This window comes from Kitasatospora sp. NPDC005748, from assembly GCF_040630735.1.
In the GTDB taxonomy this organism is placed as follows: Bacteria; Actinomycetota; Actinomycetes; order Streptomycetales; family Streptomycetaceae; genus Kitasatospora.
This window is the reverse complement of the sequence record NZ_JBEXYD010000054.1, coordinates 1-54,801: the sequence shown is the minus strand read 5'-3', so window position 1 is coordinate 54,801 and position 54,801 is coordinate 1. Positions and strand designations below refer to the sequence as shown.

The window sequence follows — 54,801 nt, the reverse complement described above, 5'->3', positions numbered from 1 at the left end:
TACCGCACCGCACTGCGCAACGTGCTGGCCCACAAGGGCCGACTCCTGATGACGGCCCTCGCCGTCATGCTCGGCACCGCCTTCGTCGCCGGCACCATGGTCTTCTCCGACACCTTCGGCAAGGCCATGCAGGACAGCAACTCCAAGAGCTACTCCGACGTGTCGGTCCAGATCGTCGACCGGTCGGCCGGCTCCTCCGCCTCCGCCCGGGAGAAGAGCGAGACGAGCGCGGCCACCCTGACCGACGCCACCGTCCAGCAACTCGGCGCGCTCCCCGGGGCCGCCTCGGCCCGCGGCGTGGTCAGCGGCTTCACCGGCGTCGCCGACCGGAGCGGCGACCTGATCGGCCAGGCCTGGACCGCCAAGGGCGCCAACTTCGCGCCCGGCGCGGACGGCAAGGACGTCCGCTACCCGATGGCGGAGGGTCAGGGACCGAAGAAGGCCCAGGAGATCGCCCTCGACCGCAGGACCGCCGAGAAGGGCGGCTACAAGGTCGGCGACACCGTCCGGATCGCCTCCAACGGCCCGGTCGCCGAGGCGAAGCTCACCGGCGTCTTCACCACCGACGACCCGGTGGTGAACACCGGCGGCACGCTCACCCTGTTCGACCGCGCCACCGCCCAGCAGCTGCTGCTGGAGCCGGGCCGCTACAGCAGCGTCGTACTCGCCGCCAAGCCCGGCACCACGGAGGCCGCGCTGCTCGCCGAGGCCCAGCAGAAGCTCCCGGCCGGCCGGCAGTTCGACGCCGAGACCGGTCAGCAGCTCAAGGACGACGAGCAGAAGATGATCACGAGCAGCACCGACGGCATGCGGACCATGCTGCTCGCCTTCGCCGGGATCTCACTCTTCGTCGGCATCTTCATCATCGCCAACACCTTCACCATGCTGGTCGCCCAGCGCACCAAGGAGCTCGCCCTGCTGCGGGCGATCGGCGCCAGCCGCAAGCAGGTCACCCTGTCCGTGCTGATCGAGGCCCTGGTGATCGGCGCCCTCTCGGCCGCGGCCGGCCTGGTGGTCGGCATCGCGATCGGCGCCGGGCTGCAGTCCGCCGTCCACTCGCTGAACGACGGCCTGCCCACCGGCGCGCTGGTGGTCAAGCCGCTGACCGTGATGGTCACCCTGGTGGTCGGCGTCCTGGTCACCGTCCTCTCCGCGCTGCTGCCCGGGCTCCGCGCCTCGCGGATCGCCCCGGTGGCCGCGATGAGCAGCGGCGACCAGCCGACCAGTCAGAAGAGCCTGCTGGTCCGCAACATCATCGGATCGATCCTCACCGCGGGCGGTGGCGCGCTGGTCGCCTACGGCGCCTCCACCGGCAACGGCGACGGCCGCGCACCGGTCGCCCTCGGCGCCGGGCTCGCCCTGATCGGCGTCTTCATCCTGCTGCCGCTGCTCTCCCGGCCGGTGATCGCCCTGGTCGGCCCGGTGCTCGGCAAGCTGGCCGGTACGCCCGGCAAGCTCGCCCGGCAGAACGCGGTGCGCAACCCGCGCCGCACCGCCGCCACCGCCGCCGCCCTCACCATCGGTCTGACCCTGGTCACCGGCCTGACGGTGATCGGCGCCTCGGTCGGCGGAGCCCTCGACAAGGCCGTCACCAGCTCGATGAAGGCCGACTACCTGATCTCGACCGCGAACGACATGAGCCTGTCGCCGAAGGTCCCCGCCGAGGTCGCCAAGACCGCCGGAGTGACGGCCTCCTCGCCGCTCACCACCGTCTACTGGGACCTGAACGGCACGAACAAGTCGATCAGCGGCCTGGACGCGGACAGCTTCGACCAGCTCGTCTCCGTCAAGCTGACCAGCGGATCCACCGCGGGCTTCGCCCAGGGCCAGGCCCTGATCGACACGGACGTCGCCAAGAAGAACAACGTCACCACCGGCTCGACCCTGACCGTCACCTACCCGGACCAGTCCACGGGCCGGCTGACCGTCGGCGGTGTCTACGAGTCGGGCGGCATGCTCGGCCCGGTGGTGCTGGCCAACAGCGAGATCGTCAAGCACGAGCCCACGCCGTACATCAGCGACGTCCTGGTCAAGGGCGCCGACGGTGCCACCGACTCGCTCAAGAAGGCGCTCAAGGACGCCACCGGCGCCAACCCGGTGATCGAGGTCAAGTCCAAGCAGGACGTCCGCGACGACTTCAGCCAGATCATCACCATCGCGCTGAACATGATGTACGGCCTGCTGGCGATGTCCGTGCTGGTCGCGGTCCTCGGTGTGGTCAACACGCTGGCCATGTCGGTCTTCGAGCGCAAGCGCGAGATCGGGATGCTGCGGGCGATCGGCCTGGACCGCAGCGGCATCAAGCGGATGGTCCGCCTGGAGTCGGTGGTGATCTCGGTCTTCGGTGCCGGCATCGGCGTGCTGCTCGGCTGCTACACGGCCTGGGGGATCCTCGGCACCCTGAAGTCCAGCATGGCGGGCCTGACCACGGCGCTCCCCTACGGCCAGCTGCTGCTCTTCCTCGTGCTCGCCGGCCTGGTCGGCCTGGTGGCCGCGATCTGGCCGGCCCGCCGGGCGTCCAAGCTGGACATCCTGGAGAGCATCAAGACCGACTGACCCACCGGCGCCGGGCACCGCACCGGCGCCGGACACGGAAAGACCCCCACCGGAGGGTTCGGTGGGGGTCTTTCGCTACTTCTGTACTCCGCCCGGTCGCACGGCCGGCTGAGCACCACGGAGGTCGTGGTCCGGCGACGCTGCCGGGCGGAGGGCCTCCGACTCATTTCCCGGTGCTCCCACACCGGGATCTCAGTCGCTTACTTGCTGCTGGCGAGTTCCTTGTCGGCGGCCGGCTTGGCGGCCTCGACCGGCTTCGGCGCGGGCGCCGCGGCCTCCTGGAACGCCTCGAACGGCTTCTCCATCTGGGCCAGGCCGACGGCCTCGCGCTTCAGGAAGACCGCCAGCGTCCAGTCGGTGAAGACGCGGACCTTGCGGTTCATGGTCGGGACCATGGCGCCGTGGTACAGGCGGTGGAACCACCAGGCCGGACGGCCCTTCAGCTTGTACTTGCCGAAGAGGATCGCCACACCCTTGTGCAGGCCGAGACCGGCCACCGCACCGAGGTTCTTGTGCTTGTACTCGGCCTGCGGGAAGCCGCGCATGCCCGAGATCACGTTGTCGCCGAGGACGGCGGCCTGCCGGACGGCGTGCTGCGCGTTCGGCGGGCACCAGGCGCCCTCGCCCGCGGCGAGGTCCGGCACCTGGGCGTTGTCGCCGGCGGACCAGACGTAGTCGAAGCCCTTGACCTGCAGGGTCGGGGCGGTGTCCACGTGGCCGCGCGGGCCCAGCGGGAGGCCGAAGTTGGCCAGCACCGGGTTGGGCTTGACGCCCGCCGTCCACACGATGGTGGAGGCGTCCGCCTCGACGCCGTTCTTCAGCACGACGTGCTGGTCGACGCAGGAGTCCATCGAGGTCTCGATGTAGATCTCGATGTTGCGCTCTTCGAGCTTCTCCTTGGTCCACAGACCGAGGTCCGGGCCCATCTCCGGGAGGATGCGGTTGGCCGCCTCCACCAGGATGAAGCGCATGTCGTCACGGCTGACGGTCTTGTAGATCTTGGCGGCGTCGCGCGCCATGTCCTCGATCTCGGCGATCGTCTCGACACCGGCGAAGCCACCGCCGACGACGACGAAGGTCAGCGCCTTGCGGCGGATCGCCTCGTCCGTGGTGGACTCGGCCTTGTCCAGCTGCGCCATGACGTGGTTCCGGAGGCTGATGGCCTCCTCGACCGTCTTCATGCCGATGCCGTGCTCCGCCAGACCCGGGATCGGGAAGGTCCGGGAGACCGAGCCGGTCGCGACGACCAGGTACTCGAAGGGCAGCTCGTACGAGTCGCCGGCCGCCGGCTGGATGGTGGCGACCTTGCGGGCGTGGTCCACACCGGTGACAGCACCGGTGAGCACCTCCGCCTTCTTGAGGGCGCTGCGCAGCGGCGCGACGAGGTTGCGGGGCGCGACGTTGCCGCCGGCCGCCTCGGGGAGGAAGGGCAGGTACGTCATGTACGACCGCGGGTCGACGACCGTGACGGTCGCTTCGCCATAGCGCATCTTCTTGAGGATGCGCATCGCGGCATACAGGCCGACGTAACCACCGCCGACAATGAGGATGCGAGGACGCTCCGTGGTGCTCATATCCGAAAGTATCCAGCACCGTCCGGAGCAGCCTTCGTGAGGCCGGTCACAAGCTCCTGGACACCCTGTGCTACACTTCGCGGCCACTTTCTCGGCCCTGGGGAGCTGTCTCACAGCCCTCCCCGCCTCCCCGTGAGGCTATGGACCCGAACGGCCCTGCTGAGCAGCAACGATCCATGGCACGCCTGGGTTCCCGCGCGTGATTTCGATTTTCAAACCCGCACGGGGGCGTTACCTGCGATCCAGCGGGCGACACGACGGACAGGCCTTCGGTCCCACATTTCGGACGTAGCGGACCGGTCAGCGCGACGAATGGCTGGATCGCCATGTGAAGAAATTCACGAACTTTCTCGCAGGGCCTCGGGCGCGCCCCGGCCCCGGACCCCCCGAAGGGGTTCCGGGGCCGGGTCGGTAAGCCACGCACCGGGCTAGGAGGCGATACTCCAGGCGATGCCGTCCAGGATGTCGTGCTCGCTCACGACCAGCTCGGCGGCGCCGGTCCGCTCCATGATCTCCAGCAGCTCCAGCGCGCCGGCCGCGATGACGTCCACCCGGCCCGGGTGCATCGACGGGATGGCCGCACGCTCGGCGTGGGTGGCGGCGAGCAGCTCGGAAGCGATCCGGGCCACGTCCTCGCGGGTGATCCGCGAGTGGTGGATCCGCTCGGAGTCGTACCCGGGCAGGTCCTGGACGATCGCCGACACCGTGGTGACCGTCCCGGCCAGACCGACCAGCGTCGCCGCACCGGTCAGCGGGACGACCTCCTCGGCCTTGTCCAGCTCGGCCCGGACGTGCGCCCGCGCCTCGGCGACCTGCTCCGCCGAGGGCAGCTCGGCGCCGCCGAAGTGCCGCTCGGTCAGCCGGACACAGCCGATGTCGACCGAGCGGGCGGCCCGGACGTCCTCGGCGCCGAGCACGAACTCGGTGGAGCCGCCGCCGAGGTCGAAGACCAGGTACGGCGCCGGGAACTGTCCGCCGGTGAGCTCCTTGGTGGCGCCGACGAAGGAGAGGTGCGCCTCCTCCTCGCCGCTCACCACCTCGGGCCCGACGCCCAGGATGTCGCGCACGCCCTTGGCGTACTCGTCACTGTTCTCGGCGTCCCGCGAGGCGCTGGTGGCCACGAAGCGGATCCGCTCCGGGGCCACCCCGAAGCCGGCGATCACCTCGGCGTACTCGCGGCAGGCCGCGAAGGTGCGGGCCAGCGCGTCCGGGTGCAGCCGGCCGGTCCGGTCCACGCCCTGACCCAGCCGGTTGATCACCATCCGGCGGTCGAGGTCGGTGATCGCCCCGGTCTCCGGATCGAGGTCGGCGACCAGCAGGCGGATCGAGTTGGTACCGCAGTCGATCGCGGCGACCCGGGTGACACTCATGCGTCGGGCTCCTCGGCATTCTCCTGCGCGGCCCGCTTGGCGGCGCGTTCGGCGGCCTTCTGCTGCTTGGCGGCGATCACGGCCTCGTGGTCCTGCTGCTTGGCGCGGTTCCTCGCGACCCGCTCGCCGGCGGCCTCGACCTCGTCGGGGGAGACGCAGGGGCCCTTGGCCCACCAGTCCTCCAGCATGCCGATCGCCTCGTCGCCGAGCGGGTTGACGCCCTCGCCGGCCGCCAGCGAGTGGCCGACCAGCACGTGCAGGCACTTCACCCGGTCCGGCATGCCGCCGGCGCTGGGGAAGCCCTCCAGCACCTCGATGGCGTCGCGACGCGCGATGTAGTCCTCGTGCGCCTTCTGGTAGGCGGCGGCCAGCTCCGGGTCCTCGGCGAGCCGGGCGGTCTGCTCCTTCATCACGCCGTCCGCCTCCAGCGTGCCGATCAGCGAGGCGGCCTTGGGGCAGGTCAGGTAGTAGAGCGTCGGGAACGGCGTGCCGTCCGCGAGCCGGGGGGCCGTCTCCACGACGTCCGGGTTGCCGCAGGGGCAGCGGTGCGCCACCGAGCGCAGGCCGCGCGGGACCCGGCCGAGCTGTGCGGCGATGGCCGCGACGTCGGTGTCGGAGACGGAGGGGTGGTTCTCAGTGGTCATGGGGGGAGCTGGCTCCAGCAGGGGCAGGGGCGGGTGAAGAGGGCGGGGCGAGAGCGGCGGTGTCGGCGGCGTCCACCGAGTCCCAGACGCTCGCGTACCAGGGCTTGGCGGCCTTGGCCGCGCCGTCGGAGGGGGCGGGCGGGACGGCGGAGGACTGGGTGGCGCCCCGGCCCACCGGATCCACCGCGATGTACGGGGTCTCCCCCGGCATCGCGTAGTGCAGCCGGCTGCGGGCCTGCGCCTTGACGTACTCCGGGTCCTGCCAGCGGGTCTTCTCCCGGCGCAGCTGCTCGACCTGTTGCCGGGCGTGCTCGGCCTTCGCCCGCTGGGCGGAGATCTCGGAACGCTGGGAGATGAACTGCCTGGTCGGGTAGGCCAGGATCGCGACCAGGGAGCAGAGCACCAGGACGAGGACGGTCGCCCGGCTCGTGAAGCGAGGCCGGGCGGCAAAGCCCGGGATCCTCCAGCCTGCCATCTCCCGTGTCCCCTCCTGATCGCGACGGTGCCCCGCCGTCCACCCTACGGGGTGAACGGCGGGGCACCGGTCAGGCTTGCGCTACTGGGCGCGATCGGCCCTCGTGACGGGCCCGGGCCGACGACTGCTCGGCCGCGCGGTCACTACTCGGCGGAGCGGAAGCGCGGGAACGCGCCGCGGCCGGCGTACTCGGCCGCGTCGTCGAGGATCTCCTCGATGCGCAGCAGCTGGTTGTACTTGGCGACGCGCTCGGAGCGGGCCGGGGCGCCGGTCTTGATCTGGCCGCAGTTGGTGGCGACGGCGAGGTCGGCGATGGTGACGTCCTCGGTCTCACCGGAGCGGTGCGACATCATGCAGCGGTAGCCGTTGCGCTGGGCCAGCTCGACGGCGTCCAGGGTCTCGGTCAGCGAGCCGATCTGGTTCACCTTGACCAGCAGCGCGTTGGCGGTGCCGGTCTCGATGCCCTTGGCCAGGCGGGCCGGGTTGGTGACGAACAGGTCGTCGCCGACCAGCTGGACCTTGTCGCCCAGCTTGACGGTCATGGCCTTCCAGCCGTCCCAGTCCGACTCGTCCAGCGGGTCCTCGATGGAGACCAGCGGGTACGCGGCGACGAGCTCGGCGTAGTACTCGATGAGCTCGGCGGCGGAGAGCGCCTTGCCCTCGAACTGGTAGGCACCGTCCTGGTAGAACTCGGAGGCGGCGACGTCCAGGGCGAGCGCGATGTCCCGGCCGGGCACGTAACCGGCCTTCTGGATGGCCTCGGTGATGAGGTCCAGGGCCTCGCGGTTGCTGTCCAGGTTCGGCGCGAAGCCGCCCTCGTCGCCGAGGCCGGTGGACAGGCCGCGCTCCTTCAGCACGCCCTTGAGGGTGTGGTAGACCTCGACGCCCCAGCGGACGGCCTCGGAGAAGGACTCCGCGCCGATCGGAGCGATCATGAACTCCTGGATGTCGACGTTGGAGTCCGCGTGCGAGCCACCGTTGAGGATGTTCATCATCGGGACGGGCAGGACGTGGGCGTTCGGGCCGCCCAGGTAGCGGAACAGCGGCAGGTCGCTGGCCTCGGAGGCGGCGTGCGCCACGGCGAGCGAGACGCCCAGGATCGCGTTGGCGCCGAGCGAGGACTTGTCCGGCGTGGCGTCCAGGTCGAGCATGGCCTGGTCGATCAGGCGCTGCTCGGTGGCGTCGTAGCCGACCAGCTCGGGGCCGATCTGCTCGATGACGGCCAGGACGGCCTTCTCCACGCCCTTGCCGAAGTAGCGGTTCTTGTCACCGTCGCGAAGCTCCAGCGCCTCGAAGGCACCGGTGGAGGCACCCGACGGGACAGCGGCACGGCCGGTGCTGCCGTCGTCGAGGCCGACCTCGACCTCGACCGTGGGGTTGCCACGCGAGTCGAGAATCTCACGGGCTACGACGACATCGATGGACGGCACGAGGCATCTCCTAGCGGAAGCAGGTTCGGCTGACGATGGGTGCTGTCGGCCGGATGGTTGCGGAGTCGTTACGACCAGAGCCTAACCGCACGGGCTCCCGGGACCACGTCGACCTCGGTCCCGTCTCAGCGTGTGGCCGGGCTACCCACCGGTAGTTCACCTGGTTGTCCCACGAAATGCGGCCGGATGCGGACGAAGGGGGCCGAACCGGCCCCCTTCGTGGCGTCACCGCACGGGGAGTCACCACACGGGCGGTCAGCCGAGGTCGAGCTGCTGGCCCGGGAGGATCAGGTTGGGGTCGGTGCCGACGGTGCCGCGGTTGCCGTCGTACAGCGTCTGCCAGCCGCCCTCGACGCCCTGGGCGGCGGCGATCGTCGACAGGGTGTCACCGGACTGGACGGTGTAGCCGTGCCCGGTGCGCTGCTGGGCGGCGGGAGCGGCCGCGGCCGGGGCGCCGTGGGCGGCGGCGGGGCGGCTGTCCTGGCCCGCGTACCCGCTCGTCTGCTGGGCGGCCTGCTGACCGGCGTACTGCTGGTAGACGCTCTGGTGGCTGGTCCAGTACCAGGCGCCGTCACTCTGGTACCAGAAGACCTTCGCGTCGGCGTCCCAGCCGGGCTGGCCGGCGAAGCCCGGAGCCCGGTCGTCCTGCTGGGCGGGCTGCTGGGCGGCGGGCTTCGGGGCCTGCTGCTGGGCCGGCTTCTGGGCGGGCTTCTGCGCCGGCTTCGACTGGGCCGGCTTGGCGGCGGCCGTCGGCTCGGCGTCCGAGGAGGTGTCGACCGAGGCCGCGGCCCCACCCTTGGCCAGGCCCGCCTTCTGGGAGCAGACCGGCCAGGCGCCCGGCCCCTGCGAGGCGAGGACCTTCTCGGCGACCGAGATCTGCTGCGCCCGGCTGGCCTGGTGGGCCTGCGGCGCGTACGAGGTGCCGCCGAACGCCTTCCAGGTGCTGGAGGTGAACTGGAGGCCGCCGTAGAAGCCGTTGCCGGTGTTGATGCCCCAGTTGCCGCCGCTCTCGCACTGGGCGACCGCGTCCCAGGTCGAGGCCGGGGCGGCCGAAGCGCCGGTGGCGGTGAGGAGCGGCAGGGCGAGTCCGACACCGGCCACGCCGGCAACGGCGATGGCCTTCTCGGTCTGGGTGCGACGACGGTGACGGCCGGTTCCGACGAAGAGCATGGGGAAGTCCTCTCCGCACGCCTGCGAGGTGAGCTGTCGGGTTCGGACCGGGAGGTGGCCCGGCCGCACGACGCGGACGCCTTCTGCCCGCGCGGGCGGCTTCACCCCAAGCCGTGGGGGACGGCAACAAACCTGGTTCCCCCGCCCCTGCCCAAGGGTTCTGGTCGGTTTCCCGTAACGCGGCGGGCAGGATTCGGCGTTCCGCGCACGAGGTCCGCAGCTGCGAACTCCAGGGAGGGTAGACAGATCCTCACATCAATAACAAGCTCATATCGCAGGTATCACACATAAATTACGGCGCGTGGCCGATCGCCTACCAACGACAGGGCTATGTCCGGTTTGATGCAGATTCATACCCGCTGCCAGAGCGTGTCGGCGACATCCCGTCAGCGTGTCGGGGTCTCGGCGCGACGAGATCGAGGCACCGCCGGGGGGCGCCGGACGGATTTGCTCAGAGCCCGTCCACCGGTGCCGCGGAGGGCTTCTCTGGGGTGAATTCCACCGGGAGATCGCGCAGCCCACGCATGATCAGGCCACCACGCCAGCGGAGCTCCTCCGGGCTAGCGGCGAGTCGCAGATCGGGCAACCGGGTGAGCAGGGTGGTGAGCGCCGCGCGCCCCTCCAACCGGGCCAGCGGAGCACCGATGCAGTAGTGGATGCCGTGCCCGAAGCCGAGGTGCGGGTTGTCCGTCCGGGCCAGGTCGAGGGTGTTCTCGTCGGCGAACCGTGCCGGGTCCCGGTCCGCCGCCGCGAGCACCACCAGCACCGGATCGCCGACCGGGATGTCCACGCCGCCGATGGTCAGCGGGCTGGTCGCGAACCGCCAGGTGGCGAGCTCCACCGGCCCGTCGTAGCGCAGGAGTTCCTCGATACCGGTCTCCAGCAGCGCGGTCTCGCCGCGGGCGATCGAGTCCTGGAGCAGCGCCCGCTGCCCGGGGTTGCGCAGCAGGGCGTAGGTGCCATTGCCGATCAGGTTCACGGTCGTCTCGAACCCGGCGAAGAGGAGGATGAAGGCCATCGCCGCGGCCTCGTTCTCGGTCAGGTGCTCACCGTGGTCGCTTGCCCGGATCAGCCCCGAGATGAGGTCGTCGCCGGGATCGGCCCGCTTGCGGTGGATCAGCTCCGCCAGGTAGGCGCGCATCCGCTTGACGGCGCGTCCCACCCCGCCGCGCTGCCCGCTGCCATGGCGGATCATCATGCCCGCCCAGTCCCGGAAGTCGTCCTGGTCCTCGGCCGGCACGCCGAGCAGGTCGCAGATCGCGTAGATCGGCAGCGGGAAGGCGAACTCGTGGATCAGGTCCGCCGAGCCGCGCTCCGCGAAGCCGTCGATCAGCCGGTCGGTGAGCTGCTGCACCCGGGGCTCGAACTCCGCCACCCGGCGCGGCGTGAACGCCTTCGAGACCAGCCGGCGCAGCCGGGTGTGGTCCGGCGGGTCGATGTTCAGCAGGTGGGTCATCAGATTGGCCTGGCGCTCGCCGGGGATGCCGACCCGGCCGCTGCGGTGGGCGTGCCCGCTGTGGTGGGCCGGGTCCTTCGAGAGCCGGCTGTCGGCGAGCGCCTGCCGGGCGTCCGCGTACCTGGTCACCAGCCAGGCCTCGACCCCGCTCGGCAGGGTGGTGCGGTGCACCGGTTCGTGCTCCCGCAGCCACGCGTACGCCGGGTACGGGTCGGCGGCGAACTCCCAGGTGAAGAGCGGCGGGCGGGCTGAATCGGGCTGAACTGGCATGTGTCGACCGTATCCGGTGGGGAACCCCGGCGTGGCAGGCGTGAGCCTGGTCACCTGAGGGGTAATCCCTGTTGCGGAGGGTCAGGACCTGCCTACGATCCTCCGCAAGCAAAATGCGTGGGCGCCGGTGCGGAGCCGCCCACAGGGAGGAGCGCACCATGCGGGTCACCGGGGCAGTCGTGGTCATCGCCGTACTCGCCGGCGGGTCGGGAGCCGGCCTCGCCCGCCGGTTCACCGCCGCGGGCGCCTCCGGCGTCCTCATCGCCGACCAGCAGGTCGGCATCGCCGAGGACCTCGCCACCGAACTCGACCGGCCGGGCTGCCCGGTCGTCGGCGTCTGCGGCGACATCCGCCGCCCGAGCGACATCGCCGCCCTGGTCGACACCACCGAGAAGCACCTCGGCCCGATCGACCTGTTCTGCGTCGCCGGGCCGGGCGGCGAGCGCGTCCTCTCCCTCGCCGAGCTGCCGGACCACCTCGACCTGGAGCGGCTGGCCGAACTGCTCGCCCTGGTCGGCGAGGCGATCGCCGAGGTCGTCGACGAGGTGGTCCCGGTGCAGCGCCGGGCGGTGGAGGACGTGGCGGCGGTCTGACGGGGGGCGCGGCGGGTCGCGGCGCGGGCGGCGTGCCCGGGCGGCGGTCGCAGTGCGGGCGGCGTGCCCGGGCGCGGGTCTCGGCCCGGGCGTGCCCGGGCGCGGGTCTCGGGCGTGCTCCGGAGGCCGCTCGGGGCTACTCGGGCTTGAGCCCCTCGGCGGCGCGCACGGCGTCCCGGTAGCCGCGCGCGGCCGCCCGGAGCGCGGCGTCCACGTCCACCCCCGCGTCGAACGCCCGCTGCGCCACCGCGAGCAGCAGCCGGCCCGCCGACTCCGCCGTGAGCTCCGCGGGCAGCTCGTAGGCCGCGTCCGGCACACCGGTGAAGCCCGCCCGGCGCACCCGGGACACCAGCTTCGCCGCGTACGCCAGCGCGGGAAGACCGGCCGGCACGCCGTCCAGCACCGACTCGCGCTCCGACTTCTCGGCGGCCTTCAGCGCCTCCCAGTTCGCCTCCACCTCGGCGGCGCCCTCGGCCTCGACATCCCCGAACACGTGCGGGTGGCGGTACATCAGCTTCTCGACGATGTCACCCGCCACGTCGTCGATGGAGAACGCGTCGGTGGGGTGCTCCTCGGCGATCCGGGAGTGGAAGAAGACCTGGAGCAGGACGTCGCCCAGCTCCTCGCGGAGCGTGTCGCGGTCCCCCTCCTCGATCGCCTCGACCAGCTCGAAGGACTCCTCCACCAGGTACTTCACCAGGCTGGCGTGGGTCTGCTCGGCGTCCCAGGGGCAGCCGCCGGGCGAGCGAAGGCGGTCCATCACCGAGACCAGGTCCAGCAGCCGCGCGCCCGGCAGGTCGTACGAACCGGGCAGCACCTCGATCTCGGGCACCTCGCCCGCGTGCTCGACCGCGAGGCGCGCCAGCGCGTCGGTGAGCCCGGGGTCGCCGTCCGGGCTGCCCAGCCAGACCGTCGGCCCCGAGGCGGCCGGCTGTCCGGTCAGCAGCCGGGCGAGCGCGGGCGCCGAACCGGGCGCCACCACCTCCACCTCGACCCCGGCCTGCCGCACCGCCGGCAGCTGCGGGTGCGCGGCGTCCCCGGCGAGCACCCGCCCGGCCGACCGCAGCGCCTCCCAGGCGGGCCAGGCCAGCAGGCCGGGAGCCACCCGGTGGGTGGTGGTGAGCAGGATCAGCTTCGCGCCCGGAAGATTCGTCACACCCCGAACCTACCCGGCCCCGGTGAGCCCCCGCCTCCACGTTTCGCCCGGCCAGGGGGACGGCGGGGCCGGGTGCCGGTCAGGCCGCGTACCGGGTATCGCCCGGCCAGGGGGCGGGTGCCGGTCAGGGTCCGGCACCGCACTCCGCCCGACCCGACGGGCGACAGGCACCAGCGCCCGAGGCGGCGGGACCACGGCACCGGACCGGCCCCACCGCCGCACTCCGCCCGCCCCCGAGGGCGAGGCTGGCCCGGGTGTCGGCCGCGCCCCACCGCCCTCCGCCCGACCCGGAAGACGACCTCGGGGTACGTGCCGGCCCGCCGCCCCGCACCGCCTGATGCACCCGACACAGAGGGGCAGCGGCAGGCCCCGGTGCCGGTCCGGCTCCGCCCCCTCGGTCGAAGGACGGCGGCAGGCCCATGGGTCCCCACCCCTCCCGTTCGGCCGCAGCGGCGCGGGCCGGTCGCGCGGCACGGAGTGAGAAGTCGACCGGTCCGACTTCCCGTGCCGTCGAACCTGAGGGCCAGCCGGCATGGGCCCCCGCCCGCCCCGTGCGGCCGCAGGGGCGCGTACCGGTCGCGGCGCGCGGAGTGGGAAGTCGGCCGGTCCGACTTCCTGTGCTCGTCGGGCCTGAGGGTCAGCCGGCCAGCCAGGGCGGGGTGTCGGGGAGGAGGGCGACCCGGTCGGCGTTCCAGGTGCCGTAGCGGGGGTTGACGCGCAGGTGGAGGGCGGCTTCGGCCAGGGCGAGGCGGACGGTGTGGTCGCCCGCCGGGGTGGCGGCGTCCTGGCCCGTGGCGGCGGCGAGGCGGCGGATGCTCAGCTCGCGACGGAAGTAGTCGTCGACCCCGGGACCGGCGACACCCCGGGCGGCCAGGACGCGGGCGAGCGGGCCGGCACCGCCGTACCGGTCCTGCGCCGCCGTCCGCGCCGCCGCCACCTCCGCACCGCCCACCGCGAGCCCGCGGTCGGCCAATGCGCGGGCGACGACCGCGTCGAGCACCAGGTCCGCGACGGCCCGTCGTACCAGTCCGTCCGGCGGCCGGCGGGCGTCCGCGGAGGCGCCGCCGGCCACCTCGCGCAGCTCCGCGACCCGGGCCTCGACGGCCGCCACCGGGATCCGCCGGCCGTCCAGCACGGCCGCCGTGCCCGGCGTCAGCCCGTCGGCCCCGCAGGCGGCCAGCGTCGGGACGGCGAGCAGGGCGCCGACGACGACGGCGGTCCGACGGTGCATGGCTGGTCTCCGGGGTGGGGGCGGCAGGCGTTCGGAGGCGCCTTCCCGCGAGCGGCCGGACGGTGTCCCGAGGGTAGGGCGGCCCGGCCCCCTCGGCGCGGACCGTGCCCCGAACGGCTCACCCCGCGTGCGGCGTCAACCCCGACGATCGTCCAGGTCTCCCTCTGCCTTTCGACCCGGGCCCCGGTCCCCCGGCCACCCCTACCGTCCTGACCATGACGAACAGGGCCAGGAAGAGAGCGGTCAGGACGAGGACGGTCGAGGCGGACGCGGTCGGGGCCGGAAGGGTCGGGGCGAGCAGGGCGACCGGCACCCGGGTGGCGGTAGCGGTGGCGGTGCTCGGCGCGGGCACCGCCGTGGTCGGGTGGCTGGCACCGACAGGCGGTGGGCGGGCCGGGCACGGCGGGCCGGTACGGGTGACCGGCGGCGCGTCCGCCGACGGCTACCGGCGGGTGGCCGATGTCGTCGTCGACGCGCCGCACCGGCTCGCCTCGCTGCTGGAGCCCGCCAGCGAGGCGGGGTTGCTGGTGCTCGGGCTGCTGCTGGTGCTCTGCTGGTGGACGGCCCGGGGCCGACGCGCCGCCGACGCGGTCGCGGGGGTCGCGCTCACCGGCCTCGGTACCGTCCTCGCCTACGGGGCGAGCGAGGTGCTGAAGGTCGGTGTCGACGAGGAGCGGCCCTGCCGCGCCCTGCCCGACGCGCTGCCCGACGCCCTGTCGGCACACCCCGTCGTCGCGCACTGCCCGCCGCCGGGCGACTGGTCCTTCCCCAGCAACCACGCGACCCTGGCCGCCGCCCTGGCGACCGGTCTGGTCCTGCTGCGGCCGCGCTGGGCCCTGTTGGTCGTCCCGGTCGGGGTCGCGACGGCCGCGCTGCGGGTGGCCGCCGGGGTGCACTATCCGCACGACGTGGTCGCCGGGGCCGTTCTCGGCGGGGCGATCACGGCGGCGGTGGTCGTCGCGCTCCTGCCGCTCGCCACGGCGGCGGTGGCATCGCCGGTCGGGATACGGGTGCTGGGCCCGCTGGCGGCGGCGCGGCCGTCAGGCGCGCGGACCGCCCGCGCACGTTCCGCCGGTGGTCAGGCCGGCCTCGTGGGCGAGGACGGCGGCGGCCGCCCGGTTGGCCACTCCGAGCCGCGCCAGGACGGAGCTCACATGGGCTTTCACGGTGCCCTCCACCACCCCGATCCGGCGGGCGATCTGCCCGTTGGACAGTCCGGCGGCGATCAGCGTCAGCACCTCCCGCTCCCGGGTGGTCAGCGCGGCCACCTGTTCAAGCGCGGCGGAACGGCGGTCGGCCGGCCCGCCGGCTCCGGTGGCGGCGAGGTGGGCGACCACGCGCGCGGCCACCTTGGGTGAGAGGTAGGCGGCGCCGTCCGCCACCGCCCGCACCCCGGCGATCAGTTCCTCCGGCTCACCCGACTTGATCAGGAACCCGTTGGCGCCACCGCCGAGGGCCCGCAGGATGAAGTCGTCCTCGCCGAAGGTCGTCAGCATGACGATCCCGGTGGTCGAGCCGGAGCGGCGGATCTCGGCGGCGGCGGTGATGCCGTCCGTGCCGGGCATCCGGATGTCCAGCACCACGACATCGGGGCGGTGGCGGCGGACCAGCTCGACGGCCTCCCGGCCGTCCCCGGTCTCGGCGACGATCTCGATCCCCGGATCGGTGGTGAGCACGGCGCGGACGCCGGCCCGGACCATCGGCTCGTCGTCGGCGATCACCACCCGGATCGGTGTACCGGCGGCGGCCCGCTCGCCGCCGCTCATCCGGCGCTCACGCGATCAACGCTTCCAAGGAGATCAGTACGTCCCGTTGGAAGCAGAGCCGGTACGCATCGCCGGAACGGTCGTCGTCGAACGGCTCGGCGGTGATCGCGTAGTACTCGCACGTCACTCCTTCTCCCCGGGGTGGCGGGTTCCCCACGGACGGATGGTACGGAAACTGATGGGCAGGCAGAAACCGCTGGACCGTCGCCCGGTCCTGACCGATCCGCAGCGACGCGTAGTCCGCCGGCTCCAGCACGGCGCGGCCGGCGGTGTAGATCGTCCACCCCCGCAGGACGGCGGTCAGCGACAGCACGGTGACCAGTGGCACCAGTACGGTCGCCGCCATCATCCGGCCCACCCGGCGGCGGGCGCGGCTGAGTTCACGGATGGGGGAGACCGGGGCGGGCCCGGGCGGCGGAGTGACGGCGGCGCCGGCGCGCGGCAGCTGGGCGAGCACCTCGAACCCGCCGCCCTCGGCGCGCGGCCCGTACCGGAAGGTGCCGCCGGCCAGTCTGACCCGCTCGGCCAGACCGATCAGCCCACGGCCGCCCGCGTTCGGTGCTGCCGGTGCTGCCGGTGCTGCTGCAGGACCCACCGGTGGCGGCCCGTTCACCACCTGGACGCGGACGCCCTCCGGCGTGTGGGCGACCCGCACGCCGACCCTCGCCTGAGGGGCGTGCTTGGCCGCGTTGGTCAGCGCCTCCTGGGTCACCCGGTACACGGCGTGCTCCACCGCGCGCGGCAGAGCGTCCGCCGGGCCCGTCATCGTCAGGCGGACGTGCAGACCGGCGGCGGCCGCCTCCTCCACCAGGTGGGCGACCCCCGCGTCGGCGGGGCCCCGGGCGGCCTCGCCCGCCGCGTCCGTCTCCTCCCGGAGGATGCCGATCACCTCGGCAAGGCGTTCCACGGCCGCTCCGGCGCCCTTGCGGATCTCCTGGGCCGCCTCCCGGTGCGCCGGGGCGAGGTCGGGTGCCAGCTTCAGGGCACCGGCCCGCAGGGCGATCAGGCTCAGGTCATGACCGAGGGCGTCGTGCATGTCCTGGGCGATCCGGGCCCGCTCCCGCAGCCGGGCCTGCTCCGCCACCAGTTGCTGCTCGCGCTCCAGCCGCTCCGCCCGCTCCCAGCCGGCCCGGACCAGTTCCTGGGACTGCCGCCAGAACCGGCCCGCCATCCAGGGCGCCATGCCCGCGCAGACCACCAGCGAGAGGAAGGACGTCCCCGGGACCATCCAGGCCGGTACCGCCAGTGCCACCGTCACCCCGCCCGCCACGACCGCGGCCAGCACCGTCACGGCCCACCGCACGCGATCCGTCCGCCACCCGGCCAGGAACGCCGTGGCGATCGCGGGCAGCGCCCACCAGATGCTCACCGCGCACGCCCCCGCGGCCACCGCCGTACCCACCAGCAGCGCCCCGTCGAGCCACCCGCTCCACCTGCTCCACCACTCACCGTTCACCCTCACGGCCACGACACTAGGAGGCGGGCAGCAGCACCGAATCTGCCGAAAGTCATACCCGGCCCAGGCGAGCCGACCCGGCGGGCCACGCTGCTCGCCCGACTCACGCTGCACGCGCGCAGGAAGTCGGACCCGCCGACTCTCTGCTCCAGCTCAACGGGCCGGCGGCCAGGGAGCGGTGTGCGGGTCGCGGGGTGTGGGGGTGTTGGCCGATCTTCTCGGTGAAGCGGTAACGACCGCCGATCACCCTGGCCGCGGTCACCCCGGCGGCACGCACGGCCGGCCGTCCTCACGGGCCTGACGGCGCAGCAGTTCACCCAGCTCGCGTGGCTCCTCCCCGGTCGCGGGCGCGGTCCCGGGCCGGACCGGGGTCGACTACGGGGCCGGGTACCCGTAGCCGGGCGCGGGCGGCGGGGTCGGGGTCCCGAAAGGCGGGCCGTACCCGGAGACCGGTGCCTGCGGGTAGGCCGGCCCGGACACGGGCGGTCCGTACGGTGCGGCGGGCGACGGGTAGTACGCCGCCACGGCGGGCGCCTTCGGCCGGCCCGCCTCCCAGACCGCGCGCAGGTCCATCGCCAGGAAGTGCAGCGGTGCGCCGAGCCACATCAGCACCATGGCCACCATGCCGACGGTGTCCGCAGTGGGCGCGTCGCCGGTGCCGCCGGCCACGCCCGCGCAGACCAGGTAGGTGAGGAAGAGTGCGGCGAACACCGCCGCACCGAGGATGTCGTACGCCCGGCGGCGGCGGACCGCCAGCAGCAGCGAGGGGATCATGCCGAGCAGGCCGACCGTCACCAGCGGCGTGAGGACGCACAGCACCCGGCCGAGCACCCCGTAGGGGCCGGCCGCCTCCCCGGGCCGCCGGGCCGGACCGGGCGGCGGCGGAGCGGGGTACGGCACCGTGCCCGGCGCCCCGCCGTGGGGCAGGCCACCGGGGAACGCGCCGCCGGGCGGTGGTCCGAACTGCCCGGGGTACTGCCCTGACATGTGCGCTCCTGAGCGGGTGAGGACGGCGGTCGGCCGCGGCACGGACGAACCCCGCACACCGTACCGTCCGGCACCGACCCGCCGGCGGGCTTCGCGGGCCCCGGTCCCAGGGCGAGGAGTCAGGAACGAGGATCCGCGGCACGGCAGAGAGCGGCGGCCCCCGGCGCATCGCCCGGGACCGCCGCCGCACATCCGCCGGAGCGGGCCGCTACTTCTTCGACCCCGCCAGGTCGTCGAACATCGCGGACAGGAACTCACGGCACCAGCCGAGCAGTTCCCGCCCGACCAGCGGCTTGCCACCGATCCGCCCGGTGGACGGCCGCGGCACCAGCAACTGCTGGGCGGCCGCCTTCACCTGGCTGCGCGGGTAGAGCCGGTTCAGCCGCAGCTGCTGCGACTCGCGCAGCTCCACCGGCCCGAACCGGACGTTGGCGCCGGCCAGCGTGATGTCCGCGATGCCGCACCGGCGGGCGTACAGCCGCAGCGCGGCCACCAGCAGCAGGTTCTCCACCGGCTCGGGCAACTTGCCGTACCGGTCGACCAGTTCGTCCCGGACCTGCTGGATGTCCTGCTCCGAGTTGACCGCCGCGATCGAGCGGTACGCCTGCAGCCGCAGCCGCTCGCCCGGCGCGTAGTCGTGCGGCACGTGGGCGTCCACCGGCAGCTCGATCTTGACCTCCAGCGGCTCCTCCTCCGGCTCGCCGCCGCCGGACAGCGACTCCCGGAACTCGGCCACCGCCTCGCCGACCATCCGCATGTAGAGGTCGAAGCCGACGCCCGCGATGTGCCCGGACTGCTCGCCGCCGAGCAGGTTGCCGGCGCCGCGGATCTCCAGGTCCTTCATTGCCACGTACATACCGGCGCCCATCTCGGTGTGCTGGGCGATGGTGGCCAGCCGCTCGTGCGCCGTCTCGGTCAGCGGCTTCTCCGGCGGGTACAGCATGTACGCGTAGCCGCGCTCGCGCCCCCGGCCGACCCGGCCGCGCAGCTGGTGCAGCTGGGAGAGCCCGAAGGTGTCACCGCGCTCGACGATCAGGGTGTTGGCGTTGGAGATGTCGATGCCCGACTCGACGATCGTGGTCGACACCAGGACGTCGAACTCCTTCTCCCAGAAGTCGACGACCACCTTCTCCAGCGCGGTCTCCCCCATCTGCCCGTGCGCGGTGGCGATCCGCGCCTCGGGGACGAGGTCCCTCAGCCGGGCCGCCGCCTTGTCGATCGACTCGACCCGGTTGTGGATGTAGAAGACCTGGCCCTCGCGCAGGAGTTCACGCCGGATGGCGGCCGAGATCTGCTTCTCGTCGTAGGGGCCGACGAAGGTCAGCACCGGGTGCCGCTCCTCCGGCGGGGTGGTGATGGTGGACATCTCCCGGATGCCGGTGACCGCCATCTCCAGGGTGCGCGGGATCGGCGTGGCGGACATCGTCAGCACGTCCACGTTGGCCCGCAGCTTCTTCAGCTGCTCCTTGTGCTCGACGCCGAAGCGCTGCTCCTCGTCGACGATGACCAGGCCGAGGTCCTTGAAGCGGGTCTCCGAGGAGAACAGCCGGTGGGTACCGATGACGACGTCCACCGAGCCCTCGAACAGGCCCTCCAGCACGGCCTTCGCCTCGCTGTCGGTCTGGAAGCGGGAGAGCGCCTTCACCGTCACGGGGAAGTTGGCGTACCGCTCGGCGAAGGTCGAGAAGTGCTGCTGCACCAGCAGCGTGGTCGGCACCAGCACCGCCACCTGCTTGCCGTCCTGGACGGCCTTGAAAGCCGCCCGCACCGCGATCTCGGTCTTGCCGTAGCCGACGTCGCCGCAGATCAGCCGGTCCATCGGGACGGACTTCTCCATGTCCGACTTGACCTCGGCGATGGTGGTCAGCTGGTCGGGCGTCTCCGCGTAGGGGAAGGCGTCCTCCAGCTCGCGCTGCCACGGGGTGTCCGGGCCGAAGGTGTGGCCGGGCGCGGCCATCCGGGCGGAGTACAGCTTGATCAGGTCGGCGGCGATCTCCTTGACCGCCTTCTTGGCCCGCTGCTTGGTCTTCGCCCAGTCCGCGCCGCCGAGGCGGTGCAGCGTGGGGGCCTCGCCGCCGACGTACTTGGTGACCTGGTCCAGCTGGTCGGTCGGCACGAACAGCCGGTCGCCGGGGTGGCCGCGCTTGGCCGGCGCGTACTCCAGCACCAGGTACTCGCGGGTGGCCCCCTGCACCGTGCGCTGCACCATCTCGACGTAGCGGCCGACGCCGTGCGCCTCGTGGACGACGTAGTCGCCGGCCGCCAGTGCCAGTGGGTCGATCGCGTTGCGGCGCCGGGAGGGCATCCGGCGCATGTCCTTGGTGGAGGACTTCTGCCCGGAGAGGTCCGTCTCGGTGATGACGGTGAGCTTGAGCGCCTCGTCGACGAAGCCGTGCTCGATCGAGCCGCAGGAGACGTAGACGACGTCCCTGGTCGGCGCCTCGCCGAGGTCGGCGACCAGCCGGGCTGGGATGCCCTCGTTGCCGAGCACCTCCGCGAGCCGGGAGGCCGGGCCGTGGCCCTCCGTCACCATGACCACCCGCCAGTCGGCGGCCAGCCGCTCCTTGGCGTCGGCGATGGCCCGGGCGGTGTCGCCCCGGTACGCCTCCACCGCGTGCATGCCCAGGGTCAGGGTGTTGACGTCGAACTCCAGCACCTCGCTGATGCTGGACTCGCTGGTCGCGAAGGGGCTGACCGACCACCAGGGGAGCCCGATCTCGGCGGCGTGCTCGCGCACCTCCGCGAGCGAGCGCAGCGAGGCGGCCGAGACGTCGATCGCCTCCAGGTCGATCGGCCGGTCCCCGCCGGCGGCGGCCGCCACCCAGGAGGCGTGCAGGAACTCCTGGCTGGTCGCCACCAGGTCGGCCGCCCGGGTGCGGACCCGCTCCGGGTCGCAGACCACGGCCACCGATCCGAGCGGGAGCACGTCCATCAGCAGTTCCATGTCGTCCACCAGGACGGGCGCCAGCGACTCCATGCCCTCGACCGCGATGCCCTCGGCGATCTTGTCCAGGATCTCGGCCAGCCCCGGCTGCTGGGCGGACAGCTCGGCGGCCCGCGCCCGCACCTCGTCGGTCAGCAGCAGCTCACGGCAGGGCGGCGCCCAGAGGCCGTGCTCGGCGATCTCCAGCGAGCGCTGGTCGGCGACCTTGAAGTACCGGATCTCCTCGACGTCGTCGCCCCAGAACTCCACCCGCAGCGGGTGCTCCTCGGTCGGCGGGAAGACGTCCAGGATGCCGCCGCGGACGGCGAACTCGCCGCGCTTCTCGACCAGTTCGACCCGGGCGTAGGCGGCTGCCGACAACCGCCGGGCCACCGCCTCCAGATCGTGCGACTCACCGCGCAGGACGGCCACCGGCTCCAGCTCGGCCAGCCCCTTGACCTGCGGCTGGAGCACCGAGCGGACGGGGGCCACGATCACCTGCACCGGTCCGGCCGCCGGGTCGTCCGCCCGCGGGTGCACGATCCGGCGCAGCACCGCCAGTCGGCGGCCGACCGTGTCCGAGCGCGGCGAGAGCCGCTCGTGCGGGAGCGTCTCCCAGGCCGGGTACTCGGCGACCGTGTCGGGCGGCAGCAGCGAGCGGAGCGAGGCGGCGAGGTCCTCGGCCTCCCGGCCGGTCGCCGTGACGGCCAGCAACGGGCGGCCGCGCTCCCCGGCCGACTGCGCGGCCATCGCGCGGGCCAGCGCGGCGATGGCGAACGGCCTGGCGGCGGGCGGGCCGACCAGGTCCAGGTGGTGGCGAGCGCCGGCCGCGGTACCGATCGCGGTCGCGGCCTCGATCGCCTCGGCGAGCGCCGCGTCCCGCGCGACGACATCGAGCAGTCCGGTCAGGCTCATCAGGAGTCTCTTCTTCGTGCCGTGGCTGGTGCCGCCCGGGCGGCACCAGCCTGCCGGGGCAACGCGAACGGCCCGGCGCGCCGAGCGGCCGGGGGTCTCCAGCCTACGCCGCAGGGCCGACACGCACGCGGCGCACGGGCCCGGCGGGGCCGCGGGACGGAATGCGGCGGGCGCGGGGCCGGACCGGGCCGGCGCCCGGACGGGGACGAAGCACCGGCCGCACGCTGCGGCTCCGCCTCCGCGATCCGCCACGAACTGGACATACTCCTGTCACTGCCCGTCCATGGAGATCGCGCACCATGGTGACTGTGCCCGCCGCACCCAACCGTGGGGGATGGCTGCGGAGGGCACAGTCGCACACCCGATGGGGGTCGGGGGTGCGAGGCCGGGCGACCCTGGGTGGGGGCGCCCGCCCAAGCGCCGGGAACCGTGGCGCCCTTTCCTGGAGGGCGCCACGGGTCTCGGCCTCTTTCGTGGTGCGCGGGCACCCGCTCCGCGCGCCCGTCCCCCGCCGCGCACCCCCCCTTCCGCGCCCTCGCCGCACCGCGCCCCCGGCCACGCTCCCCGCCGCACCGCGCCCCCGGCCACCACCCACCGGACCTCCGCGCCCGCGCGACCACCACCCCGGCCACCACCACCTGAACGGCCGCCGCCCGCCCGCGCGGCACGGCTCCGCCCACTTCGCCGAAAGGCCACGCGGCCCGGCGCCGCTCCCTACCCTGTGGTGAAGGCCGTGTGGGGATGCCCCGGAGGGGACCAGGGGGCGTCGCGATGGAGGGGGTTCTTCGTCATGCGCGTTGTCATCGCAGGTCAGGGGTATGTGGGGCTGCCGCTGGCGGTCCGGGCGGCCGAAGTCGGCTATCAGGTGGTCGGCTACGACGTGGACGAGCGCCGGATCAAACGGCTGGCGGTCGGCGAGTCCTACGTCGAGGACATCCCGGCCCCCCGGCTGCGGCCGCTGCTGGAGAACGGCAGCTATCTGCCGTCCGCCGAGCCGGCCGACGTGGCCGGCTTCGACATCGCGGTGATCACGGTGCCGACGCCGCTGCGCGACGGGGTGCCGGACCTCTCCTACATCGAGGCCTCGGCCCGGCTGCTCGCCCAGCACCTGCGCCCGGGCGCCACCGTCGTGCTGGAGTCCACCACCTACCCGGGCACCACCGAGGAGCTGCTCGCGCCCCTGCTGGAGGAGGGGTCCGGTCTGACCGCCGGCCGGGACTTCCACCTCGGCTACAGCCCCGAGCGGATCGACCCGGGCAATCCGAACTGGCGACTGGAGAACACCCCGAAAGTGGTCTCCGGCATCGACCCGGCGGCGCTGGCGGCGGTCGACGGCTTCTACGGGCGGCTGGTCGAGCGAACCGTCCCGGTCTCCTCCTGCAAGGAGGCCGAGCTGACCAAGCTGCTGGAGAACACCTTCCGCCATGTGAACATCGCGCTGGTCAACGAGCTGGCGATGTTCGCCCACGACCTCGGCATCGACGTCTGGGAGGCGATCGACGCCGCCTCCACCAAGCCGTTCGGCTATCTGCGCTTCACCCCCGGGCCGGGGGTCGGCGGGCACTGCCTGCCGATCGACCCCTCCTACCTGTCCTGGCGGGTGGAGCGGGCGCTCGGCCAGTCGTTCCGCTTCGTCGAGCTGGCCAACGACGTGAACAGCCACATGCCCGACTACGTGGTGCGCCGGCTCGCCGAGGCGCTGAACGAGCGGCAGCGCTCGGTCAAGGGCTCCCGGGTGCTGCTGCTCGGGCTCGCCTACAAGAAGAACACCGGCGACGCCCGGGAGACCCCGGCCGCCCGGGTCGCCGAGCTGCTGACCCGGATGGGCGCCGAGGTCCGGGCCGCCGACCCGCACGTGGTCGTCGGGGTGCACGTCCCCGAGCCGGTGATCCCCGGGCAGCGGGCGGCCGAGCTGGACCCGCACGGCGACCCGTTCGCCGCCGTCCGCCGGGTCGAGGCGACTCCGGAGGAGCTGGCCGGGGCCGACGCGGTGGTGCTGCTCGCCGACCACGACGAGTTCGACTACGAGGCCGTCACCGCGCACGCCCGGTACGTGCTGGACTGCCGCCGCCGGCTCTCGGGCGCGACGGTCGAGGTGCTGTAGGGCCGGTCGGCCCGCGCGAACGCGGTGCCGGGCGTCCGCACCCGCCCGGCACCGCGCACAAGGGATCCGGCCCGCCCCGGCTCCCGGTGACTACCAGCGGGACAGGTTGATGTCGTACATCGTCACCTGGTGGCCCTGGTTGCCGTTGAAGTCGTACTGCTCCCAGTTGAAGACGGTCCAGGAGCCGAGGCCACCCCCCAGATAGGTGATGACCCGGTTGTTGCCCGCGTCGATCCGGTCCACGTTGTAGACCCGGACGGACATCCAGCCGTCATTCGCGAAGCAGAGCCGGCCGCTGTAACCGTAGTTGTACACCTTCGCGAAATCGGTGCGGTTTCCGCATTCGACCTGGCTCACCGCGTTCGCGCCGGTCGTCGGCAGCAGTGCGGCGGCAGCGGCGGTGAGAACGGCGAGGGCACCGATCCGGCGGGCCAGGACATTTCCGGTGCGGCGATCCCTGCGGGGATTTGCGGGATTTGTGCGGCGAATCATGAAACCCCTCCATCGACAGCGGTTGCGACTCCAGAGATTTACATGGGGGCCAGTCGCCGAACAGCTGATTTCCGGCCAAGCCGAAACCCCCGGGACGGGCCGCCGGGCCGGGGCCGAGCGGAATGCGCTAGGGTCCGAACAAGCTTGCCGTGCCCGAGGATCGGAGCAGACGATTGGCACGTCCACCACATTTCGGACGATTCGCCGCCATCACCCTGGCGGCCGTGCTGTCGGCCATTTCCGCAGGCTGTGCCGAGGATACCGGGGGGACCGCGGTGAAATCCGCGCCAACGCCCCCCGCGATCGGCACCCCTGAACCCCCGGAATCCGGCCGCGCCGGAATGACCGGACTGCCGCTTTCCGCTTATCAGGCCAATGACCAGGTGGCCGTGAAAGAGATTCAGGCCAGGAATATGCTGGTCGTCTCCTGCATGCAGCGGGCCGGATTCACCGGTTTCGGCGGCGACGGCCTCCAGGCGGCGCAGGCCCCGGACAACGCGACGGCCCTGCCGGCCGGCGCCTGGGGGTACCTCGGGGCCGAGGCCGCCGCCGTCCAGGGGTTCCACCCCCCGAAGCGGGCGCTGCCCCGGCCCGTCTCGCTGGCGGCCGGCCCGGCCGAGGCCTACGACGCGGCCCGGGTCGACTGCGACCGGCAGGCGGCGGAACGGATCGGCTCGCCGCCGGGGCCCGGGGCCGAGCTGGTCGGCCGGCTCTTCGACGAATCGATCGGGGCGACCGGCCGCGATGCCCGGGTGGCCGCGGCGACCGGCGAGTGGTCCACCTGCATGGCCGCCGCCGGCTTCCGCGTCGACGACCCGGCGGCCCTGCCGGAGCGGTACCGGGCGGTCGCGGAGATCACCCCGGGCGAGCTGGCGACGGCCCGCGCCGACGCCGACTGCACGACCCGGAGCAATCTGGCGGGGATCTGGTTCGCCGTGCTGGCCGGCTACCAGCGGCAGCAGATCGACCGGAACGCGCAGGCCCTGACCGCCCAGCAGGAGGCGGTCAGGGCCCAGGACGCGAAACTCACCCGGCTGGTGGCCGGCGGCTCGTGAGGCCCTCACGGGGTCACGAGCCGCCGGGCCACCCGGTGCCGGGACCGGCGCTCGCGGTGCCTCAGCGCCGCCGGTTGAGGCCCACCGTGTTCGGGGTGGCGTAGTCGCTGCCGTCGTCGACGATCACGATCTTCGGAATGATCCGGGTCTCGTCCTCGGCGGGCCGGCCCGGCGCGTCGGCCGCCTCGTCGTCGGCCACCTCGTCGGCCGCGGTCGCGGCCGACCCGCTCGGCGGCGTGCTCGGCGTGCTCGGCGGCGTGCTCGGCCGGGGCGGCACCCCCGCCGGGGCGGCGGGCGCCACCGGACCGGGCGCGACCGGTCCGGGGCTGACCGGCCCGGTGGCGACCGCGCCGGCGACGGCCGGAGCGGAGTCCGCGGCCGGGGCAGCATCGTCGGGAGCGGCGTCGTCGGGAGCGGCGTGGAAGGGACCCACCGGGCCGGGAGTGACCGGCAGCACCGCGGTGGCCGCCTCGGTGACGGCCCGCTGCCCGCCGCCCACCGCGACGGTCTTGCGCAGGTTCGCCACCGCGATCTCGCCGGTGTCCGCCTCGGAGTCGACCGCCGGCGCGGGCCCGGCCGGGGTCTCGGCCGCCAGGTCGGGCTCGATCGCGCCCACCGCCGCGCCGGTGAGCGAGGCGAGGGTGCCCTTGATGTGGTCCAGGTGCTGCTGCACCGTCTCCTGCCGGGCGGCGAACTCGCGCTGCTCGCGCTCGCTCTCCGCGTTGATCCGCTCGGCCTCGCGCCGGGCCTGCTCGATCAGCTGGTCCGCCCGGGCCTGCGCCTCGGCGTCGGACTGCTTGATCTGCCCGAGCACGGTCTCCCGGTACTGCTCGGCCTCCTTGACCCGGCGCTCCGCGGTCGCCGAGATCTGGGCGTCCTCGGCGTCGGCCCGGGCCTCGGTCGCCGCGAAGGTCTCGTCGGCCTCCCGGCGCAGCTCGGCGAGCTTGGCCTCGGCCAGCTCGGAGGCCTCGGCCGCGGCGACCCGCACCTTGGCGGCGTGGGCGGTGGCGGCGTCCCGCACGGCCCGGCTCTCGCGGTCGGCGTCGGCCCGGATCGCCTCGGCCTCGGCGCGGGTCCGCTCCTCGGTGCGCCGGGCGGCCTGGTCGGCCTCGGCGCGGGTGGTGGCGGCGTACTCCTTGGCGGCCTGGCCGAGCGCCTGACCGGCCTCGTAGACCTCGTCGCGGAGGTCCTCGGCGAACCGCTCGGCGGCCTCCCGGACCGCCCGGGCCTCGTTCGCGGCCATCGTGGCCAGTCCGGCGGCCTGCTCGCTGAGCACCTGGTAGTCCGGGTCCGGAGCGTCGGCGGCGGCCTGCCGGATCTCGGCCAGCCGCCGCTCCATCTCCCGGATTCCGGCGCCCAGCACGCTCAGCCGTTCCCACGCCTCGTCCCGTTGGGCGGTGAAAACGGTCAGGGCTCGGTCGACCTGCTCGGGCGCGTAACCGCGCCGGGCAGCGGTGAAGCCGTGCTGGGGGACGGCATCGCTCATGGGCTCTTCCCCTCGTGTCGCGGGCTGCGGAGCCCATGATCGGACGGAACGGACGGATCCGGAACCGGATCCGGAAGGCGGTCCGGAATCGGACGCCGTACGGATCGGAACGCGGCGAGGAATGGACGAATAGACCCATCCTCTTGACCTATTTTGCGCAGATCAGGGCGAAACCCCAACGAGGCAGAGCCGCGACGGCACGCCGAAGGGGTCGTTCCGGACACCGGAACGACCCCTTCCACCTGCACGGATCCGCGTCGGCCCGCTACAGCAGGCCGTCCCAGAACTGCTCCAGGAGGACGGCCCACCAGGTGTCCGCCGACTGCAGGGCCGCGGGGTCGATCGCGGCGAGCTGAGCCTGGAAGTCGGTCGTCCAGCGACCGGCCTGGTCCGGGGTCAGCCCGTACCGCAGCCGCCACATCCGGCCCAGCAGGGCCAGGGCGCGAACGAACTCCGGTACACCACTGTTGACGAACCGGGGCGGCTCGCCGGTTCCGTCGATGTCCACCGCGACCACGTGCGCCGTGCCGTACTGCACGCAGAGCTGGCGGCCGTAGTCGTTGCCGAGCACCAGGTAGCCGCCGAAGTCCGGGCCGCCGGTCAGTCCGCGCTCGGCGGCCAGCTCGGCGAGCGTCGGGATCGGGCGGCCCTCCTGGGCCTGCGCCCAGAAGAAGGGTCCGAACTCGCGCGGCAGGCCCCCCCACATCAGGGTCTGCGCCACCGGCTCGGGCACGCCCTGGCGGGAGACGGCGCGCTGCTCGAAGTGGAACACGTTCGGGCCGAAGGCCTGGCTCACCTCCTGGCCGAGCTGCTGCGGTGCGATCGGCGGCAGCACCGGGACGCTGCCCGGGGCGGGCGGCGGCACCCGGAACGGGCGGACCCGCTGGGCGCCGGAGGCCAGCTGGTGCAGCTCGTCCAGGTGGTCCAGCAGCTGGGCCATGCCGGCCTGCCGGGAGTGGTGGTCCCGGCCGTAGTCGGCGGTGTGGGTGAGCCGGACGTTCGGCCAGGAGGCGGCGATCATCCGGTTGCAGTAGCCGCCCGGCAGGTCGCAGGACTCCAGCTCGGTGTAGAGCTCCAGGACCTGCTCCGGCGGGACGTTCAGCCGGCGCAGGTCCTGGAGGATCTTCCACTCCGGGTGCGGGGTGCCGGGCTCGCTGCGGTGCAGCAGCTTCTGCTCCGAGCCGTCCGGGCCGCGGTAGCTGAGCGCGGCGAAGTAGCCGGGGCCGACGGCCGGCACACCGGGCGGCACCGGGGCGCCCTGCGGCGGACCGGGGACCGGCGCCGGGGCGGCGGCCGGGGCGGGAGCCGGGGCGGCCGGCGAGGCCGCGCCGGGGTAGCCGTAGCCGGCCGCGCCGGGGCCGGGCGGGGGCGGCACGGCCGGGCCGCCGGACGGCGGGGTGCCGGGATCGGCCGGGGCACCGCCCAGCAGCGCCGGGTCGATCGCTCCCGCCAGCTGGGTGCGCTCGTACGCGACCCCGCCCGCGGGCGGGCCGGCGGCGGGTGGCGCGGGCGGGGCCGCGGGGCCGCGCAGGCCGGCCGGCGGCGGGGGCGGCGGGGCACCGGCCGCGCCGCGACCGCCCGCGGCCGCGGCGGGGGCACCCGCGCCCGAGGACTGCCGCAGGCCGCCCGGCGGGGGCGGCGGCGGGGCGGCGGCCGCGCTCCGGCCGAGCGAGACCGGTGCTCCGCCCGGAGCGGCCGTGCCGCCGCGCAGGGCGGCCGGCGGGGGCGGCGGCGGGGCGGCCGCCGCGCTCCGGCCGCGCGCCCCGTGCGACGCGTCGGGCGCCGGAGCGGGCGCGCCGGGGGCACCGGGGGCACCGGGCAGGCCCATCAGGCCGGGCATCGCGTCCGGCGAGGCCAGCATGGTCGCGGCGTGTTCGACACCGGGGCCGCCCGGCGGGATCGCCGGGCCGCCGGGAGCCGGCGCGCCCGGACCGGGGGCACCGGGCAGGCCCATCAGGCCGGGCATCGCGTCCGGCGAGGCCAGCACGGTCGGGGCCTGTTCGGCCGACGGCGGCACCGGCGCGGCCGGCGCACCGGGGGCCGGGGCGCCCGGGCCCGGGGCACCGGGCAGCCCCATCAGGCCGGGCATCGCGTCCGGCGGCGCCAGCACCGTCGGGGCGGGCTCGACCGCCGGAGCGGCGGCGGGGGGCACCGGGGCCATCCCGTAGCCGCCCTCGGGCAGCAGCACGGTGGCCGCCTCGGCGCCGGGCCGCGGCTCGCCGGCCAGACCGGCGCCGTTGGTCCGCAGACCGTCGGGCAGCAGCACGGTCGCCGCCTCGGCACCGGCGGCCGGCGGGGACGGGACGGGCGGGGACGGGACGGGCGGCGCGGGCGGGGCGAGCGGCGTGGCGGGCACCGGCGGGGCGACCGCCGGCGCGGCCGGGGGCGGGCCGCCCTGGCCGGGCGGCGGGGCGAGCATGGTCGGCGCGTCCCCGGCCGGCCGCTCGGAGACCGGCGGCGTGGTCAGCACGGCGGGTGCCGGCGGCACCGGCGGCGCCTCGGAGCCGGCCGGACCGGCCGGACCGACCGGAGCGACCGGAGCGGCCGGAGCGGCGGCGGGTGCCGGAGCCGGCGGGGCCGGATGCGCGGGCGCCGGGGCGCCGAGCCGGTCGGCCTCGGCGGCGATCGCCGCGGCCCCCGCCTCCTGGAGCCACTGCGGCGGGCTGAGCAGGAAGGACGTCGCCTCCACCGGCCCGGGCGCGGGCCTGGCCGCCCCGGCCGGATTGGCCGCGACCGGCCGTCCGTAGACCTCCTCGTACTGCCGGACCACCTCGTTGACCGGCAGCGCCGGCCAGAGTGTGCTGGCGCCGGAGTCCCGGGCGATCACCAGCCGCGCCTCACCCGCCGAGCCGCCCGGGGCCGCCGAGCCCTCGGAACCGTCCGCCGGGCCGCCGGAGCCACCGGCCGCGCCCTCCGCGGGCTGCACCGCCCAGCAGACGAAGCCCAGGTCGAACTCCCGGACCCGTACCTCGCGCTGCTGCGGACGCGGCACCCCGCCGTTGATCCACTCGTCGGCGAGCTCCTGCGCCTGCGTGTACGTCACCACGCCCGGTTCACCCCTGTCCCCTTCGTCCCCGCTTGTTCCGCTACCACCGTCGCCGCAGCCGTACGGGCCACGTCAGCCCACCGGCACGGCGCGGGCGAACCCGCCGTCCACCATCAGCTCCGCGACCGTCTCCAGTTCCGGTGGACTGCCGGCCAGCCGGAGCAGGAAGTCGTCGAAGTCCTCGCCGCAGGGCAGCAGCAGCCGGGCGACCCGCTCCTCGGGCGCCTCGGGGGCGCCGCCGTCACGGGCGTCGTCGTAGAGGCAGAACCAGACCGAGCCGGCCCGGTCGCCGCGCACCTTGAGCGCCACGATGCCGCCCTGGGCGTAGGCGATGCCCAGGTAGTCCTTGGTGAGGTGGTCGCGCAGGCACTTGTTGGCGTAGACGACGTCCTCCGTCCCGTACTCCTCGCTGAGGGTCAGGAACGGCTGGTCGAGCAGCAGCCCCAGCTCGGGGTCGAGCGCCACACCGACCGGGGCCCGGCCGCCGGCCAGCTTGAGGAAGGTCCGGTACGCGCCGGGCAGCCGATAGCCGAGGCGCTCCTCGGCCCGCTGCACCAGGTCCTCGGGGACGCCGATCGGGTCGCCGCCGTCCCGGGCGAGCGAGAAGTGCACCGGCCGGCGCTCCTGCAAGGGGCGGGTGCCGCGGCGGGTGTGGTCCGCGGTGGAGGTGGCCAGGCCGCCGTGGTGCCGCAGCAGCGCCTTCACCTCGACCGGGACGAGCTCCATCCGCCGCCAGCCGGGCGCGGCCCGGCCGACCGCGTGGTGCCAGGTCCAGCCGGGCGGGGTGGCCACGGCGGTCTCCAGGTCGGCCCAGAGCGGATGGCCCTGGGTGAACTGCGCGGCATTGGCCGAGACGTAGTCCGTCAGCCGCAGCTCGTCGACGCCGAAGCCCTCCGGCGGATCGGCCACCTCGGCCGCGGCCGCCGCGTACGGACCGAAGTCCGGGTGACCGTGCTCGTCCACCCTGACCCCGGCGGGGTGCCGCTCCGCGCGGACCGGGTCCGGGAACTGCACCACCTGACCTGCGTACGCCGCGTTGGGCGCGGCGGCGACGCCGGGCCGACCTGTCGTCATCTGGGAGCCCCCACTGGCTGCTGCAAATTCGGTGCGCTTGCTGGACACCAGCGTAGGGGGTCCCCCCGGGCCACGACCCCCCGCCCGGGCACACCGGACAGCCCGCGGGCCACGGGCGGGGAGCGCGGCCGCGGGCCCGGACCGCGCCGGCCCGCCGGGGCTCAGGCGGCGAGCGCCTTGGCCAGCGTCTCCACGACGCGTTCCTGCTGGGCCGCGGTGATGTGCGGGTGGAGCGGCAGGGTGAGCAGCTCCCGGGCGGCCCGCTCGGCGACCGGGAACGCGCCCGCGCCGTGGCCGAGTTGCCGGAACGCCGGCTGGAGGTGGACGGGTACCGGGTAGTGGACGCCGGCGCCGATGCCCGCGGCCTGCAGCGCGGCCAGCACCGCGTCCCGGTCCCGGCCGGGCCCGATCCGCACCGCGTACAGGTGCCAGACGTGCTCGTTGCCGGGCGCGGTCCGCGGCGGGGTGAGGCCGTCGATCCCGGCCAGCAGCCGGTGGTAGCGCTCGGCGGCGGCCCGGCGGGCCTCGTTCCAGGCGGGCAGCCGGCGCAGCTTGGCCCGCAGCACGACGGCCTGCAGCGCGTCCATCCGGGAGTTGAAGCCGAACCGCTCGTGCTCGTACTTGCGGCCCGAGCCGTGGTCGCCGATCAGCCGGACGGCGGCCGCCAGGGCGTCGTCGTCGGTGACGACGGCGCCCGCGTCCCCGTACGCGCCGAGGTTCTTGCCGGGGTAGAAGCTGGTGGCGGAGACCAGCCCGTGGAGGGCGCGGCCGTGCTGCCGGGCGCCCTGGGACTGCGCGGCGTCCTCCACCACCGGCCGGCCGGCGGCCAGCTCCAGCAGCGGGCCCATCGGGGCGAGCTGCCCGTTGAGGTGGACGGGCAGCAGCGCGACGGCGCCGGGCAGCGCGTCCGCCACGCGCTCGGGGTCGATCAGCAGGTGGTCCGGGTCGGCGTCGACCAGCACCGGGCGCAGCCCGGCCCGGACCACGGCCTCCGCGGTGGCGACGAAGGTGTTGGCGGGGAGCACCACGCCGCCGCCGGGCGGCAGGTCGAGGGCGCGCAGCGCCAGTTCGAGCGCGTCGGTGCCGTTGGCGGCGCCGACGCAGTGCCGGGCGCCGGAGAAGGCCGCGTACTCCGCCTCGAAGCCGGCCGTCTCGGGGCCCTTGACGTAGCCGCCGGTGGCGAGCACCCGGTCGAAGCCGGCCCGGACCTCGGCCTCCACCTCGGCGTGCGCGGCCTTCAGGTCCACCAGCGGAACCGGCTCGTCGACGGGCTGATCGGTGCTCATCCTGGTCTCCCCCTGGGGTGTCTCGGCGGATCGGAGCGGGCGGACGGCGGCGACGGCCCGGCCCCGGGCGGTGGCCGTGGCCGTGGACGTGGACTGGCCGTGGACGTGGACGGGCGGGGCCGGCCGGGCCGGTTCAGCCGAGCGCCGCGCGCACGGCCCCGACCACCCGGTCCTGCTGCCGCTCGGTGAGCGCGTGGTAGAGCGGCAGGATCAGCGAGCGGCCGGTGAGCAGCTCGGTGGCGGGCAGCGGCACCCGGGCGGTGCCCTGGTACGGGGCCTCCAGATGGGCCGCCATGATGCCGCGCCGGGCGCAGACGCCGGCGGCGGCGAGGTCGGCGAGCACCGCCCCGCGGTCGGGGGCGGTGTCCGGGAGCAGCAGCCAGCAGGACTGGTAGTTGGTGCTGCCGTGCGCCGGGTCGGCCACCAGTCGGCCGCCGGCGCCGGCCAGCAGCTCCCGGTACCGCTCGGCGAGTTCGCGCCGCCGGGCGACCATGGCCGGCAGCTTGCGCAGCTGCACCAGGCCGATCGCCGCCTGGATGTCGGTCATCCGGTAGTTGAAGCCGATCTCGTCGTACGTCTCCAGCCGGCCGGCGCCGTCCTTCGCGGCGTGCCGGTCGGCGGCCGAGACGCTCATCCCGTGCTCGCGCAGCCGGCGCAGCCGGGCGGCGAGCGCGCCGTCCTGGCAGGTGACCATGCCGCCCTCACCGGTCGTGAGCAGCTTGCGCGGGTGGAAGGAGTAGGCGGCCAGCGCCGCCGTGCCGCCCACCGGCCGGCCCCGGTGGACGGAGCCGGCCGCGCAGGCGGCGTCCTCGACCACGGTGGCCCCGCGCGGTTCGACCAGCGCGCGGAGCCCGTCCAGGTCGACCGGGACGCCCCCCTGGTCGACCGCGATCACGGCCCTGGTCCGCTCGGTGAGCAGGGGTTCGACGGTGGCGGCGGTGAGGTTGCCGGTGGTGACGTCCACGTCGGCGAAGACCGGGACGGCGCCGACGTAGGTGACGGCGTTGGCGGTGGCGACGAAGGAGAACGAGGGGACGACGACCTCGTCCCCCGGCCCGACCCCGGCGCCGATCAGCGCCAGGTGCAGGGCGGTGGTGCAGGAGGAGACCGCGACGGCGTGCGGTACCCCGAGGTGCTCGGCGAAGGCCTGCTCGAACTCGGCGACCCGGGGGCCCTGGGCCACCCAGCCGGAGCGGACGGCCTCGGCGGCGGCGAGGGCCTCCTCCTCGCCGAGCCAGGGGATCATGACGGGGATGGTGGACACAGGTGTACTCCGAACTGCCGTGCAGACGAGGGGACTACTGCTCGCGCCACCAGGCGACCAGCCTGCGCAGGCCGTCGTCGAGGCCCAGTTCGGGCTTCCAGCCGAGGTCGCGTTCGGCGGCGGTGATGTCCGCCAGGCGCCGGACCACGCCGCCGGCGGTGCCCCGGGCGGGGCCGTGCTCGACGTCGAGGTCGGTGCGGTCCATCGCGGTGAGCAGGGCGTCGGCCAGCCCGCGCAGCGAGACCTCGGTGCTGCTGGCGATGTTGTAGACCCGGTCGGTGACGGGCGCCGCGGCGGCCAGCAGGTTGGCCCGGGCGATGTCCTCGGTGTAGACGAAGTCCATGGTCTGCGCGCCGTCGCCGAAGATCAGCGGCGGCTGCCCGGCGGCGATCCGCTCCATCCAGCGGATGAACACCTCGGTGTACTTGCCGTGGACGTCCATCCGGGGCCCGTACACGTTGAAGTACCGGAGCGCGACGTAGTCCAGGCCGGCCATCGCGTGGAAGCTGCGCAGCAGGCCCTCGTTGAAGACCTTGGCCGCCCCGTACAGGGTGTCGTTGTGGTACGGGTGCTGGGTCTCCGGCGTCGGGAAGACGTCGGCGAGGCCGTAGACGGAGGCGGTGGAGGAGGCGATCACCTTGCCGACGCCGACCTCCGCGGCGGCCTCGACCACGTCGAAGGTGCCGTCCACCATGATCTCCAGGGCCAGCCTGGGCTCGGTGGCGCACTGGGTGATCCGGATCGCGGCCAGGTGGAACAGCAGGTCGGTGCCGGGGCCCAGCAGCTCGCGCAGCAGGCCGCGGTCGCGGATGTCGCCGTCCACCACCCGCAGCTGCCCGGGTGCGGCGATCTCGCGGGCGTACGCCAGGTTGGCCGCCCGGCCGCGGACGAAGTTGTCGAGCACGACCACCTCGCGGGCGCCCGCCGCGATCAGCTGGTCGACCACGGTGGAGCCGATGGTGCCGGCCCCGCCCGTGACCAGGCAGCGGGAGCCCTCGATCTGTACAGCGTTCACCGCGCGGCGGCCCTCTCGTTCGCGTCGGACAGTTCGTCGGGACCGGCGCCGACCGGGACGGTGGCGCCGCCGAGCTCCAGGCTGAGCGAGGCGGCCTCCAGCAGCTGCAGCACGCGCAGTCCGGCCCGGCCGTCGGTGAGCGGGGCCCGGCCCTCGGTGATGGCGGCGGCGAACTCGGCCATCACGTTGCGCAGCGCCTCCTGCTCGACCAGCGCGGGCGCGACCATCTCGCCCACCCGGTAGGAGATCAGCGTCTGGTGGCGGATCGCGTCGGTCAGCTCGTCGGGCGGGGTGAGGTCCACGCCGCGGTCGTGCACCGCGAGCCGGGCCTGCGGATTGAGGTCGTCCCAGACCAGGGTGCGCCGCGAGCCGCCGATGAGCGTCGTGCGGACCTTCGTCGGGGAGAGCCAGTTGACGTGGCAGTGCGCCAGCGCGCCGTTGCTCAGCCGGACCGTCAGATAGGCCACGCAGGCCCGGCCGGCCCCGATCGGGTCGGCGCCCTGGGCGGAGACCCCGATCGGTTCGACGCCCGGTGGCAGGACGAAGTCCAGGATGGACAGGTCGTGCGGGGCGAGGTCCCAGAGCACGTCCACGTCCGGCTGGACCAGCCCGAGGTTGATCCGCACCGAGTCGAAGAACTGGACGTCGCCGATCTCCCCGCCGTGCACCAGCTCGCGGATCCGGCGCACCACGGGCGTGTAGCAGAAGGTGTGGTCGCACATCAGCACCAGGCCGCGCTCCTCGGCGAGCGCCACCAGCTCGGCGGCCTCCGCGGCGGAGGTGGTGATCGGCTTCTCCACCAGGACGTGCTTGCCCGCCTCCAGCGCGGCCCGGGCCAGCCGGTAGTGCGCGGCGGCCGGGGTGGCGACCGCGACCGCGTCGACCCGCTCGTCCGCGAGCACCTGGGCGAACGAGGTGGTGGACCGGACGGTGCTGTACTCGCCCAGCACCCGGCGGGACCTGGCTTCGTCCAGGTCGCAGAGCCAGTGCAGGCGCAGCGCCGGCGTCTGCTGCGCGTTGCGGACCAGGTTCGGGCCCCAGTAGCCGGCGCCGACCACCGCGATCCCGATCGGGTGCGCGGGCGCGGGCTGCGGCGGCGCGCCCGGGGTGGGCACGTGCTCGCCGGGCGCCTCGTTCGCGGTTTCCGACCCCGTCATCGCAAGACCCCCCTTGCTCGACGCCGGGGCGCCCTTGCCCCGACGGCCTCAACGGCCAGACCGAGCAGAGGAGTTGCCGCACCGGCCGATCAACCCCCCAGGGACCGGCCACCCCCTTGGCTCGCTGCTGGAACGCTACCGGCCGCCGCCCCCGGCCGGAGGCGGATTCGGGAAACCCGGGGACGAGTCGTGACGACGGCGTGCGGATCCGGCCGACACGGCGTGCCCACCGGCCCGCCGGTGGCCGGCCGTCGCCCCCCGGTTGTACGGATGTCGGTGCCATTTGACAGGCTTGCCCCGGACTGACCCCACACGGTCCCGTCACCGGCGGACGAACAGGAGGAGGACGACGTATGACCACCGGCGAACCGGCCGGCCCGCCCGTGCTGCGCCACTTCCGCGACAGCCTGCTGCCCGCCGTCGCCGCCGCCCTGTCGCTGAAGGGCGGCGAGGTGCACACCCTGGCGGGCGACAAGCCCGCCCGGCGCCCGGCCCTGCATCCCCTGGTGGCCGACTTCCTGGACGCGCTGCCGCTGGAGCACCGCGAGCGCTTCACCGGCCGCTGCCCGGAGGCCGTCCTGCTCTCCCAGTACCTGGCCGTCGTGGACGCCAAGCGCTCCAAGCGCGCCGCCCGCAAGCCGCTGGGCCTGCCCGAGGCCCGCAAGGCGCTCAAGGGCTCGCGGCTGACCACCGTACGGATCCGCGAGGAGCACGACCCGGCGCACGGCACCCACGCCCCGCCCTGCCGCTCCTGCGTACCGCTGCTGGAGCACTTCGCCGTGCGGAGCGTCGCGGTCGGGCCGCCCGCCCGCTGACCGCGCACCCGCGTACGCCCCCGTCCCCGAGCCGCCGGAGCCCGCCCTGAACCCGCCCAGTCCGCCCAGTCCGCCGCTGCCCCCGCCGAGCACGTCCGGTGGGTCCGCCCTGCGCAGCCGCCCGCGCTTTCCGGCCGATGTCGCCGCCGAACTCAAGGCGGCCGGCTGGCACCCCGGCCGCTGGCAGATCCGCCAGGCCGAGGAGTGGGCCGACGCCCTGGCGGCGTACGGCGGCCCGGCCGGCGTCGGTCACGCGGTGTTCCCGGCCGCGGTGGAGGCCTGGGCCGAGTTCGGCGGCCTCGCCTTCGACCTCGACGGCCCGGGGCGCCAGCTGGCCCGGACGCCCTTCCTGGTGGACCCGCTCTGCGGGCTCCACCAGCCGCGCACCCTGGCCGACCTCGGCCGCGCCCTGGACACCCGGCTCGCCCCGCTCGGCGAGGAGGCGTACGGCCAGGCCCTGCTGGCGGTGGACGAGGAGGGCCGGGTCTACAGCCTGGACCACACCGGGGAGTGGTTCCTCGGCCACGGCGTCGACCAGGCGATCAGCACCCTCGTCCTCGGTACCGCGCCCGAGCGGCTGCGCACCGCCGACGAGGGCTGACCGCACCGCCGACGAGGGCTGACCGCTCCGGCCCGGGCCGCGCCGGGCGGACGCCGCCCGGCCGGCGGCCTCACCCCAGCCGGTCGGCCCGGACGGCCAGCCTGGACGGCAGCACCGCCTCGACCCGGAAGCCCCCGTCCGCCTCCGGCCCCGCCGAGAAGGTGCCGCCCAGCGCGACCACCCGCTCCCGCATCCCGATCAGCCCGTTGCCCCCGCTGGGCAGCGCCGCCGCCGTCCGCTCGCCGCCCGGACAGGCGTTCACCACGCTGACCCGCACGCCGTTGGGCGCGTAGGCGAGCAGCACGGCGACCTGCGCGCCACCGGCGTGCTTGTGCGCGTTGGTCAGGCCTTCCTGCACCACCCGGTACGCGGTCTGCTCGGCCTCGGTGGTGAACTCCTGGCGGCTGCCGCTGACGGTCAGGGTGACGGCCATCCCGGCCGCCCTCGACTGGTCGACCAGCCGGGGCAGCGCGACCAGCGAGTCCGGCTCCGGCGCGCTGTCGTCCGACATCCGCAGCACCCCGAGGATCTCGCGCAGTTCGTTCAGCGCCTGCCGGCCGACCTCCCCCATCAGCTTGGCGCTCTGGGCCGCCCGCTCCGGGTCCTTCGCCACGATCCGCTCCAGCGCCCCGGCGTGCACCACCATCAGCGACACCCGGTGGGCCACCACGTCGTGCATCTCCCGGGCGATCCTGGTCCGCTCCTCCAGCCGGGCCCGGCGGGCACGCTCGCGGGCCTGCTCGGCCAGCAGGTCCAGCTCGGTCTCCAGGCCGTGCGCGCGGTCCTTGAGCGACTCGATCAGCCGCCGCCGCGCGCCCACGTACAGGCCGGTGACCACCGGCGGCACGGTCAGGCCGACGGCCACCAGCACCGACAGCAGCACCTGCCCCCAGAGCGGCGGCTGCTCCACCGTCAGGTCGGAGGGGGTGAGCATGGACACCAGCATCACGCCGACCGCCTCGGCGAAGGCCAGGGCGGACAGCGCCACCACCCGCCGGCGCCGGCTCGGCCACTCCCAGGTCTCCGCGAGCGTGTAGAGCGAAACCGTCAGCAGCACCACGCCCAGCATCCCGGGCATCGCCACCAGGGCCACCAGCACCGGCACCGCCGGCCAGCGCCGCCGCAGCACCAGCGTGGCGCCGGCCGCCGCGCCGAACAGCGCGACCCCGACGATGGCCACCACGCCCAGGTGGACCCGGGGCGCCAGGAAGGCGACCGCGCTGGCCGCGCACTCCAGCGCCGCCAGCGCCGCCAGCCCGATGTCCAGGAGAGCGCTGCGCCGGCGCTCCCACCACCAGAACGACCGGTCCCGCTCGCGCTCCCCAGGCGACTTGCTCATAGCCCCACAGCCTAAGCGTGAACCCCGACCCGTCCCCACCCGGTTCCACCCCGACACCCGTGCGGGCCTTCAAGTGGTCCAGACCACCTGAACCGGCTGTGATCTTGTCCGCCATCCGGCCACCTCGCGGACAGCAACCGCCCCGACACCTATGCTGGGTCGCGTCGGACAGCGCGGTCCGCACGCGTCACACCCGCCACACGTGTGCGGAGCTGTGACGATGAGCCGTTGCCGAACCCCACCACCACAGGGAGCCAGCCGTGACCGCTCCGGTCCCCACCCCGGCGGACAGCCCCAGCCGTGTCGGCCCCGCCGGCGCCGACGCCGACAACACAGCCCTGCGCGCGGACATCCGCCGCCTCGGCGACCTCCTCGGCGAGACGCTGGTCCGCCAGGAGGGCCCCCAGCTGCTGGGCCTGGTCGAACAGGTCCGCCTGCTGAGCCGCACCGACGGCGAGGCCACCGCCGAACTGCTCTCCGACATCGACCTGGACACCGCCGCCAAGCTGGTCCGCGCGTTCTCCACCTACTTCCACCTCGCCAACGTCACCGAGCAGGTGCACCGCGGCCGGGAGCTGGCCACCCGCCGCGCCCGCGAGGGCTCGCTGCTCGCCCAGACCGCGGACCAGCTCGGCGAGGCGGACCCGAAGCACCTCGCGAACACCCTGGCCCACCTGGCCGTCCGCCCGGTCTTCACCGCCCACCCCACCGAGGCCGCCCGCCGCAGCGTCCTCAACAAGCTCCGCCGGATCGGCGAGCTGCTCGACCGGATCCACCGCGAGCAGATCGCCGCCGGCCTCTCGCACGCCGACCAGGCCCGCACCACCTCCGCCAAGCGGCAGGCCGACCGCCGCCTCGCCGAGGTCATCGACCTGCTCTGGCAGACCGACGAGCTGCGGATCGCCCGCCCGGAGCCGACCGACGAGGCCCGCAACGCCGTCTACTACCTGGACGAGCTCTACCGCGAGGCCGTCCCCGAGGTCCTGGAGGAGCTGCACGAGGAGCTCGCCCGGGTCGGCCTCACCCTGCCCGACGGCGTCCGCCCGCTCACCTTCGGCACCTGGATCGGCGGCGACCGCGACGGCAACCCGAACGTCACCCCGCAGGTCACCTGGGACGTCCTGAACCTCCAGCACGAGTACGGCATCAAGGACGCCCTGGCGGCCGTCGACGACCTGCGCAACTCGCTCTCCACCTCCGAGCGCCTGGCCGGCGCCTCGGCCGAGCTGGTCGCCTCGCTCCACGCCGACCTGGACGTGCTCCCCGAGCTGAGCCCGCGCTACAAGCGGATGAACGCCGAGGAGCCCTACCGCCTCAAGGCCACCTGCGTCCGGCTCAAGCTGGAGAACACCCGCGAGCGGCTCGCCCAGGGCACCCCGCACATCGCGGGCCGCGACTACCTCGGCACCCGCGAGCTCGTCGCCGACCTCCGGCTGATCCAGGAGTCGCTCCGCTCCCACCGCGGCGGCCTGATCGCCGACGGGCGGCTCGCCCGCGCCATCCGCACCATCGAGGCCTTCGGCCTCCAGCTCGCCACCATGGACGTCCGCGAGCACGCCGAGGCCCACCACCACGCGCTCGGCCAGCTCTTCGACCGACTCGGCGAGGAGGCCTGGCGCTACGCGGACATGCCCCGCGAGTACCGGCAGAAGCTGCTCGCCAAGGAGCTCCGCTCGCGCCGCCCGCTCGCGCCCACCCCGGCCCCGCTGGACGCCGCGGGCACCAAGACCCTCGGCGTCTTCAACACCATCCGCGAGGGCTTCGAGCGGTTCGGCGACGAGATCGTCGAGAGCTACATCATCTCGATGTGCCAGGGCGCCGACGACGTGTTCGCCGCCACCGTGCTGGCCCGCGAGGCCGGTCTGATCGACCTGCACGCCGGTATCGCCAAGATCGGCATCGTGCCGCTGCTGGAGACCACCGACGAACTCCAGGAGGCCGACCGGATCCTGGACGAGATGCTCTCCGACCCCTCCTACCGGCTGCTCGTCTCGCTGCGCGGCGACGTCCAGGAGGTCATGCTCGGCTACTCCGACTCCTCCAAGTTCGGCGGCATCACCACCTCCCAGTGGGAGATCCACCGCGCCCAGCGCCGGCTGCGCGACGTCGCCCACCGCTACGGGATCCGGCTGCGGCTCTTCCACGGCCGCGGCGGCACCGTCGGCCGCGGCGGCGGCCCCTCGCACGAGGCCATCCTGGCCCAGCCCTGGGGCACCCTGGAGGGCGAGATCAAGGTCACCGAGCAGGGTGAGGTGATCTCCGACAAGTACCTGCTGCCCTCGCTGGCCCGGGAGAACCTGGAACTGACCATCTCGGCCACCCTGTCCGCCTCGGCGCTGCACACCGCCCCGCGCCAGGCCCCCGAGGAGCTGGCCCGCTGGGACGCCGCGATGGACCAGGTCTCGGCGGCCGCGCACACCGCGTACCGCGCCCTGGTCGAGCAGGAGGACCTGCCGAAGTACTTCTTCGCGGCCACCCCGGTCGACCAGCTCGCCTCGCTGCACCTGGGCTCCCGGCCGTCCCGCCGCCCCGACTCGGGCGCGGGCCTGGACGGCCTGCGCGCCATCCCGTGGGTTTTCGGCTGGACCCAGTCCCGCCAGATCGTGCCCGGCTGGTTCGGCGTCGGCGCCGGCCTCGCCGCCGCCCGCGAGGCGGGTCTCGGGGACGTCCTGGACGAGATGTACGGCCAGTGGCACTTCTTCCGCAACTTCCTGTCCAACGTCGCCATGACGCTGGCCAAGACCGACCTGCGGATCGCCCGCCACTACGTCGAGCAGCTGGTGCCCGCCGAGCTGCACCACATCTTCGACCAGATCACCGCCGAGCACGAGCTGACCCTGCGCGAGGTGCTCCGCCTCACCGGGGAGAGCGAACTGCTGGAGCACAACCCGGTGCTGAAGCAGACCTTCACCGTCCGCGACGCCTACCTCGACCCGATCTCCTACCTCCAGGTCGCGCTGCTGCGCCGCCAGCGCGAGGAGGCCTCCACCGGCCGCCCGGAGGACCCGCTGCGGGCCCGCGCCCTGCTGCTGACCGTGAACGGCATCGCCGCCGGCCTGCGCAACACCGGCTGACCGGCACCCGGCACCGCAAGGGCCCGGTGCCGCCCCCTCGGTCGAGGGGGCGGCACCGGGCCCTTCGCGTCACACCAGTCGTACCGTCGTCACTCCACCGGATCGCCCGCGCGCCGGCGCTTCAGCCAGAGGGCCGCGCCGCCCGCCGCCACGACCAGGCCGCCGCCGACGGCCAGCAGGCCCGCGTCACCGCCGACCGAGCCGCCCAGTACCGGGCCGAACTGGGCCGCCGCGGGATCCTGGGACACCACACCGGGATCGGGGTCCGCCACCGTCTCCGCGTGGGCCACGCCACCGCCCGAGAGCAGCACCCCGGCCGCCCCCAGCGCACCGGCCGTGCCGACCTTGCGACCGAGCTTCCTCAGCCGTACCACCCGAACCCGCCGCAGGCGCCGGACCGGCCGCAAACTCCGCATCGAGAACTCCCCAGGACCCGTTCGCGTACGGGCCCGACGCTATCCGATCCGGCACGGGTTTCTCACACCCATTCAGGTTTGGGCGGCCAAGCGTTGTACGACTGTTGCCCAGCCGACCCGCCCACCGCGGCGGGCGGGCAGGGATCCGCTCCCTTGCCGAACAACCGTCCTGACGCTGGATCAGGAGTGGTAGACGCCCTGGGCCCGCTCCAGGCCGTCGGTGAGCAGTGCCTCCACGGCGTCCGCCGAGCGGTCCACGAACCACTCCAGCTCCTTGCGCTCGGTGGCGGAGAAGTCCTTCAGAACGAAGTCCGCGACCTCCATCCGGCCCGGCGGGCGACCGATCCCGCAGCGCACCCGGTAGTACTCCGGGCCCAGCGACTTGGTGATCGACTTCAGCCCGTTGTGGCCGTTGTCGCCGCCGCCGAGCTTCAGCCGCAGCGTCGCGTAGTCGATGTCCAGCTCGTCGTGGACGGCCACCAGGGCCGAGGCCGGCGTCTTGTAGAAGTCCCGCAGGGCGGTCACCGGGCCGCCCGAGAGGTTCATGAAGGTCATCGGCTTGGCCAGCACCACCCGCCGGCCCGCCAGCCGCCCCTCGGCCACCTGCGCGCGGCTCTTGTGCGCCTTGAACCTGGCACCCATCCGCTGCGCCAGCAGGTCCACCACCATGAAGCCGATGTTGTGCCGGTTCCGGGCGTACTGCTCCCCCGGATTGCCCAGCCCGGCCACCAGCCAGGGGCCCTCGTACGCGTCCTCGCTCATCGCATCGCTCCTCGTGCTCTCGCTCGTCGACATCATCCCGGACACACCGCTGCCCCGGCCGCTCCAGTACGGAGCGGCCGGGGCAGCGGTCAGACGGTGCGGGAGGCTCAGGCCTCGGCGCCGGCCTCGGCGGCCTCGGCGTCGGCGTCGGCCTGCGAGGCCTGGGCGCCGATGACCTGCAGCACGACGGTGTCGGCCTCGACGGCCAGCGTGGTGCCCTTGGGCAGCGAGATGTCACCGGCGGTGATCGAGGCACCGGCCTCCAGGCCCTCGACCGAGACGGTCACGGACTCGGGCAGGTGGGTGGCCTCGGCCTCGATCGGCAGCGCGTTGAGGACGTGCTCCAGCAGGTTGCCGCCGGGGGCCAGCTCGCCCTCGGTGAGGACGGGGATCTCGACGGTGACCTTCTCGCCGCGCTTCACGAGGAGCAGGTCGACGTGCTCGATGGTGCGCTTGATGGCCTGGCGCTGGATGGCCTTCGGCAGGACGTACTCGTCCTTGCCCTCGATCGGAACGACCAGCAGGGCGTTCGGGGTCTTGAGGGCCATCATCAGGTCGTGGCCGGGCAGGTTCAGGTGAACCGGGGCGTGGCCGTGGCCGTAGACGACACCGGGGACCAGGCCGGCACGACGGGCCCGGCGGGCAGCGCCCTTACCGAACTCGGAACGGGTCTCAGCGGCGATGCGGATCTCGGACACGACTGCACTCCTCGTGAAAACTGGCGCGGGGGTGCAGGCAACGCGAAAAACCGCCGGGACCACACCCACAGTACGTTCGGGGGTCACTCGGCGGCGTACGACCTCTGCCAACAGCCGGAAGAACCGGCCCCAGCAGCGCGTCGATCACGGAGCACGGGCACCCGACGAGCAGGCACACGGCATCCCTCGCCGAGCATTTTCACGAGTCTAACCGCACCGGTGCCCTCCGACGAAATCGACGGCGGCCCCGGCCCTGTGAGGACCGGGGCCGCCTGCGCGGGCTTCGTCAGTGCACGCCCTCGAACAGGCTGGTGACCGAGCCGTCCTCGAACACCTCGCGGATCGCGGCGGCGATCGACGGGGCGATCGACAGCGTGGTGATCTTGTCCAGCTGGAGCTCGGCCGGGGTCGGCAGGGTGTTCGTGAACACGAACTCGCTGACCCGGGAGTTCTTCAGACGGTCCGCGGCCGGACCGGAGAGCACGCCGTGCGTGGCGGCCACGATCACGTCCGCGGCGCCGTTCTCGAACAGCGCGTCGGCCGCGGCGCAGATGGTGCCGGCGGTGTCGATCATGTCGTCGACCAGGACGCAGACCCGGCCCTTGACGTCACCGACCACCTCGGCGGACAGGATGGTGTTGGCCTGGGTCATGTCGCGGCGCTTGTGGATGATCGCCAGCGGCGCGCCCAGACGGTCCGACCACTGGTCGGCGACCTTCACCCGGCCGGCGTCCGGGGACACCACGGTGAGGCGGTCGCGGTCGACCTTGTCGCCCACGTAGTCCGCCAGCAGCGGCAGCGCGAACAGGTGGTCCACCGGACCGGAGAAGAAGCCCTGGATCTGCGCGGTGTGCAGGTCCACCGCCATGATCCGGTCGGCGCCGGCGCTGGCCAGCAGGTCCGCGATCAGGCGGGCCGAGATGGGCTCGCGGCCCAGGTGCTTCTTGTCCTGGCGGGCGTACCCGTAGAACGGCAGGATCGCGGTGATGCTCCGGGCCGAGGCCCGCTTCAGAGCATCGATCATGATCAGCTGTTCCATGATCCACTGGTTGATGGGAGCCGTGTGGCTCTGCATCACGAAGCAGTCCGCACCGCGCGCGGAGTCCAGGAAGCGGACGTAGATCTCACCGTTGGCGAAGTCCAGGGCCTTGGTCGGGACCAGCTCGGTCCCGAGCGCCTCGGCCACCTCCCTCGCCAGCTCAGGGTGGGCACGGCCGGAGAAGAGCTTGAGTTTCTTCTCACCCGACGTCGTGATCCCGCTCACTGCACCGTCTCCTCGCGTTGCTGACGCTGAACCCGTCCGCACCGCAGGCAGGCACGAGCCCGCTGGCGATAGGGGTCGGGGAAATGTCGGTACGCCTGGACACGGGCGGTAAGCCCAGTGGCGCACGTATGTCCCCAAGGTTACGCGCCCGTGCGGAAACCGTCCGCCCCGGGACCGCCCCTCGGACTCCCACCCGGCCCGTCAGACCTCCGCGGCCCCGTCCGTCGCGGCAGCCGCGGCCTGCGCCGATGCGGTCCCGGGGCGCTTGCGCTCCACCCAGCCCGCGATGTTGCGCTGCTGCGCCCGGCTCACGCCCAGCGCGCCGGGCGGAACGTCGCCGGTGATCACCGAGCCGGCCCCGGTGTAGGCGCCGTCACCGACCGTCACCGGGGCGATGAACATGTTGTCCGAGCCGGTCCGGCAGTGCGCGCCGATCACCGTGCGGTGCTTGTTCACCCCGTCGTAGTTCACCGTGACGGAGGCCGCGCCGATGTTGCTGCCCTCGCCGATGGTGGCGTCCCCGATGTAGGACAGGTGCGGCACCTTGGCGCCCTCGCCCAGCTCCGAGTTCTTCACCTCGACGTAGGTGCCGACCTTCGCCTTGCGCCCGAGCCTCGCCCCCGGCCGCAGGTAGGCGTACGGGCCGGCGGTGGCGAAGTCGCCCACCTCGGCGCCGTCCGCCGTGGTGTTGCTCACACGCGCGCCGGCGCCGATCCGGGTGTCCTTGAGCGTCGAGTTCGGGCCCACCTCGCAGCCCTCGCCCAGATGGGTGAGGCCCTGCAGCTGGGTGCCCGGCAGGACCACCGCGTCCGGCTCGTAGGACACCTGGACGTCGAACCAGGTGGTCGCCGGGTCCACCACCGTGACGCCGGCGCGCATCGCCCGCTCCAGCAGGCGGTCGTTCAGCAGGCGCCGGGCCTGGGCCAGCTGCACCCGGTCGTTGATGCCGAGGATGTCGCGGTAGTCCGCGGCCACCACGGCGCCGACCCGGTGGCCGGCCGTCCGCAGGATCTCCAGGGTGTCGGTGAGGTACTCCTCGCCCTGGACGTTGTCGGTGGTGACCCGGGACAGCGCCTCGGCCAGCAGCTTGGCGTCGAAGGCGAAGACCCCGGAGTTGATCTCGTCGACCGCCCGCTGGGCGTCCGAGGCGTCCTTCTCCTCGACGATCGAGGCGACGGCGCCGTCCGCCTCGTCCCGCAGGATCCGCCCGTAGCCGAACGGGTCCGGGACGACGGCCGTCAGGACGGTGACGCCGTTGCCCTGTTCGGCGTGCGCGCCGGCGAGGGCCGCCAGCGTCGCGCCGGTCAGCAGCGGCGCGTCCCCGGTGGTGACGATCACCGTGCCGTCCAGCTCCACGCCGTCGGCCGCCAGGGCCTCCAACGCGGTGCGGACGGCGTGCCCGGTGCCCTTCTGCTCCTCCTGCACCACAGCGCGCGCCGCCGGGTAGTGCGCCCCCAGGTGCTCCTGCACCTTCTCCCGCATGTGCCCGACCACGACGACCAGCTGCTGCGGAGTCAACTCCTGTGCTGCCGCGACCGCATGGCCCACCAGCGACCGCCCGCAGACCTCGTGCAGCACCTTGGGCAGGCTGTTCGACTTCATCCTGGTCCCGCCACCGGCGGCAAGCACGACAACGGCGGCAGGCGAATTGGCACTCACGGGGGGAGGCTCCTCAGTCGGTTCACAGAGAGGGCAGTGCAGCCCGGCCGGGACCCAGGCCGGTCGCCTTCGCACAGTCCGCCGAGCAGCCCCGACAATACCGGGGGGCGGGGGATGCGCCCGAAACAGAGCGCCCGCTGGCTCCGCCGCTAGGATTCGAACCCAGACAAAGGCCTCCAAAGGGCCCTGTGCTGCCATTACACCACGGCGGATCGATCATCAACTCGCAGCGCCCGAGGCGCTCCGACACAGCCTAAGGGTTGCGGCCGCATAGCTCCACCACCCCGGCGCGGCCGGCCCGGCCCGCGCGGATCCGGGCGTTGTCCATCCAGTCGGGTGAAATACGCCGAGCCGCCCGCGGCCACGTATTCCCCTGACGGCCGAACGCAACCTACGATGCCGTAGGTTACGCAGACGTAACCTCCACCCCGCCCTCAAGGGACACCCATGACCATCCAGGCCGGCGAGGCGCGCGCCGATACCGCGCACTCCATCGATCCCGCCCCGACCCTGCTCTCCGCCACCCGCGGCGGGGAGAACCAGGGCCTCGCCGAGCGGGTCGCGCTCGGGCTGTTCATCGCCGTGCCGTTCGCCGCCCTGCTGGCGGCCGTGCCGGTGGCCTGGGGCTGGGGCCTGGGGTGGACCGATCTCGCGATCGCCACCGTCATGTACTTCCTCACCTGCCACGGCATCACGATCGGCTACCACCGCTACTTCACCCACGGCTCCTTCAAGGCCAACCGGGTCCTGCGGATCGCCCTCGCGGTGGCCGGGTCGCTGGCCATCGAGGGCCCGCTGGTCCGCTGGGTGGCCGACCACCGCAAGCACCACCGGTACAGCGACAAGGACGGCGACCCGCACTCGCCGTGGCGCTACGGCGAGACCGTCCCGGCCCTGCTCAAGGGCCTCTGGTGGGCGCACATGGGCTGGCTCTTCGACGAGGAGCAGACCCCGCAGCTCAAGTACGCGCCGGACCTCGTGGACGATCCGGCCATAAGGCGGATCTCCCGGCTGTTCTGGCTCTGGACCTCGCTCTCGATGCTGATCCCGCCGCTGGTCGGCGGGCTGGTCACGCTCTCCTGGCAGGGTGCGCTCTCCGCCTTCTTCTGGGGTTCACTGGTCCGGGTCGCCCTGCTGCACCACGTCACCTGGTCGATCAACTCGATCTGCCACGCGCTCGGCAACCGCCCGTTCCGCTCCCGCGACCGCTCCGGGAACGTCTGGTGGCTGGCGGTGCTCTCCTGCGGCGAGTCCTGGCACAACCTGCACCACGCGGACCCGACCTCGGCCCGGCACGGCGTGCTGCGCGGGCAGGTCGACTCCTCGGCCCGGCTGATCCGCTGGTTCGAGCTGGCCGGCTGGGCCCGGGACGTCCGCTGGCCGGACGCGGAGCGGATCGCCGCCCGCCGCGCCGCATGAGGGCTCGCCTGCAGCATGATGTAGGGGTGAACGGGAGCAGCGCAGACAGCACAGGCGGCCACGAGAGCCCGCGGACGGACGCCGCACCCGATCCGGTGCAGGCCCGTCCGCGTGCCGCTGCCCCGGCGGGCGCCGCGGCGCCCGCGGGCCGCCGCCGCAGCGGCCGGGTGCGGATGACCGGGAAGCAGCGGCGGGAGCAGCTGCTGGAGATCGGCCGGTCGGTGTTCGCGGAGCGCGGCTACGACGGCACCTCGGTCGAGGAGATCGCCGAGCGGGCCGGGGTGTCCAAGCCGGTGGTGTACGAGCACTTCGGGGGCAAGGAGGGGCTCTACGCGGTGGTCGTGGACCGCGAGATGCAGCTGCTGCTGGACATGGTGACGGGGGCGCTGACCGGCGGGCACTCGCGGGAGCTGCTGGAGCAGGCGGCGTTCGCGCTGATGGACTACATCGACACGTCCACGGACGGCTTCAAGATCCTGGTCCGGGACTCCCCGGTGGCCCAGTCGACCGGCACCTTCGCCTCGCTGATCAGCGACATCGCGACGCAGGTCGAGGACATCCTGGGCCTGGAGTTCAAGGCGCGGGGCTTCGACGCGCGCCTCGCCCCGATGTACTCGCAGATGCTGGTGGGCATGGTCGCGCTGACCGGCCAGTGGTGGCTGGAGGTGCGCAAGCCGCAGAAGGCCGAGGTCGCCGCCCATCTGGTGAACCTCGCCTGGCACGGCCTGGAGGGGATGGAGCGCCACCCCAAGCTGGTCGGCGACCGCAAGTCCTAGCCCGGGCCGCCGCCACCGTCCGGCCGCTACCGCTTCACCCCGACGGCGAAGATCCGCCGGAACGGGAAGACCGTGCCGTACGGGCCGGCGGGGTAGGCCTCGCGGAGCAGGGCCCCGTACTCGGCGAGGAAGGCCGCCCGCTCGGCCGGGTCGGTGAGCCGGGTCAGCACCGGCCGCAGGGCGGTGCCCTTGACCCACTCCAGGACCGGGTCCGCCCCGGGGAGCAGGGTGCTGTAGGTGGTCTCCCAGACGTCGGCGGCGCAGCCGGCCCCGGCCAGGGCCGCCAGGTAGGCGCCGGGTTCGTGGACGCCGGCCCGGGTGGCGCCCTCGCCCAGGGCGTCCCGCCAGCGGGGGCTGCGGCGGAGCCCGGCGAGCAGGGTGTGGCTGGGCGAGTCGAAGTTGCCGGGCACCTGGAAGGCGATCACGCCGCCCGGCTCCAGCGCCGCCGCCCAGCGGGGCAGCAGGTCGAGGTGCCCGGCGGGGCCGGCGGCCCCGTGCTCCGGGGTGAAGCCGATCCACTGCAGCGCCGCGTTGGAGACGATCAGGTCCGGTGCGGCCGGGGCCGGGTCGTAGCCGCGGGCGTCGGCGAGCAGGTAGTCCGCGGTGGGCTCGCCCTCGGCGCGGGCGGTGGCGAGCATCTCGGCGGAGTTGTCGAGGCCGGTGATCCGGGCTCCGGGCCAGCGTTCGCGCAGGACGGCGGTGGAGTTGCCGGGGCCGCAGCCGATGTCCAGGATCCTGGCGGCCGGTTCGTGCGGGAGGACGGGGACGCGGGCGAGCAGGTCGCGCAGCGGGCGGGTCCGTTCGTCGGCGAAGCGCAGGTACTGCTCCGGGTCCCAGACGGGGGTGCTCATGGTCGACCTCGCAAGTATCTCGACATCAAGATATCCAGTCGCAGGTTCCACGTTACATTTCTCGATGTCAAGAGACTTCACATCGACACATCCCCCGATACACTGATCGTCATGGAGGACGAGGTCGACCGCCTGGTCGCAGCATGGCGCCGAGAGCGCCCCGACCTCGACGTGGAACCACTTGAGGTGCTCAGCCGGGTCAGCCGACTCGCCCGGCACCTCGACCGCGCCCGCCGGACGGCCTTCGCCGAGCACGGGCTGGAGCCCTGGGAGTTCGACGTCCTGACCGCACTGCGGCGCGCCGGCTCCCCCTACCAGCTCTCCCCCGGCCAGCTGCTCACCCAGACCCTGGTCACCTCCGGCACCATGACCAACCGGATCGACCGGCTCACCGGCAAGGGCCTGGTCAAGCGCCTGCCCGATCCGGACGACCGGCGCGGCGTGCTGGTCCGGCTCACCGAGGACGGCCGCGACCGGGCCGACCAGGCGCTCGCCGGGCTGCTGGCCCACGAACGCGAGCTGCTGGCCCAGCTCACCGGCGCCCAGCAGGGCGAACTCGCCGGACTGCTGCGGCAGCTGGTCGCCCCCTTCGACAACATCCCGAGCTGACCGCCGCCCGGTCCGCCGTCAGAAGCCGTCCGGGTACGGGGAACTGAGCGCGGGCACCGGGGCCGGCTCGGCCTCCGCGGTGCGGTAGCCGGGCAGCAGCTCGGCCAGCCGCCGGCGCACCTCCCCGTCGCTGTTGCCGACCGCCGCCGCGTACAGGCCCGTCAGACCGCCCGCGAGGTCCTCGGGGCCGCCTCCGCACCCGGCCACGGTCGCGTAGATCCGGGCGTGCGCGGTGGGCAGCCGCTCCTCGCCCTCCGAGAACAGCGCCTCGTTCAGCTTCTCGCCCGCCCGCAGCCCGGTGAAGCGGATCTCCACCTCGTCCCGGCCCAGTTGCACCTGCTCGGCGAAGTTGTGGACCAGGTCGACGATCCGCACCGGATCGCCCATGTCGAGCACGAACACCTCACCGCCGCGGGCCATCCGGCCGGACTCCAGCACCAGACCGACGGCCTCCTCGATGGTCATGAAGAACCGCGTCACATCGGGGTGGGTGATGGTCACCGGGACGCCGCTGCGCAGCTGCTCGGCCAGCACCGACAGCAGCGAACCGCGCGAGCCCAGCACGTTGCCGAACCGGACCGCCGAGAACACCCCGGTGCCCAGGTTGCGCGCGTCCCGGGCGTTCGCCTGCACGATCAGCTCGGCCAGCCGCTTGCTGGCGCCGAGCACCGAGGTCGGATCGGCCGCCTTGTCGGTGGAGATCAGCACGAACCGCTCGACACCGGTGGCCAGCGCCGCCTCCACCAGGTGGTCGGTGCCCAGCACGTTGGACTTGACCGCCTCGCTGGGGTGGCGCTCCAGCAGCGGAAGGTGCTTGTGCGCGGCCGCGTGGAAGACCACCTCGGGCTTCAGGTCGCGGAAGATCTGCTGGATCCGCGGCCGGTCCCGGATGTCCGCGATCACCAGGGACTCGTCGGTCAGCAGCGCCTCACCCCAGATCTCCAGCTGGAGCCGGTGCAGGTTGGACTCGTCGTGGTCCAGCATGTAGAGCGCGCTGGGATTGAACGCGTGGACCTGGCGGCAGAGTTCGCTGCCGATCGAGCCGCCGGCCCCGGTCACCAGCACCCGGCGGCCCTCGATCACGTCCCGCACGTCGGCGGAGACCACGTGGACCTCGCGCCGCCCGATCAGCCGGTTGACGTCCAGGCTGCGCATGTCCGAGCCGACCACCTCACGGCGCAGCGCGGCCAGGAAGGACGGCAGGTAGCGGACGGCGGCGCCGGCCGCGGCGGCGGCGGTCGCCAGCGCCCGGACCCGCTGCGGGGCCAGGCCGGGGATGGCGAGCGCGACCACCTGGACGCGGTGGCGGACGGCGAGCTCGGTGAGCTCGGCGAGGGTCCCGAGGACGGGGACGCCGCCCACGACCCGGCCCGCCTTGGCCGGGTCGTCGTCGAGCAGGCCGATCGGGTCGAGGCCGAACTCCGGTGTCCGGCCGAGGTCGCGGACCAGCGCCGTCCCGGCCGCACCGGCTCCGACGATCAGCGTGCGCAGGCCCGTCGGCGGTGTCGCGGCCGCGGTGGCCGTGGCGGGCGAAGGGGCCTCCCCACTCGGGCCGGACCGGGCTGCGTGCGGGCGTGCGGAAGTGCTGTGCGGCGACATCTGTCCTCCGGATTTCCCTGACCTGACGGACCTGAGCCGGTACCTGGGTGTGACGGGCGGATCAGCCGGCGCCGGGAGCTGTGGTCGAGGCGACGGACGGCGGGGCAGTGGGCGCGGCCGGCTCGGAGGGGCTGACGCCCGCCCGCCGGGCGACCGCGACGGCGGCCAGGGTGGAGTGCACCCCGAGCTTGCCGAGGACGTTCTGCATGTGGGTGCGCACGGTGTGCGGGGAGAGGTAGAGCCGTTCGGCGACGGCCTGCCGGCCCAGGCCGGCCACCATGCAGCGCAGGATCTGCTTCTCCCGGGGGGTGAGCGTGTCGACCAGGCGCTCGCTCTCGGTGCGGTCCCGCCGGGCGGTGGTGAGCTCCCGGATGACACCGGTCAGCAGGGCGGGCGGCAGATGCGTCTCGTCGCGCAGCACGCCCCGGACCACGGCCAGCAGGCGGGCCAGCGAACTCTCCTTGGCCACCCACCCGGTGGCGCCGGCGTGCAGGGCGCGGGCGGCGCGCAGCGGGTCGTCGGCGGCGGCCAGGACGATCGCCCGCAGCGCGGGATGGTGGCGGCGGACCCGGGCGAGCAGGGTGATCCCGTCGGGCGCCGGGGCGGCGTGGTACCGGTCGGGCGGATACGGCCCGGGCGGGTACGGGGCGGGCGGGCAGGCCGCGGCAGGGGCGCCGCGGGCCGGGACACCGGGGCCGGCGGGCGGCCCGGGTGCGGCGGCCGGGCGGCGGGGCGCGGGCAGCGTCACCGGCGGGCGCCGTCGCAGGGCCTCGGGCGGGTCGGCCCCGGGCTGGCGCGGTGTGCGCGCTCCGTCGGCGTCGGCACCGAGGTCGGCATCGATCAGGACGACGTCGAAGGCCCGGCCCTCGGTGGCGGCACGCTCCAGGGCACGCTCGGCGGCGGCCGCGCTGCCGGCCGCGCCGACCTCCACATCGGGCTCGGCGGCGAGCGCCGCAGCCAGCGCCTCGGCGAAGATCCGGTGGTCGTCGACCACCAGGACGCGGATCCGCCCCATCGTCACTCCCCCCTGTTCGGCCGAGCTGCGCCCGGGGCGCCGGCGCGGACCACCGCCGTGGCCCGGGTCCTGCTCCGCCGCCCACCCCCCGGCTCCCGGGAGGACCAAAGCACCGACCCCCACCGGTACCGGAATCAGCGTACGGGGTGGGGGGCGGCCCGGTGGGGGTTTGGTGAAGTTTCGTCAGGAGGTGCGGACTTGGCGTGATTCGGCGACGGCGCTGCCTCCCGGCGGGCGGCGGTGACCGGGGTGGTGGCGGCCCGGGCGACGCCGTGGAGGGGGCGGCCCGGGTGTCCCGGCGACCGGCGGCCGGTCAGGCGCCGTAGGGGCGGACGGCGCGGGCGTCCCGCAGCGCGTGGGCCCACCAGGTGAGCTGGTCGAGCATGCCCTTGGCGGCGCCGGTCGGGACGGTCGGGTCGACGGGCTCGCCGTCCTCCCCGAAGGCGCCCCAGACGCTGTGGAAGCTGACGGAGTCCCGGACGGTGACGGTGTGCAGCTCGGCGAAGATCAGCCGGAGCTGCTCGACCGCGCGCAGCCCGCCGCCGAGGCCGCCGTACGAGACGAAGCCGACCGGCTTGGCCTGCCACTCGGCGCGGTGCCAGTCGATGGCGTTCTTCAGCACGGCGGGGAAGCTGTGGTTGTACTCGGGCGTGATCACCACGAACGCGTCGGCGGCGGCCAGCCGGGGCGAGAGCGCGGCGAGGCACTCGGCCTGCTCGGCCGTGGGCTCCTCGCCCAGGTGCGGCAGCGGATGGTCGGCCAGGTCGATGACATCGAGATCGAGATCGGCCCGCTGCCCGGCGGTGCGCACGAACCACTCGGCGACGGTGGGCGCGACGCGGCCCGGGCGGTTGCTGCCGACGATGACGGCGACGCGGTACGGGGTCTCGGACATGACGGTCTCCGGGAGTTGGTCTCTGCGGTCACCGCCCGATCGGACGGCCCGTCAGGTAAAGTACAACGTTCATGGCAATAGGTACAACGCTTATGGCAAACTTCTCGGGAGCCCCTCGATGACCGGTGAGAACGACACCCCGACCGCGCCCCGCCGAGGACTGGCCGAGAAGCGACAGGCCATCACCCGGGCCGCCCGGGCGGTCTTCGGCCGGGACGGCTACTCCCGCGCCGGCATCGACGCCATCGCGGCCGAGGCGGGGGTGTCCACCCGCACCATCTACAACCACTTCGCCGGCAAGGAGCTGCTCTTCCGGACCGTCGTCCAGGAGAGCACCGGACAGGTCGGGAACGCCCAGCTGGAGGTCATCGACCGCCACCTGGCCAAGGTCACCGACCTGGAGTCGGACCTCGTCGCGCTGGGCCTGGCCTGGGTGGGATCGCTGACGGCGTTCTCCGACCACTTCGCGCTGGTCCGGCAGATCAACGCCGAGGCGGCGCACCTCCCGAAGGACCTGCTGGAGGCCTGGCAGGCCGCCGGGCCGCGTCGGGCCGTGGTCGAACTCGGCTGCCGGTTCGGCGGGTTGGCCGACCGCGGACTGCTGGACGCCCCCGATCCGGAGCGCGCCGCGCAGCACTTCGTCCTGCTCGTCGGCAGCGAGATCACCCAGCGTTCCTACTGGGGGGCGTTCCCGCTCGCCCCGGCGGAGACCGAGGAGCTCGTCACCACCGGCGTGCGGACCTTCCTGCGCGCCTATGCCGCGCGCCCGGCGCACTGACCACCGACAGACCGGCGCCCTGCTCGCGACGGGCGCACCGGCGAGCGGCGGGAACGGCGAAGCGCCGCGCCCCCGGGGTGGGGAGCGGCGCTTCGTTCACGGCACGGGCCGACGACCGCGGGCCGACGAGGGCGGGCCGACGACCGCGGGCCGAGGCCTAGAGGCCGTTCTTCTCCAGGGTGAACTTCCAGGCGTCGGCGACGATGTCGTCGAGGTTGGGGCGCTTGGGGGTCCAGCCGAGCCTCCGGTGGGCGCGCTCGGCGGAGGCCACCAGGACGGC

The 54,801-nt window shown here is 74.0% G+C and carries 43 protein-coding genes, 1 tRNA gene, 2 pseudogenes and 1 riboswitch; of the genes and pseudogenes, 12 read left to right on the top strand and 34 right to left on the bottom strand.

From position 1 onward, the window contains the following. On the top strand, nucleotides 1-2,556 hold a 2,556-nt coding region (locus tag ABZ495_RS29100), incomplete at its 5' end, for an FtsX-like permease family protein (protein WP_359838840.1). A gap of 200 nt (nucleotides 2,557-2,756) precedes the next feature. Here the strand turns inward: ABZ495_RS29100 and ABZ495_RS29095 are convergent. From ABZ495_RS29095 to ABZ495_RS29065, 7 genes are all read right to left on the bottom strand, one after another. Continuing rightward, nucleotides 2,757-4,130, bottom strand: coding sequence for an FAD-dependent oxidoreductase (locus ABZ495_RS29095; RefSeq protein ID WP_329489347.1), 1,374 nt, complete (start codon nucleotides 4,128-4,130; stop codon nucleotides 2,757-2,759). Nucleotides 4,131-4,558: 428 nt separating this feature from the next. Further along, a complete protein-coding gene (locus ABZ495_RS29090; protein WP_329489346.1) occupies nucleotides 4,559-5,500 on the bottom strand; it encodes a Ppx/GppA phosphatase family protein in 942 nt (313 codons plus the stop codon). Next, a complete protein-coding gene (locus ABZ495_RS29085; protein ID WP_329489345.1) occupies nucleotides 5,497-6,144 on the bottom strand; it encodes a DUF501 domain-containing protein in 648 nt (215 codons plus the stop codon). The genes ABZ495_RS29090 and ABZ495_RS29085 overlap by 4 nt, the downstream gene beginning before the upstream one ends. Next, nucleotides 6,134-6,619 (bottom strand): septum formation initiator family protein, encoded by a 486-nt coding sequence (locus tag ABZ495_RS29080; protein ID WP_359838838.1) that lies wholly within the window; start codon nucleotides 6,617-6,619, stop codon nucleotides 6,134-6,136. Before ABZ495_RS29080 ends, ABZ495_RS29085 begins: the two co-directional genes overlap by 11 nt. Nucleotides 6,620-6,762: 143 nt before the next feature. Beyond that, nucleotides 6,763-8,049 carry a phosphopyruvate hydratase gene (gene eno / locus ABZ495_RS29075; protein WP_329489343.1) on the bottom strand — a complete coding sequence of 429 codons (1,287 nt, stop codon included), beginning with the start codon at nucleotides 8,047-8,049 and terminating at the stop codon, nucleotides 6,763-6,765. 255 nt (nucleotides 8,050-8,304) lie between these two features. Continuing rightward, complete coding sequence (locus ABZ495_RS29070) at nucleotides 8,305-9,219, bottom strand: transglycosylase family protein (RefSeq protein ID WP_359838837.1); 915 nt, start codon at nucleotides 9,217-9,219, stop codon at nucleotides 8,305-8,307. 4 nt (nucleotides 9,220-9,223) lie between these two features. After that, nucleotides 9,224-9,396: riboswitch (cyclic di-AMP (ydaO/yuaA leader) on the bottom strand. A 274-nt stretch (nucleotides 9,397-9,670) separates the two neighbouring features. Further along, on the bottom strand, nucleotides 9,671-10,945 hold the full coding sequence (locus ABZ495_RS29065) for a cytochrome P450 (protein ID WP_329489341.1): 1,275 nt from the start codon (nucleotides 10,943-10,945) through the stop codon (nucleotides 9,671-9,673). Between the two features lie 158 nt (nucleotides 10,946-11,103). On the opposite strand from ABZ495_RS29065, the gene ABZ495_RS29060 reads away from it, so the two are divergent. After that, a complete protein-coding gene (locus ABZ495_RS29060) occupies nucleotides 11,104-11,538 on the top strand; it encodes an SDR family NAD(P)-dependent oxidoreductase (protein ID WP_359809271.1) in 435 nt (144 codons plus the stop codon). A 136-nt stretch (nucleotides 11,539-11,674) separates the two neighbouring features. Here ABZ495_RS29060 and ABZ495_RS29055 read toward each other — a convergent pair whose 3' ends face one another. The 3 genes from ABZ495_RS29055 to ABZ495_RS29045 form a co-directional block, all read right to left on the bottom strand. Next, nucleotides 11,675-12,694 (bottom strand): MazG family protein, encoded by a 1,020-nt coding sequence (locus tag ABZ495_RS29055; RefSeq protein ID WP_329489339.1) that lies wholly within the window; start codon nucleotides 12,692-12,694, stop codon nucleotides 11,675-11,677. 637 nt (nucleotides 12,695-13,331) lie between these two features. Further along, on the bottom strand, nucleotides 13,332-13,925 hold the full coding sequence (locus ABZ495_RS29050; RefSeq protein ID WP_359809269.1) for a hypothetical protein: 594 nt from the start codon (nucleotides 13,923-13,925) through the stop codon (nucleotides 13,332-13,334). Between the two features lie 442 nt (nucleotides 13,926-14,367). Continuing rightward, a complete protein-coding gene (locus ABZ495_RS29045) occupies nucleotides 14,368-14,535 on the bottom strand; it encodes a hypothetical protein (RefSeq protein ID WP_329492413.1) in 168 nt (55 codons plus the stop codon). On the opposite strand from ABZ495_RS29045, the pseudogene ABZ495_RS29040 reads away from it, so the two are divergent. Beyond that, a pseudogene (locus ABZ495_RS29040) lies at nucleotides 14,471-14,872 on the top strand (phosphatase PAP2 family protein); the annotation flags it as partial. The gene ABZ495_RS29045 and the pseudogene ABZ495_RS29040 overlap by 65 nt on opposite strands. A gap of 93 nt (nucleotides 14,873-14,965) precedes the next feature. Here ABZ495_RS29040 and ABZ495_RS29035 read toward each other — a convergent pair. From ABZ495_RS29035 to mfd, 4 genes are all read right to left on the bottom strand, one after another. Continuing rightward, nucleotides 14,966-15,691, bottom strand: coding sequence for a response regulator transcription factor (locus ABZ495_RS29035; protein WP_359809267.1), 726 nt, complete (start codon nucleotides 15,689-15,691; stop codon nucleotides 14,966-14,968). Between the two features lie 7 nt (nucleotides 15,692-15,698). Further along, nucleotides 15,699-17,153 carry a histidine kinase gene (locus tag ABZ495_RS29030; RefSeq protein WP_359838835.1) on the bottom strand — a complete coding sequence of 485 codons (1,455 nt, stop codon included), beginning with the start codon at nucleotides 17,151-17,153 and terminating at the stop codon, nucleotides 15,699-15,701. Between the two features lie 369 nt (nucleotides 17,154-17,522). Further along, nucleotides 17,523-18,134: a hypothetical protein gene (locus ABZ495_RS29025; RefSeq protein WP_359838833.1), complete on the bottom strand. Its 612-nt coding sequence runs from the start codon at nucleotides 18,132-18,134 to the stop codon at nucleotides 17,523-17,525. A 208-nt stretch (nucleotides 18,135-18,342) separates the two neighbouring features. Beyond that, a complete protein-coding gene (gene mfd, locus ABZ495_RS29020; RefSeq protein WP_359838831.1) occupies nucleotides 18,343-21,972 on the bottom strand; it encodes a transcription-repair coupling factor in 3,630 nt (1,209 codons plus the stop codon). 790 nt (nucleotides 21,973-22,762) lie between these two features. On the opposite strand from mfd, the gene ABZ495_RS29015 reads away from it, so the two are divergent. After that, nucleotides 22,763-24,076, top strand: coding sequence for a nucleotide sugar dehydrogenase (locus ABZ495_RS29015; protein ID WP_359838829.1), 1,314 nt, complete (start codon nucleotides 22,763-22,765; stop codon nucleotides 24,074-24,076). A gap of 90 nt (nucleotides 24,077-24,166) precedes the next feature. Here ABZ495_RS29015 and ABZ495_RS29010 read toward each other — a convergent pair whose 3' ends face one another. Then, on the bottom strand, nucleotides 24,167-24,568 hold the full coding sequence (locus ABZ495_RS29010; RefSeq protein WP_329489332.1) for a beta/gamma crystallin domain-containing protein: 402 nt from the start codon (nucleotides 24,566-24,568) through the stop codon (nucleotides 24,167-24,169). A gap of 389 nt (nucleotides 24,569-24,957) precedes the next feature. Between ABZ495_RS29010 and ABZ495_RS29005 the strand changes: the two genes are divergently transcribed. Continuing rightward, nucleotides 24,958-25,623 carry a hypothetical protein gene (locus tag ABZ495_RS29005; protein WP_359838827.1) on the top strand — a complete coding sequence of 222 codons (666 nt, stop codon included), beginning with the start codon at nucleotides 24,958-24,960 and terminating at the stop codon, nucleotides 25,621-25,623. Between the two features lie 61 nt (nucleotides 25,624-25,684). Here ABZ495_RS29005 and ABZ495_RS29000 read toward each other — a convergent pair whose 3' ends face one another. The 7 genes from ABZ495_RS29000 to ABZ495_RS28970 all read right to left on the bottom strand — a co-directional run bounded on the left by ABZ495_RS29000 (nucleotide 25,685) and on the right by ABZ495_RS28970 (nucleotide 35,951). Continuing rightward, nucleotides 25,685-27,109, bottom strand: coding sequence for a hypothetical protein (locus tag ABZ495_RS29000; protein WP_359809253.1), 1,425 nt, complete (start codon nucleotides 27,107-27,109; stop codon nucleotides 25,685-25,687). Nucleotides 27,110-27,374: 265 nt separating this feature from the next. Further along, nucleotides 27,375-30,155: an SUKH-4 family immunity protein gene (locus ABZ495_RS28995; protein WP_359838825.1), complete on the bottom strand. Its 2,781-nt coding sequence runs from the start codon at nucleotides 30,153-30,155 to the stop codon at nucleotides 27,375-27,377. A gap of 72 nt (nucleotides 30,156-30,227) precedes the next feature. Next, nucleotides 30,228-31,229, bottom strand: a complete 1,002-nt coding sequence (locus ABZ495_RS28990) for an SMI1/KNR4 family protein (protein WP_329489328.1) — start codon at nucleotides 31,227-31,229, stop codon at nucleotides 30,228-30,230. A 161-nt stretch (nucleotides 31,230-31,390) separates the two neighbouring features. Then, a complete protein-coding gene (locus tag ABZ495_RS28985; protein WP_359838823.1) occupies nucleotides 31,391-32,515 on the bottom strand; it encodes a DegT/DnrJ/EryC1/StrS family aminotransferase in 1,125 nt (374 codons plus the stop codon). Nucleotides 32,516-32,648: 133 nt separating this feature from the next. Beyond that, nucleotides 32,649-33,779 (bottom strand): DegT/DnrJ/EryC1/StrS family aminotransferase, encoded by a 1,131-nt coding sequence (locus ABZ495_RS28980; RefSeq protein WP_359809248.1) that lies wholly within the window; start codon nucleotides 33,777-33,779, stop codon nucleotides 32,649-32,651. 34 nt (nucleotides 33,780-33,813) lie between these two features. Beyond that, nucleotides 33,814-34,794, bottom strand: coding sequence for an NAD-dependent epimerase/dehydratase family protein (locus ABZ495_RS28975; RefSeq protein ID WP_359809247.1), 981 nt, complete (start codon nucleotides 34,792-34,794; stop codon nucleotides 33,814-33,816). Then, the gene (locus tag ABZ495_RS28970) at nucleotides 34,791-35,951 is read right to left on the bottom strand and encodes a Gfo/Idh/MocA family oxidoreductase (RefSeq protein WP_359838821.1); all 1,161 of its coding nucleotides are present in this window, start codon (nucleotides 35,949-35,951) and stop codon (nucleotides 34,791-34,793) included. Before ABZ495_RS28970 ends, ABZ495_RS28975 begins: the two co-directional genes overlap by 4 nt. 353 nt (nucleotides 35,952-36,304) lie before the next feature. Here ABZ495_RS28970 and ABZ495_RS28965 point away from each other — a divergent pair, with 353 nt between their 5' ends. Together ABZ495_RS28965 and ABZ495_RS28960 are read left to right on the top strand one after the other, a co-directional pair. Continuing rightward, nucleotides 36,305-36,766 carry a YwqJ-related putative deaminase gene (locus ABZ495_RS28965; RefSeq protein ID WP_329489323.1) on the top strand — a complete coding sequence of 154 codons (462 nt, stop codon included), beginning with the start codon at nucleotides 36,305-36,307 and terminating at the stop codon, nucleotides 36,764-36,766. Between the two features lie 109 nt (nucleotides 36,767-36,875). Then, nucleotides 36,876-37,367, top strand: a complete 492-nt coding sequence (locus ABZ495_RS28960; RefSeq protein ID WP_329492226.1) for an SUKH-3 domain-containing protein — start codon at nucleotides 36,876-36,878, stop codon at nucleotides 37,365-37,367. A gap of 70 nt (nucleotides 37,368-37,437) precedes the next feature. Here the strand turns inward: ABZ495_RS28960 and ABZ495_RS28955 are convergent, their stop codons facing one another. Beyond that, complete coding sequence (locus tag ABZ495_RS28955; protein WP_329489322.1) at nucleotides 37,438-38,706, bottom strand: histidine kinase; 1,269 nt, start codon at nucleotides 38,704-38,706, stop codon at nucleotides 37,438-37,440. A 338-nt stretch (nucleotides 38,707-39,044) separates the two neighbouring features. Between ABZ495_RS28955 and ppc the strand changes: the two genes are divergently transcribed. Continuing rightward, nucleotides 39,045-41,780 carry a phosphoenolpyruvate carboxylase gene (gene ppc / locus ABZ495_RS28950; protein ID WP_329492225.1) on the top strand — a complete coding sequence of 912 codons (2,736 nt, stop codon included), beginning with the start codon at nucleotides 39,045-39,047 and terminating at the stop codon, nucleotides 41,778-41,780. Nucleotides 41,781-41,869: 89 nt separating this feature from the next. Here the strand turns inward: ppc and ABZ495_RS28945 are convergent, their stop codons facing one another. The 6 genes from ABZ495_RS28945 to ABZ495_RS28920 all read right to left on the bottom strand — a co-directional run bounded on the left by ABZ495_RS28945 (nucleotide 41,870) and on the right by ABZ495_RS28920 (nucleotide 46,791). After that, on the bottom strand, nucleotides 41,870-42,196 hold the full coding sequence (locus tag ABZ495_RS28945; protein ID WP_352290665.1) for a hypothetical protein: 327 nt from the start codon (nucleotides 42,194-42,196) through the stop codon (nucleotides 41,870-41,872). A 180-nt stretch (nucleotides 42,197-42,376) separates the two neighbouring features. Next, complete coding sequence (pth, locus tag ABZ495_RS28940) at nucleotides 42,377-42,958, bottom strand: aminoacyl-tRNA hydrolase (protein ID WP_329489320.1); 582 nt, start codon at nucleotides 42,956-42,958, stop codon at nucleotides 42,377-42,379. Between the two features lie 107 nt (nucleotides 42,959-43,065). Beyond that, nucleotides 43,066-43,656, bottom strand: coding sequence for a 50S ribosomal protein L25/general stress protein Ctc (locus ABZ495_RS28935; RefSeq protein ID WP_329489319.1), 591 nt, complete (start codon nucleotides 43,654-43,656; stop codon nucleotides 43,066-43,068). 286 nt (nucleotides 43,657-43,942) lie between these two features. After that, nucleotides 43,943-44,920 (bottom strand): ribose-phosphate diphosphokinase, encoded by a 978-nt coding sequence (locus tag ABZ495_RS28930; RefSeq protein ID WP_329489318.1) that lies wholly within the window; start codon nucleotides 44,918-44,920, stop codon nucleotides 43,943-43,945. A 201-nt stretch (nucleotides 44,921-45,121) separates the two neighbouring features. Further along, nucleotides 45,122-46,579, bottom strand: coding sequence for a bifunctional UDP-N-acetylglucosamine diphosphorylase/glucosamine-1-phosphate N-acetyltransferase GlmU (gene glmU / locus ABZ495_RS28925; RefSeq protein ID WP_352290664.1), 1,458 nt, complete (start codon nucleotides 46,577-46,579; stop codon nucleotides 45,122-45,124). 138 nt (nucleotides 46,580-46,717) lie between these two features. Next, nucleotides 46,718-46,791 (bottom strand) — tRNA-Gln (locus tag ABZ495_RS28920). Between the two features lie 235 nt (nucleotides 46,792-47,026). Between ABZ495_RS28920 and ABZ495_RS28915 the strand changes: the two genes are divergently transcribed. After that, complete coding sequence (locus tag ABZ495_RS28915; RefSeq protein WP_359809241.1) at nucleotides 47,027-47,998, top strand: fatty acid desaturase; 972 nt, start codon at nucleotides 47,027-47,029, stop codon at nucleotides 47,996-47,998. Between the two features lie 95 nt (nucleotides 47,999-48,093). Further along, nucleotides 48,094-48,774: a TetR/AcrR family transcriptional regulator gene (locus tag ABZ495_RS28910; protein WP_352290676.1), complete on the top strand. Its 681-nt coding sequence runs from the start codon at nucleotides 48,094-48,096 to the stop codon at nucleotides 48,772-48,774. A gap of 26 nt (nucleotides 48,775-48,800) precedes the next feature. Here the strand turns inward: ABZ495_RS28910 and ABZ495_RS28905 are convergent, their stop codons facing one another. After that, the gene (locus tag ABZ495_RS28905; protein WP_329489315.1) at nucleotides 48,801-49,625 is read right to left on the bottom strand and encodes a methyltransferase domain-containing protein; all 825 of its coding nucleotides are present in this window, start codon (nucleotides 49,623-49,625) and stop codon (nucleotides 48,801-48,803) included. A gap of 111 nt (nucleotides 49,626-49,736) precedes the next feature. Here ABZ495_RS28905 and ABZ495_RS28900 point away from each other — a divergent pair, with 111 nt between their 5' ends. Next, nucleotides 49,737-50,234, top strand: a complete 498-nt coding sequence (locus tag ABZ495_RS28900) for a MarR family transcriptional regulator (RefSeq protein ID WP_352290661.1) — start codon at nucleotides 49,737-49,739, stop codon at nucleotides 50,232-50,234. A gap of 18 nt (nucleotides 50,235-50,252) precedes the next feature. Here ABZ495_RS28900 and ABZ495_RS28895 read toward each other — a convergent pair whose 3' ends face one another. The 3 genes from ABZ495_RS28895 to ABZ495_RS28885 all read right to left on the bottom strand — a co-directional run bounded on the left by ABZ495_RS28895 (nucleotide 50,253) and on the right by ABZ495_RS28885 (nucleotide 53,743). After that, a complete protein-coding gene (locus tag ABZ495_RS28895) occupies nucleotides 50,253-51,833 on the bottom strand; it encodes a nucleoside-diphosphate sugar epimerase/dehydratase (RefSeq protein ID WP_359809237.1) in 1,581 nt (526 codons plus the stop codon). Nucleotides 51,834-51,894: 61 nt separating this feature from the next. Beyond that, nucleotides 51,895-52,848: a response regulator transcription factor gene (locus ABZ495_RS28890; RefSeq protein WP_359809236.1), complete on the bottom strand. Its 954-nt coding sequence runs from the start codon at nucleotides 52,846-52,848 to the stop codon at nucleotides 51,895-51,897. A 313-nt stretch (nucleotides 52,849-53,161) separates the two neighbouring features. Beyond that, entirely contained in the window at nucleotides 53,162-53,743 is a 582-nt protein-coding gene (locus ABZ495_RS28885; protein ID WP_359809235.1) for an NAD(P)H-dependent oxidoreductase, read from the bottom strand. 118 nt (nucleotides 53,744-53,861) lie between these two features. On the opposite strand from ABZ495_RS28885, the gene ABZ495_RS28880 reads away from it, so the two are divergent. Then, a complete protein-coding gene (locus ABZ495_RS28880) occupies nucleotides 53,862-54,521 on the top strand; it encodes a TetR/AcrR family transcriptional regulator (protein WP_359838818.1) in 660 nt (219 codons plus the stop codon). A 157-nt stretch (nucleotides 54,522-54,678) separates the two neighbouring features. On the opposite strand, the pseudogene ABZ495_RS28875 reads toward ABZ495_RS28880, so the two are convergent. Then, nucleotides 54,679-54,801, bottom strand: a pseudogene (locus ABZ495_RS28875) (UDP-glucose 4-epimerase GalE); the annotation flags it as partial.

What these genes read in the sequence shown, in the direction of transcription:
- ABZ495_RS28895 (WP_359809237.1), bottom strand. Translation starts at nt 51,833, where the DNA reads ATGTCGCCGCACAGCACTTCCGCACGCCCGCACGCAGCCCGGTCCGGC.
- ABZ495_RS28990 (WP_329489328.1), bottom strand. Translation starts at nt 31,229, where the DNA reads ATGACGACAGGTCGGCCCGGCGTCGCCGCCGCGCCCAACGCGGCGTAC.
- mfd (WP_359838831.1), bottom strand. Translation starts at nt 21,972, where the DNA reads ATGAGCCTGACCGGACTGCTCGATGTCGTCGCGCGGGACGCGGCGCTC.
- ABZ495_RS29085 (WP_329489345.1), bottom strand. Translation starts at nt 6,144, where the DNA reads ATGACCACTGAGAACCACCCCTCCGTCTCCGACACCGACGTCGCGGCC.
- ABZ495_RS28885 (WP_359809235.1), bottom strand. Translation starts at nt 53,743, where the DNA reads ATGTCCGAGACCCCGTACCGCGTCGCCGTCATCGTCGGCAGCAACCGC.
- ABZ495_RS28915 (WP_359809241.1), top strand. Translation starts at nt 47,027, where the DNA reads ATGACCATCCAGGCCGGCGAGGCGCGCGCCGATACCGCGCACTCCATC.
- ABZ495_RS28905 (WP_329489315.1), bottom strand. Translation starts at nt 49,625, where the DNA reads ATGAGCACCCCCGTCTGGGACCCGGAGCAGTACCTGCGCTTCGCCGAC.
- ABZ495_RS29015 (WP_359838829.1), top strand. Translation starts at nt 22,763, where the DNA reads ATGCGCGTTGTCATCGCAGGTCAGGGGTATGTGGGGCTGCCGCTGGCG.
- ABZ495_RS28970 (WP_359838821.1), bottom strand. Translation starts at nt 35,951, where the DNA reads ATGACGGGGTCGGAAACCGCGAACGAGGCGCCCGGCGAGCACGTGCCC.
- ABZ495_RS29025 (WP_359838833.1), bottom strand. Translation starts at nt 18,134, where the DNA reads ATGTCAGGGCAGTACCCCGGGCAGTTCGGACCACCGCCCGGCGGCGCG.
- ABZ495_RS29065 (WP_329489341.1), bottom strand. Translation starts at nt 10,945, where the DNA reads ATGCCAGTTCAGCCCGATTCAGCCCGCCCGCCGCTCTTCACCTGGGAG.
- pth (WP_329489320.1), bottom strand. Translation starts at nt 42,958, where the DNA reads ATGAGCGAGGACGCGTACGAGGGCCCCTGGCTGGTGGCCGGGCTGGGC.
- ABZ495_RS29000 (WP_359809253.1), bottom strand. Translation starts at nt 27,109, where the DNA reads ATGAGCGATGCCGTCCCCCAGCACGGCTTCACCGCTGCCCGGCGCGGT.
- ABZ495_RS28900 (WP_352290661.1), top strand. Translation starts at nt 49,737, where the DNA reads ATGGAGGACGAGGTCGACCGCCTGGTCGCAGCATGGCGCCGAGAGCGC.
- ABZ495_RS29050 (WP_359809269.1), bottom strand. Translation starts at nt 13,925, where the DNA reads ATGCACCGTCGGACCGCCGTCGTCGTCGGCGCCCTGCTCGCCGTCCCG.
- ABZ495_RS29070 (WP_359838837.1), bottom strand. Translation starts at nt 9,219, where the DNA reads ATGCTCTTCGTCGGAACCGGCCGTCACCGTCGTCGCACCCAGACCGAG.
- ABZ495_RS29090 (WP_329489346.1), bottom strand. Translation starts at nt 5,500, where the DNA reads ATGAGTGTCACCCGGGTCGCCGCGATCGACTGCGGTACCAACTCGATC.
- ABZ495_RS28890 (WP_359809236.1), bottom strand. Translation starts at nt 52,848, where the DNA reads ATGGGGCGGATCCGCGTCCTGGTGGTCGACGACCACCGGATCTTCGCC.
- ABZ495_RS28955 (WP_329489322.1), bottom strand. Translation starts at nt 38,706, where the DNA reads ATGAGCAAGTCGCCTGGGGAGCGCGAGCGGGACCGGTCGTTCTGGTGG.
- ABZ495_RS29080 (WP_359838838.1), bottom strand. Translation starts at nt 6,619, where the DNA reads ATGGCAGGCTGGAGGATCCCGGGCTTTGCCGCCCGGCCTCGCTTCACG.
- ABZ495_RS29095 (WP_329489347.1), bottom strand. Translation starts at nt 4,130, where the DNA reads ATGAGCACCACGGAGCGTCCTCGCATCCTCATTGTCGGCGGTGGTTAC.
- ABZ495_RS28965 (WP_329489323.1), top strand. Translation starts at nt 36,305, where the DNA reads ATGACCACCGGCGAACCGGCCGGCCCGCCCGTGCTGCGCCACTTCCGC.
- ABZ495_RS28880 (WP_359838818.1), top strand. Translation starts at nt 53,862, where the DNA reads ATGACCGGTGAGAACGACACCCCGACCGCGCCCCGCCGAGGACTGGCC.
- ABZ495_RS29060 (WP_359809271.1), top strand. Translation starts at nt 11,104, where the DNA reads ATGCGGGTCACCGGGGCAGTCGTGGTCATCGCCGTACTCGCCGGCGGG.
- ABZ495_RS28985 (WP_359838823.1), bottom strand. Translation starts at nt 32,515, where the DNA reads ATGAGCACCGATCAGCCCGTCGACGAGCCGGTTCCGCTGGTGGACCTG.
- ABZ495_RS29035 (WP_359809267.1), bottom strand. Translation starts at nt 15,691, where the DNA reads ATGAGCGGCGGCGAGCGGGCCGCCGCCGGTACACCGATCCGGGTGGTG.
- ABZ495_RS29010 (WP_329489332.1), bottom strand. Translation starts at nt 24,568, where the DNA reads ATGATTCGCCGCACAAATCCCGCAAATCCCCGCAGGGATCGCCGCACC.
- ABZ495_RS28945 (WP_352290665.1), bottom strand. Translation starts at nt 42,196, where the DNA reads ATGCGGAGTTTGCGGCCGGTCCGGCGCCTGCGGCGGGTTCGGGTGGTA.